Annotated in this window: 58 protein-coding genes (2 of these 58 only partly in view); 25 read left to right on the top strand and 33 right to left on the bottom strand. The window is 68.1% G+C overall.

The window, feature by feature from the left end; all coding sequences use genetic code 11:
- Positions 1 to 1510, top strand: the 3' portion of a protein-coding gene (locus M9980_RS06640; RefSeq protein WP_422921396.1) for a putative bifunctional diguanylate cyclase/phosphodiesterase. Its footprint begins 218 nt before the window's first position; 1510 of the gene's 1728 nt are visible here — the last part of the coding sequence; its start codon lies beyond the left edge, outside the window; the stop codon is at positions 1508 to 1510.
- On the opposite strand, the gene M9980_RS06635 is transcribed toward M9980_RS06640, so the two are convergent.
- The 12 genes from M9980_RS06635 to M9980_RS06580 all read right to left on the bottom strand — a co-directional run bounded on the left by M9980_RS06635 (position 1480) and on the right by M9980_RS06580 (position 11825).
- Positions 1480 to 2661: a CCA tRNA nucleotidyltransferase gene (locus M9980_RS06635; protein ID WP_250754805.1), complete on the bottom strand. Its 1182-nt coding sequence runs from the start codon at positions 2659 to 2661 to the stop codon at positions 1480 to 1482. The two genes, M9980_RS06640 and M9980_RS06635, sit on opposite strands and share 31 nt — an antisense overlap.
- Entirely contained in the window at positions 2655 to 3251 is a 597-nt protein-coding gene (locus M9980_RS06630; protein ID WP_250754618.1) for a CoA pyrophosphatase, read from the bottom strand. The genes M9980_RS06635 and M9980_RS06630 overlap by 7 nt, the downstream gene beginning before the upstream one ends.
- Positions 3248 to 3799 carry a DUF1285 domain-containing protein gene (locus M9980_RS06625; protein ID WP_250754617.1) on the bottom strand — a complete coding sequence of 184 codons (552 nt, stop codon included), beginning with the start codon at positions 3797 to 3799 and terminating at the stop codon, positions 3248 to 3250. Before M9980_RS06625 ends, M9980_RS06630 begins: the two co-directional genes overlap by 4 nt.
- A 142-nt stretch (positions 3800 to 3941) precedes the next feature.
- Positions 3942 to 5291, bottom strand: a complete 1350-nt coding sequence (locus M9980_RS06620; protein ID WP_250754615.1) for an FAD/NAD(P)-binding protein — start codon at positions 5289 to 5291, stop codon at positions 3942 to 3944.
- Positions 5292 to 5307: 16 nt separating this feature from the next.
- A complete protein-coding gene (locus M9980_RS06615) occupies positions 5308 to 5580 on the bottom strand; it encodes a DUF6356 family protein (RefSeq protein WP_250754614.1) in 273 nt (90 codons plus the stop codon).
- Between the two features lie 38 nt (positions 5581 to 5618).
- Positions 5619 to 5834 carry a hypothetical protein gene (locus M9980_RS06610; protein WP_250754612.1) on the bottom strand — a complete coding sequence of 72 codons (216 nt, stop codon included), beginning with the start codon at positions 5832 to 5834 and terminating at the stop codon, positions 5619 to 5621.
- Between the two features lie 66 nt (positions 5835 to 5900).
- On the bottom strand, positions 5901 to 7148 hold the full coding sequence (locus tag M9980_RS06605) for an N-succinylarginine dihydrolase (protein WP_250754610.1): 1248 nt from the start codon (positions 7146 to 7148) through the stop codon (positions 5901 to 5903).
- On the bottom strand, positions 7145 to 8143 hold the full coding sequence (locus tag M9980_RS06600; RefSeq protein WP_250754608.1) for an arginine N-succinyltransferase: 999 nt from the start codon (positions 8141 to 8143) through the stop codon (positions 7145 to 7147). Before M9980_RS06600 ends, M9980_RS06605 begins: the two co-directional genes overlap by 4 nt.
- Entirely contained in the window at positions 8140 to 9291 is a 1152-nt protein-coding gene (locus M9980_RS06595; protein WP_250754607.1) for a hydrolase, read from the bottom strand. Before M9980_RS06595 ends, M9980_RS06600 begins: the two co-directional genes overlap by 4 nt.
- A gap of 91 nt (positions 9292 to 9382) precedes the next feature.
- Positions 9383 to 10333 (bottom strand): DUF481 domain-containing protein, encoded by a 951-nt coding sequence (locus tag M9980_RS06590; RefSeq protein WP_250754605.1) that lies wholly within the window; start codon positions 10331 to 10333, stop codon positions 9383 to 9385.
- 23 nt (positions 10334 to 10356) lie between these two features.
- On the bottom strand, positions 10357 to 10857 hold the full coding sequence (locus M9980_RS06585) for an RNA pyrophosphohydrolase (protein ID WP_250754603.1): 501 nt from the start codon (positions 10855 to 10857) through the stop codon (positions 10357 to 10359).
- On the bottom strand, positions 10854 to 11825 hold the full coding sequence (locus M9980_RS06580; protein WP_250754601.1) for an alpha/beta hydrolase: 972 nt from the start codon (positions 11823 to 11825) through the stop codon (positions 10854 to 10856). The genes M9980_RS06585 and M9980_RS06580 overlap by 4 nt, the downstream gene beginning before the upstream one ends.
- A 50-nt stretch (positions 11826 to 11875) precedes the next feature.
- Here M9980_RS06580 and M9980_RS06575 point away from each other — a divergent pair, with 50 nt between their 5' ends.
- The 6 genes from M9980_RS06575 (at position 11876) to M9980_RS06550 (ending at position 19925) form a co-directional block, all read left to right on the top strand.
- Positions 11876 to 12787, top strand: coding sequence for a histone deacetylase family protein (locus tag M9980_RS06575; RefSeq protein WP_250754599.1), 912 nt, complete (start codon positions 11876 to 11878; stop codon positions 12785 to 12787).
- A 78-nt stretch (positions 12788 to 12865) separates the two neighbouring features.
- The gene (locus M9980_RS06570; protein WP_250754597.1) at positions 12866 to 14812 is read left to right on the top strand and encodes a 2-oxoacid:acceptor oxidoreductase subunit alpha; all 1947 of its coding nucleotides are present in this window, start codon (positions 12866 to 12868) and stop codon (positions 14810 to 14812) included.
- Positions 14813 to 14851: 39 nt separating this feature from the next.
- Positions 14852 to 15880: a 2-oxoacid:ferredoxin oxidoreductase subunit beta gene (locus M9980_RS06565; RefSeq protein WP_250754595.1), complete on the top strand. Its 1029-nt coding sequence runs from the start codon at positions 14852 to 14854 to the stop codon at positions 15878 to 15880.
- 178 nt (positions 15881 to 16058) lie between these two features.
- Positions 16059 to 17411 carry a cryptochrome/photolyase family protein gene (locus M9980_RS06560; protein WP_250754594.1) on the top strand — a complete coding sequence of 451 codons (1353 nt, stop codon included), beginning with the start codon at positions 16059 to 16061 and terminating at the stop codon, positions 17409 to 17411.
- A gap of 109 nt (positions 17412 to 17520) precedes the next feature.
- Positions 17521 to 18768: an SAM-dependent methyltransferase gene (locus M9980_RS06555; RefSeq protein ID WP_250754592.1), complete on the top strand. Its 1248-nt coding sequence runs from the start codon at positions 17521 to 17523 to the stop codon at positions 18766 to 18768.
- Positions 18765 to 19925 (top strand): serine hydrolase domain-containing protein, encoded by a 1161-nt coding sequence (locus tag M9980_RS06550; protein ID WP_250754590.1) that lies wholly within the window; start codon positions 18765 to 18767, stop codon positions 19923 to 19925. The genes M9980_RS06555 and M9980_RS06550 overlap by 4 nt, the downstream gene beginning before the upstream one ends.
- On the opposite strand, the gene M9980_RS06545 is transcribed toward M9980_RS06550, so the two are convergent.
- Together M9980_RS06545 and purF are read right to left on the bottom strand one after the other, a co-directional pair.
- Positions 19922 to 20632: an SDR family NAD(P)-dependent oxidoreductase gene (locus tag M9980_RS06545; protein ID WP_250754588.1), complete on the bottom strand. Its 711-nt coding sequence runs from the start codon at positions 20630 to 20632 to the stop codon at positions 19922 to 19924. The two genes, M9980_RS06550 and M9980_RS06545, sit on opposite strands and share 4 nt — an antisense overlap.
- Positions 20633 to 20655: 23 nt before the next feature.
- Positions 20656 to 22113, bottom strand: coding sequence for an amidophosphoribosyltransferase (purF, locus tag M9980_RS06540; RefSeq protein WP_250754586.1), 1458 nt, complete (start codon positions 22111 to 22113; stop codon positions 20656 to 20658).
- 123 nt (positions 22114 to 22236) lie between these two features.
- Here purF and M9980_RS06535 point away from each other — a divergent pair, with 123 nt between their 5' ends.
- Positions 22237 to 22485 carry a DUF7218 family protein gene (locus M9980_RS06535; protein WP_250754584.1) on the top strand — a complete coding sequence of 83 codons (249 nt, stop codon included), beginning with the start codon at positions 22237 to 22239 and terminating at the stop codon, positions 22483 to 22485.
- A gap of 76 nt (positions 22486 to 22561) precedes the next feature.
- On the opposite strand, the gene M9980_RS06530 is transcribed toward M9980_RS06535, so the two are convergent.
- On the bottom strand, positions 22562 to 22951 hold the full coding sequence (locus M9980_RS06530; protein ID WP_250754582.1) for a hypothetical protein: 390 nt from the start codon (positions 22949 to 22951) through the stop codon (positions 22562 to 22564).
- A 152-nt stretch (positions 22952 to 23103) separates the two neighbouring features.
- Here M9980_RS06530 and M9980_RS06525 point away from each other — a divergent pair, with 152 nt between their 5' ends.
- The 5 genes from M9980_RS06525 to M9980_RS06505 all read left to right on the top strand — a co-directional run bounded on the left by M9980_RS06525 (position 23104) and on the right by M9980_RS06505 (position 26817).
- The gene (locus M9980_RS06525; protein ID WP_250754581.1) at positions 23104 to 23475 is read left to right on the top strand and encodes a hypothetical protein; all 372 of its coding nucleotides are present in this window, start codon (positions 23104 to 23106) and stop codon (positions 23473 to 23475) included.
- A 49-nt stretch (positions 23476 to 23524) separates the two neighbouring features.
- Positions 23525 to 23887 carry a phosphoribosyl-AMP cyclohydrolase gene (gene hisI / locus M9980_RS06520; protein ID WP_250754579.1) on the top strand — a complete coding sequence of 121 codons (363 nt, stop codon included), beginning with the start codon at positions 23525 to 23527 and terminating at the stop codon, positions 23885 to 23887.
- On the top strand, positions 23884 to 24384 hold the full coding sequence (locus M9980_RS06515; RefSeq protein WP_250754577.1) for a hypothetical protein: 501 nt from the start codon (positions 23884 to 23886) through the stop codon (positions 24382 to 24384). Before hisI ends, M9980_RS06515 begins: the two co-directional genes overlap by 4 nt.
- A 191-nt stretch (positions 24385 to 24575) precedes the next feature.
- Entirely contained in the window at positions 24576 to 25004 is a 429-nt protein-coding gene (locus M9980_RS06510; protein ID WP_250754575.1) for a MerR family transcriptional regulator, read from the top strand.
- 10 nt (positions 25005 to 25014) lie between these two features.
- The gene (locus tag M9980_RS06505) at positions 25015 to 26817 is read left to right on the top strand and encodes an acyl-CoA dehydrogenase C-terminal domain-containing protein (protein ID WP_250754574.1); all 1803 of its coding nucleotides are present in this window, start codon (positions 25015 to 25017) and stop codon (positions 26815 to 26817) included.
- Positions 26818 to 26823: 6 nt separating this feature from the next.
- On the opposite strand, the gene M9980_RS06500 is transcribed toward M9980_RS06505, so the two are convergent.
- The 5 genes from M9980_RS06500 to M9980_RS06480 form a co-directional block, all read right to left on the bottom strand.
- The gene (locus tag M9980_RS06500) at positions 26824 to 28200 is read right to left on the bottom strand and encodes a cell wall hydrolase (protein ID WP_250754572.1); all 1377 of its coding nucleotides are present in this window, start codon (positions 28198 to 28200) and stop codon (positions 26824 to 26826) included.
- Positions 28201 to 28310: 110 nt separating this feature from the next.
- A complete protein-coding gene (locus tag M9980_RS06495; RefSeq protein WP_250754570.1) occupies positions 28311 to 28586 on the bottom strand; it encodes a hypothetical protein in 276 nt (91 codons plus the stop codon).
- Between the two features lie 97 nt (positions 28587 to 28683).
- Positions 28684 to 29604 carry a cysteine synthase A gene (cysK, locus tag M9980_RS06490; protein WP_250754568.1) on the bottom strand — a complete coding sequence of 307 codons (921 nt, stop codon included), beginning with the start codon at positions 29602 to 29604 and terminating at the stop codon, positions 28684 to 28686.
- Positions 29601 to 30881, bottom strand: coding sequence for an MFS transporter (locus M9980_RS06485; RefSeq protein WP_250754567.1), 1281 nt, complete (start codon positions 30879 to 30881; stop codon positions 29601 to 29603). Before M9980_RS06485 ends, cysK begins: the two co-directional genes overlap by 4 nt.
- Positions 30882 to 30931: 50 nt before the next feature.
- Positions 30932 to 31759 (bottom strand): alpha/beta fold hydrolase, encoded by an 828-nt coding sequence (locus tag M9980_RS06480; protein ID WP_250754565.1) that lies wholly within the window; start codon positions 31757 to 31759, stop codon positions 30932 to 30934.
- Between the two features lie 129 nt (positions 31760 to 31888).
- Between M9980_RS06480 and M9980_RS06475 the strand changes: the two genes are divergently transcribed.
- Together M9980_RS06475 and M9980_RS06470 are read left to right on the top strand one after the other, a co-directional pair.
- Positions 31889 to 33613, top strand: coding sequence for a DUF885 domain-containing protein (locus M9980_RS06475; protein WP_250754564.1), 1725 nt, complete (start codon positions 31889 to 31891; stop codon positions 33611 to 33613).
- Positions 33614 to 33702: 89 nt separating this feature from the next.
- Positions 33703 to 34047 carry a hypothetical protein gene (locus tag M9980_RS06470; protein ID WP_250754562.1) on the top strand — a complete coding sequence of 115 codons (345 nt, stop codon included), beginning with the start codon at positions 33703 to 33705 and terminating at the stop codon, positions 34045 to 34047.
- A gap of 10 nt (positions 34048 to 34057) precedes the next feature.
- Here M9980_RS06470 and M9980_RS06465 read toward each other — a convergent pair whose 3' ends face one another.
- The 3 genes from M9980_RS06465 to purM form a co-directional block, all read right to left on the bottom strand.
- Entirely contained in the window at positions 34058 to 34330 is a 273-nt protein-coding gene (locus tag M9980_RS06465) for a hypothetical protein (RefSeq protein ID WP_250754561.1), read from the bottom strand.
- A 61-nt stretch (positions 34331 to 34391) separates the two neighbouring features.
- Positions 34392 to 34940 carry a glycine zipper 2TM domain-containing protein gene (locus M9980_RS06460; RefSeq protein ID WP_250754559.1) on the bottom strand — a complete coding sequence of 183 codons (549 nt, stop codon included), beginning with the start codon at positions 34938 to 34940 and terminating at the stop codon, positions 34392 to 34394.
- 108 nt (positions 34941 to 35048) lie between these two features.
- Positions 35049 to 36146, bottom strand: a complete 1098-nt coding sequence (purM, locus tag M9980_RS06455) for a phosphoribosylformylglycinamidine cyclo-ligase (RefSeq protein ID WP_422921392.1) — start codon at positions 36144 to 36146, stop codon at positions 35049 to 35051.
- 204 nt (positions 36147 to 36350) lie between these two features.
- Between purM and M9980_RS06450 the strand changes: the two genes are divergently transcribed.
- The 4 genes from M9980_RS06450 to M9980_RS06435 are packed head-to-tail and all read left to right on the top strand — an operon-like array spanning position 36351 to position 41909.
- A complete protein-coding gene (locus M9980_RS06450; protein ID WP_250754804.1) occupies positions 36351 to 37616 on the top strand; it encodes a heavy-metal-associated domain-containing protein in 1266 nt (421 codons plus the stop codon).
- Positions 37613 to 38251, top strand: coding sequence for a P-loop NTPase family protein (locus M9980_RS06445; protein ID WP_250754555.1), 639 nt, complete (start codon positions 37613 to 37615; stop codon positions 38249 to 38251). Before M9980_RS06450 ends, M9980_RS06445 begins: the two co-directional genes overlap by 4 nt.
- Positions 38245 to 40419, top strand: coding sequence for an RNA degradosome polyphosphate kinase (locus M9980_RS06440; protein WP_250754553.1), 2175 nt, complete (start codon positions 38245 to 38247; stop codon positions 40417 to 40419). The genes M9980_RS06445 and M9980_RS06440 overlap by 7 nt, the downstream gene beginning before the upstream one ends.
- The gene (locus tag M9980_RS06435) at positions 40416 to 41909 is read left to right on the top strand and encodes a Ppx/GppA family phosphatase (RefSeq protein ID WP_250754551.1); all 1494 of its coding nucleotides are present in this window, start codon (positions 40416 to 40418) and stop codon (positions 41907 to 41909) included. Before M9980_RS06440 ends, M9980_RS06435 begins: the two co-directional genes overlap by 4 nt.
- A 3-nt stretch (positions 41910 to 41912) precedes the next feature.
- Here the strand turns inward: M9980_RS06435 and M9980_RS06430 are convergent, their stop codons facing one another.
- On the bottom strand, positions 41913 to 42179 hold the full coding sequence (locus M9980_RS06430) for an I78 family peptidase inhibitor (RefSeq protein WP_250754549.1): 267 nt from the start codon (positions 42177 to 42179) through the stop codon (positions 41913 to 41915).
- Positions 42176 to 43351 (bottom strand): ribonuclease D, encoded by a 1176-nt coding sequence (gene rnd / locus M9980_RS06425; protein ID WP_250754547.1) that lies wholly within the window; start codon positions 43349 to 43351, stop codon positions 42176 to 42178. Before rnd ends, M9980_RS06430 begins: the two co-directional genes overlap by 4 nt.
- 128 nt (positions 43352 to 43479) lie before the next feature.
- On the opposite strand from rnd, the gene aspS reads away from it, so the two are divergent.
- Complete coding sequence (gene aspS, locus M9980_RS06420) at positions 43480 to 45294, top strand: aspartate--tRNA ligase (RefSeq protein ID WP_250754545.1); 1815 nt, start codon at positions 43480 to 43482, stop codon at positions 45292 to 45294.
- A gap of 173 nt (positions 45295 to 45467) precedes the next feature.
- On the opposite strand, the gene M9980_RS06415 is transcribed toward aspS, so the two are convergent.
- The 5 genes from M9980_RS06415 to M9980_RS06395 all read right to left on the bottom strand — a co-directional run bounded on the left by M9980_RS06415 (position 45468) and on the right by M9980_RS06395 (position 47508).
- Positions 45468 to 45689: a DUF4170 domain-containing protein gene (locus M9980_RS06415; RefSeq protein ID WP_250754543.1), complete on the bottom strand. Its 222-nt coding sequence runs from the start codon at positions 45687 to 45689 to the stop codon at positions 45468 to 45470.
- A gap of 73 nt (positions 45690 to 45762) precedes the next feature.
- A complete protein-coding gene (locus tag M9980_RS06410) occupies positions 45763 to 46161 on the bottom strand; it encodes a hypothetical protein (protein ID WP_250754541.1) in 399 nt (132 codons plus the stop codon).
- Positions 46162 to 46163: 2 nt separating this feature from the next.
- Complete coding sequence (locus M9980_RS06405; protein WP_250754540.1) at positions 46164 to 46511, bottom strand: hypothetical protein; 348 nt, start codon at positions 46509 to 46511, stop codon at positions 46164 to 46166.
- Entirely contained in the window at positions 46508 to 46870 is a 363-nt protein-coding gene (locus tag M9980_RS06400; RefSeq protein WP_250754539.1) for a phage holin family protein, read from the bottom strand. Before M9980_RS06400 ends, M9980_RS06405 begins: the two co-directional genes overlap by 4 nt.
- Positions 46870 to 47508, bottom strand: coding sequence for a hypothetical protein (locus M9980_RS06395; protein WP_250754538.1), 639 nt, complete (start codon positions 47506 to 47508; stop codon positions 46870 to 46872). The genes M9980_RS06400 and M9980_RS06395 overlap by 1 nt, the downstream gene beginning before the upstream one ends.
- Between M9980_RS06395 and eno the strand changes: the two genes are divergently transcribed.
- From eno to M9980_RS06375, 4 genes are all read left to right on the top strand, one after another.
- Positions 47489 to 48766, top strand: a complete 1278-nt coding sequence (eno, locus tag M9980_RS06390; RefSeq protein ID WP_250754537.1) for a phosphopyruvate hydratase — start codon at positions 47489 to 47491, stop codon at positions 48764 to 48766. The genes M9980_RS06395 and eno overlap by 20 nt on opposite strands.
- A 57-nt stretch (positions 48767 to 48823) precedes the next feature.
- Entirely contained in the window at positions 48824 to 49141 is a 318-nt protein-coding gene (locus M9980_RS06385; RefSeq protein ID WP_250754536.1) for an FtsB family cell division protein, read from the top strand.
- 103 nt (positions 49142 to 49244) lie between these two features.
- Positions 49245 to 50294 (top strand): pyruvate dehydrogenase (acetyl-transferring) E1 component subunit alpha, encoded by a 1050-nt coding sequence (gene pdhA / locus M9980_RS06380; protein ID WP_250754535.1) that lies wholly within the window; start codon positions 49245 to 49247, stop codon positions 50292 to 50294.
- Position 50295: 1 nt separating this feature from the next.
- Complete coding sequence (locus tag M9980_RS06375) at positions 50296 to 51717, top strand: pyruvate dehydrogenase complex E1 component subunit beta (RefSeq protein WP_250754534.1); 1422 nt, start codon at positions 50296 to 50298, stop codon at positions 51715 to 51717.
- A gap of 35 nt (positions 51718 to 51752) precedes the next feature.
- On the opposite strand, the gene M9980_RS06370 is transcribed toward M9980_RS06375, so the two are convergent.
- From M9980_RS06370 to M9980_RS06360, 3 genes are read right to left on the bottom strand one after another with little or no spacing between them, the layout of a single operon-like run.
- Positions 51753 to 52394, bottom strand: a complete 642-nt coding sequence (locus M9980_RS06370; RefSeq protein ID WP_422921395.1) for a TadE/TadG family type IV pilus assembly protein — start codon at positions 52392 to 52394, stop codon at positions 51753 to 51755.
- Complete coding sequence (locus M9980_RS06365; protein ID WP_250754530.1) at positions 52394 to 53017, bottom strand: TadE family protein; 624 nt, start codon at positions 53015 to 53017, stop codon at positions 52394 to 52396. The genes M9980_RS06370 and M9980_RS06365 overlap by 1 nt, the downstream gene beginning before the upstream one ends.
- A complete protein-coding gene (locus M9980_RS06360) occupies positions 53014 to 54963 on the bottom strand; it encodes a pilus assembly protein (protein WP_250754802.1) in 1950 nt (649 codons plus the stop codon). The genes M9980_RS06365 and M9980_RS06360 overlap by 4 nt, the downstream gene beginning before the upstream one ends.
- A 139-nt stretch (positions 54964 to 55102) precedes the next feature.
- Between M9980_RS06360 and M9980_RS06355 the strand changes: the two genes are divergently transcribed.
- Positions 55103 to 55306, top strand: the 5' end (the start) of a protein-coding gene (locus M9980_RS06355; RefSeq protein ID WP_250754528.1) for a squalene/phytoene synthase family protein. The gene runs 408 nt beyond the window's last position; only the first 204 of its 612 coding nucleotides appear in the window; it begins with the start codon at positions 55103 to 55105; its stop codon lies off the right edge, out of view.

Raw genomic sequence — 55306 nt, 5'->3', positions numbered from 1 at the left:
CAGCGCCACCGACAGCTCGCCGGTGGTGCGCCTGCTCGGCGAGCGGATCGCGCAGCATTGCGACAGTGGCGCGCTGCGCGAGGAATTCGTCTGGCAATTCGGCGAAACGATCGACGCGCGTTACTTCCGCGTCGTCATCGCCCGGCGCAAGAATGCGCCGCCCGACCGCCACATCGTCAGCCTGATCGACGAAACCGGCGCCCAGCGCACCGAAACTAGCCTGCGTCGCGAAATGCTGACCGACAGCCTGACCGGCCTGCCCAACCGCGGCGGCTTCGGCGACCAGATCGACGGCACGATCACGCGCGACAACGCCGGCGCGCATGCGGTGATGATCGTCAACATGGACCGGTTCAGCCGCGTCAACGCCTGCATGGGCAGCCTGGCCGGCGACGAGCTGCTGATCTCGGTCGCGCGCCGGATCAAGGGGGCATTGCGCGGGCGCGACACGCTGGCCCGGATCGGTGGCGACGAATTCGGTGTGCTGCTGGCGACGGACGAGGGGGCCGCCGACGCGCTGCACGTCGCCAAGCGCATCCAGGCGGCACTCGCCACGCCGTTCCGCCTGTCGGACTTCGAAATCCGGGTCGATTGCTCGATCGGCATCGCGCTTGGCGACGAGGAGATCGTCGAGCCCGAGGATCTGATCCGCCACGCCCAGTTCGCGGTGAAGCGCGCGAAGAAGACCGGCAAGGCCGAGGTCTATAACCAGTCGACCTTCGACATCGTGCGCACCCAGTTCGGCATCGAGACGCGGTTGCGCCGCGCGATCGACAATGGCGAGATGCGGCTGACGTTCCAGCCGATCTGCGACCTGGCGAGCGGGCGGATCGTGTCGTTCGAATCGCTGGCCCGCTGGTCGCACGAGGGGCGCGAGATTTCGCCGACCGACTTCATCCCGGTGGCCGAGGAATGCGGGCTGATCGTGCCGCTGGGGCGCTGGGCGATGGACGCGGCGGCGCGGACGATCGCCAACTGGGACGTGCGCGCCGGGGGCTATTGCGGCGCGAACCTCGCGGTCAACCTGTCCGCCATCCAGTTCCAGCGCGACCAGATCGCACCGATGGTCCGCCACGCGATCGAGGCGCACGGCGTCGCCGGCCAGCGACTGACGCTGGAGCTGACCGAAAGCGCGATCGTCACCGATCCCGACCGCATCGCCGCCACGCTCCATGCGCTGAAATCGCTCGGGACGACGATCGCGATGGACGATTTCGGCACCGGCTATTCGAACCTCGCCTACCTTCAGAAACTCCCCATCGACGTGCTGAAGATCGACCGCAGCTTCGTGTCCGGCATGCTCGCCGACCGTGACAAGGTGGCGATCGTGCGCGCGGTGCTCAGCCTGGCGCAGGCACTCGGCATGCGGACGACGGCGGAGGGGATCGAAACCAACGAACTTGCCCAGACGCTCGCCGCGCTCGGCTGCACCTACGGCCAGGGCTATCTCTACGCGCGTCCGCTCGAGTGCGACGACGCCTATGCGTTCCTGACCGCGCACAGCGCCTGATCGACCTCGTCCGCGACGATCGCTTCGATATCGTCGGGGAAGTTCGCCGCGATCCAGCGATCCTCGATCCGGCGCAGCGTCCGCGCGACGTCCGGCCCCTTGCTCAGCCCCCGCGCGACCAGCGCGCCGCCGGTGATCGGCAGGGTGGGGCGCTCCCACATCGCCGCATCGCGCACGTCGGCGATCGGGCGGTCCGACAGCAGCAGCCGGTCGACCGCGCCCTGCGTGCCAGAGCGATAGGCAATCGCCCGCGTGGCCTCATCACCCGCAGGCTGAGCGGCGAGCGCCACGCGCTTCTTTTCCAGGTTCGACAGTTTGAGACGCGCAGCGACGGTGTCGACGTCCGTTGCCGCCAGCAGCGACACCAGTCGCCGGAACGGGTCGGGCGTCACCCCCGCCTCGTCCTCGCGCGACGCCAGCGCCGCGAGCCGCTCCACGTCCGTAATCTCCGGGATCACCGGCGTCAGGATACCGCGCGCCAGCATCAGCCGCAGCACTGCGACTGCGTTCCTTGCCACCAGCAGTTTCAGCAGCTCGTCGCGGATGCGCTCGCGGGACAGCGCCATCAGGTCGTTCGCGCGCGTCGTGCAGGCTTCCAGCCCCGCCGCGTCTGCTGTGTCCCCGAACCGCGCCAGGAAGCGGAAGAACCGCAGGATGCGCAAGTGATCCTCGGCGATGCGTTGCAGGGGATCGCCGATGAAACGCACCCGCCGCGCGTCGAGATCGGCGAGGCCGTCGAAATAATCGAACACCTCGCCCGTCACCGGATCGGCATACAGCGCGTTCATCGCGAAATCGCGGCGCGCGGCATCCTCGCGCCAGTCGTCGGTGAACGCGACCGTCGCGTGCCGCCCGTCGGTGGCGACGTCGCGGCGCAGCGTCGTGACCTCGACAGGGCCGCTTTCGATGACCGCGGTGATCGTACCGTGGGCAAGCCCGGTCGGCACCGCCTTGATCCGCGCGGCACGCAGCCGGTCGAGCACGTCCTCCGGAGGGTGGCGCGTGGCGATGTCGAGGTCGGTCACATCGACCCCGATCAGCGTGTCGCGCACTGCCCCGCCGACGAAACGCGCGTCGTCGGACCCAAGCGCCGCGACCAGCGCATCAAGGCCGGCGCGGTGCCGCCACGCGGCGTCGGGCAGCGTCACCATGCCAGCCGCCGCGACAGGTTGACGATCATCGCCGCGGTCGCGCCCCAGATGCGGCGGTCCTGCCATTCGATCTGGTAATAGTGCCGCTCCTTGCCCTTCCACATGCCGACCGCGCGGGTGTGGCGGGCGGGATCGAGGATCACTGACAGCGGGACTTCGAACACGTCGGCAACCTCGTCCTCGGCGGGGATCAGCGGCAGGTCGGGGGCGATGACGCCCAGCACCGGCGTCACCCGGTATCCGGTGCCGGTGCGATAGCTGTCGACCGCGCCGATCACGGTGACGGCGGCGGGATCGAGCGCGATTTCCTCCTGCGCCTCGCGCAGCGCCGCGGCGATCGCGTCATGGTCGTCGGGGTCGATCCGCCCGCCGGGAAAGGCCACTTGCCCCGGATGCTTGCGCAGATTGGCGTTGCGCTCGGTCAGCAGCACGCCGGGTTCGGCACGATCGGTGATCGCGACCAGCACCGCGGCTTCGGCGGGGGCGGGTGCGCCCTCCAGCTCGAACGGCGTCATGTCGCCTTCCAGCAGCTCGGGCGTCCCGCGTCGGCCATGTTCCAGCGCGGCGGTCAGCCGCTCGACCAACGTCATGCCGGCTCCAGCGCGAAGAACATGCCGTCGCTCGACACACCGGGCGGAGAGGCGTCGCCGGCGATGGCGAGGTTGGCGAGCTCGTAATAGACCGCGCGCGACACCAGCGCCTCCAGCCCGCCGCGGATGTGGATGTAGGGCCGCGGACCGTCCTCACCGCTCTCGAAGCGCAAGGGGTGGTCGGGGCCTGCGATCACCAGGTCGCCGAGGTTCGTCTGAAAGGCGATGCGCCCGCCCTCCGCCTTCATCGCGGTGGCGACGAAGGGCGCGTCCTCGACCGCGATGTCGAGCTTTTCCGCCGGATTGACCAGCACATAGCCGCCGTCCGCCTCTCGCCTCAGGATCGTCGCGAACTTGCGCACCATCGCCTGCCGTCCGATCGGCGATCCCTGATGGAACCACGTCCCGTCGCGCGCGATCCGCATCTCGCTGTCGCCGCAATGGCTGGGGTGCCACTGTTCCACCGGCGCCGGCGTCGCCGCGGCGATCAGCGCGGCGATCTCGTCCATCGACAGCGCGGCGATATCGGGGGGCGGGGGCATCGGCATGGCGACGCCCTTACCGCGGGGGGTGTGGCGATGGGAAGCTCCTCCGCCCGTTCGTTTCGAGCGAAGTCGAGAAACCCGGCAACCGATCGGCCGCAATCGTTTCTCGACTTCGCTCGAAACGAACGGTCGAGGGAGGGCCAGCCTACAGCCCCTCGCCACCCACCCAGTGCGCGTTCGACAGCTTGCGCGCCAGCGACCAGGTCTGGGTGCGGATGTCGGGCACCGCGACGATTTCCCAGAACGCCCCGCGCGTCATGGGGCCCAGCGCGTACAGCCAGTCCGACGTTCGCCCGTCCGCGCCGATCGTGGCCGCGTCAGGATCGACGTCGATTCCCAGATGCGCAGCGTCGGGGCGGATCAGGCCGCGGGCGTGGAGGCTGGCGAGCAGCGGATCCTGCGTTCGCGTGAGGTCGCCCTGCGGCCCGATCGCGTTGACGATGCGGGTGACGTCCAGCGTCTCGGTCACGTCCGCGCCGCGCGGGCGCCAGTGCATCCGCACGCCCGCGTCGGTCGGCTCGAAGGCGGAGGGCTTGCCGCCGCGCACCACCAGCTGCCCGCGCTCGATCATCGCGGTCAGGCGCGCATATACCTCGGGCGCGAGGCGGTGGCGGTGGACGTCCCACCACGGGCGCAGGTGGCGCAGGAAGCGCGCGCGCTCGTCCTCGCTGGCGTTGGCCCACATGTCCTGCGTGAACGGGCGTAGCTCATCGACCGCGTTGCGCCAGTCGATCGCGTGCCCACGTGCCCGCACGCAGTTGAGCAACCGCGACGCGGCGAGCTTGGGACGCTCGTCGATCCGCTTCCACGCCCCGCCCGGCGCGACATGCGGGCGCGGCAGCAGCCCGCGGCGCGACAGGGCGACGATGCGCCCGCGAAACCCCTTCGCCTCCAGCAGCAGCGCGACGTCGATCATGGTCAGGCCGGTGCCGATGATGAGCACGGTGTCGTCGTCGCTGAGGCCATCTGCTACCCCCGGCGCCCAAGGGTCGCCGAAATAGCGTGCGCCCAGCTTCTTCGGGTCGAGCGCGGGCGGCGTATGCGGCGGCAAATTGCCGACCGCCAGCACCGCGGCATCGGCGGTCAGTGTCTGTCCATCGGCGAGGGTCGCGACCGCGCGTCCGTCATGGTGCAACCCGGTCACATCGCCGCGCACGATCGTCAGCCGCTCGGGCGCCGCCGCCTGCGCCGCGGCCAGTTGCTCGCGCAAATATTCGCCGTAGGTCAGCCGCGGGATGAACGCGGTGGGGGCATCGGCGACCCCGCGCGCCTCCAGCCAGCGGACGAAATGACCCGGATCATCGGGCAGCGCGCTCATGTTGCCGGCGCGCACGTTCAGCACGTGGCTGGCGTGGGCGGCGCCATAGGCCAGCCCCTTGCCGGGCGTCCCGCTGCGCTCGATCAGCGTCGCTCGCGGGCCGTCATGGCGCAGCAGGTTGATGGCCTGGAGCGAGCCCGAAAAGCCCGCCCCGACGATGAGGACATGGTCGATCACTTCCCTTGCGCGCCGCTCAGATTTCGTACTCGGGGCGCCATTCGGGCTCGTCATAGGCGGGGCGGCGGGCGCCCGGTTGGCGGGCGACCATTTCCGAATACAGCCCCTTGATCGTCGTGCTGCCGGTGCGTTCGAACAGCGATGGCACGACGCCGTGGACCAGAGCGGCGATGCCGCCGACGATCATCTTCACACCGAACCGCGTCGCGACGCCGAAATGCTGCGTGTAGCTTTCGTTCACGCTGCGGGGGTGGTCGACGAACCAGCGGTGCAGGGGGCTTCGGTGCATGTGGCAACCCTAGCGGCGCAGGTCCGGCTTGTGAACCGTCAGCCGTGTTCGCGCTCGAGCGAATCGAGGATGCGCGCGCCCGCCATGAACACCGCGATCGGGCAGGCGAAGAACAGCATCCATCCGCCCCAGCCGGGATATTGGTCGAGGTAGTGGATGCCCCGCTCGACCGCGCCGAGGCCGAGGCCGTAGATGACCAGGAACGCCTCGAACTTGGTCTTGATGATGAACAGGTTGCGAAACTTGCGCCACATGCGAAGGTCTTACGCAAGCCCCGCGCCAACCGCGGAAAACCGCCATTCCGGCGTTAACGATCGTGGTTACCTGTCAATTAATTCGACACATCCGACCGCTTCCAGCAGTGCGGCATAGGCTCCCTCGATCCGCGCGATCAGCGCCGGATCGGCGATATCCTCGGGCGCGATCCGCTCGGGCCAGTGCGCCTCCACCACCGCAGCGATCGTGTCGAGCCTGGCGTCATCAACCAAGAAGCGCGGATCGACCGTGGCCGGGTAGGCGACGACGCGCAGGCGCAGGCACGCAGGGCCGCCACCGTTCGCCATCGATTCGCGGACATCGACCACCTCGACCCGCCGGATCGGGCCGTTGCCGGCGAGGTGCGCCTGCAACCACGCCCATACCGCCGCATTGGCGCGCGCTTCCTCGGGCACGATCAGCGCCTGCGCGCCGTCGCCGAGCGTCACCAGCTGCGCGTTGAACAGATAGGATGCGATGGCGTCGGCGAGGCTGACCGCGGCGGCGGGTACCTCGACGATCTCGACCTCGGGCAGGCGCGCGCGCAGGTCGGCGTAGAAGGCGGCCTTGTCGGCAAACGCCTGCTCATGCGCGAACAGCACGCGTTCGTTGGCCACGGCGACCACATCGTTGTGGAACGCCCCCGCCGCGATCGCTTCGTCCGACTGGCGCACGAACAGCGCATCCACGCCGTGCGCGCGCGCCACCGCCGCGCTCGCCTCGCGGTGCTGGCGGGCGGGGAAGGGGCCACCGCTCTCACCATAGACGAACACCTCGACGCCGGGCTCGCCGTGGGCGCGGGCCAGGCGCATGTGGTTGGCGGCACCCTCGTCACCGAACGGCGCGGGGACGGGGGCGTGGACCGCAAAGGCCGGGTCGGCGAAGGCGATGCGCAACTGCGCCAGCGTCGCGGGCCATTCGTGGCTGCGATGCGGCATCGTGACGAGGTTGGCGAGGGTCAGGTGGCAGCGCCCGTCGGCGGTGTCGGGCGCGGGTGAAACGGTCGCGGCATTCGCCGCCCACATCGCCGACGCCGACAGCGATTGCGCGCGCAGATGCATCGCGGCCCGGTCGTAATCCGTGGCGAGTGTCTCCAGCCAGCGCCGATCCGGGCGCGGGTGTGGCAGCAGTATGCCCTGCGTCAGCCCCAGTGCGAGGTTCGCGCGCATCTTGGCGATCCCCTGGAGGGCCGCCGCGCGCGGGTGGGCGGTCGCGCCGGCGTTCTTCGTCGCGGCCAGATTGCCCGGCGACAGGCCGGCGTAATTGTGGCTCGGCCCGACAATGCCGTCGAAGTTGATCTCGACCAGCGTCATCGCGCGACGTGCGCCACGCGGTCGCCCACCTCCACGCGCAGCGCCGCCGCGCTCGCTTCGTCGATCGCGCCGTCCGCGATCTCGCCGATGCACGCGCGGAAGCCCGCCAGCCGCCCGGTCGCGATCAGCGAGGGCACCCCGCCGCCCGCGATCCGCTCGACGCCCATGTCCTTCGCATCCTGGATCGTCTGCACCTTGTCGGTGCGCGCGGTCATCGTCGGGCCGCCGTCGAAGATGTCGATGTAATTCTCGAACGCGAACCCCTCGTTCTCCAGCATCCGCATCGCCGCGCGACCGCTGGGGTGGGGCAGGCCGATGACGCTGCGCGAACTTTCGGGCAGCATCGCGGTGTAGATCGGATGCTTGGGCATCAGGTCGGCGATGAACTGGTTGCCGTGGATGGCGTTGAACGCGTCGGCGTCCTGGAAATTCATCCCGAAGAACCGCCCCGCGACCCCGTCCCAGAACGGCGATCCCCCGGCCTCGTCGATGATCCCGCGCAATTCGGCCAGCACCCGGTCGGCAAAGCGCGCGCGGTGGGCGCGGATGAACAGGTAGCGGCTGCGCGCGAGCAGCAGTCCCAGCCCCCCGGCACGCTCGCCCGGATGCAGGAACAGCCCGCCGACCTCGCTCGACCCCTCCAGATCGCTGACCAGGCTCAGCGTCTCGGCGCGGAAGGTGCGCGCGAGTTCGACGCTGTGCTTGGTCATCATGCCCAGGCGATAGCTGTAGAACGGCCAGTGCTGCCCGACCTTGGTGAAGATCTGGCAGGTGCCGCGTACCTCGCCGGTCGCGAGATTTTCGAGCACCAGCACGAACAGCTCGTCGGTCGCGGTGTCGTCCTCGCGCGCCAATGCGGCGGCGCTTCGTTCGATCTTGGTACGCAGCGCCTTGCGGTCGGGCGGCAGGTTGGTGAAGCCGCCGCCGGTCAGCTTCGCCATCTCGTACAAGGGTTGCAGGTCGCGGTCGGTCGCCGCCCGGATAACGAAGCTCACACGCCGCCCTTTTCGATGATACGCATTATGGTCACCGCCGACAGGCCGGCGCGCTCGGCCAGGCTGTCGGGGATCAGATATTCGTCTGCTGAATGGATCGCGCCGCCACGCACGCCCATCGTGTCGATGACGGGGACGCCGCACGCAGCGATGGTGTTGCCGTCGCAGACGCCGCCGGTCGAGTGCCACGCGATCGACAGCCCCAGGTCTGCACCGACGCCGCGGACGAGATCGAACAGCCGCGCCGCGCCCGTGTCGATCGGCTTAGGGGGGCGGTTGAAGCTGCCGTGAATTTCAATGGCGACGTCGTGCGCCGCGGCGACCATCGCCACCGCCGAGCGCAGGTGCGTGTCGGCGCGGGCGACATCCTCCGGCATCGCCGGGCGGAAATTGACGCGCAGCACGGCAAGGTCGGGGACGACGTTGTTCGGCCCGCCGCCGTCGATCCGCGCCGGATTCACCGACAGCCGCGGCCCGTGCGCCTGCTTCAGCCGCACTGCCAGGTCGGCGGCGGCGACGATGGCGTTGCGCCCGTCGTCGGGGTTGCGCCCGGCATGGGCGCTCCTGCCGCGAACGACGAGCGCGAAATTGCCGGTCCCGCTGCGTGCACCAGCCAGGCTGCCGTCGGGCAGCGCCGGCTCAAAGGTCAGCGCCGCGACCTTGCCCGCCGCCGCCTCGCGGATCAGCGCGGCAGAGGAGAACGATCCGGTTTCCTCGTCGGAATTGACGACTACCTCATAGCCGAAGCGTGACGCCACCGGCGATGCCTCGACCGCCTCCAAAGCGGCCAGCATCACCGCCAGCCCGCCCTTCATGTCGGCGACGCCCGGCCCGACGATGCGGCCATCGGGCAGGGGCGTGATCGCCTGAAACGGGTGGTCGGCGGGATAGACCGTGTCCATGTGCCCGGTGAACAGCATTCGGACGGGGGCGTCGGGGCGGACGCTCAGGTGAAGGTGGCGACCGTGCGCGATAGCCTCGACACGGCCTTCGACCGTCACGCGCTCGGCGGGCGCGGGGTCGATCATCGACAGCTCGCCCGGCAACGCTCCGAACGCCTCGGCCAGCCTGTCGGCGATGGTCGCCAGCCCCGCGAGGTTACCCGTCCCGCTGTTCACCGCCGCCCAGTCGAGTGTTCGCTCCAGCATCGGCGACGCGCCCGCGCGGGCGACCGCCGCGCGTTCAAAGTCCGACAATCCTCGTGCATCCCCACCCGTCATGCCGGGCGTGATAGCGCGGTCAGAACGCGTAAACCAGCGATGCGCGGCTGGTCGTGTCGGTATTCACGCGTCCTACCGCGGGGCGGCTTTCGTAGCTGACTGCGTAGGACAGTTGCGCCGAGAGTGGCCCGAACAGCTTTGCCTGCACCGCGGTGCGCCCGGTGACGGTGGAATTGATGTTTTGAATGTAGGCCGATGCCGCTTGCGTCACCGTGATCCCGGGCGACACCCGCCAGTTAAAATCGAGCGAGCCGCGCGCGCCGAGCTCGCTCGTATCCGCCTGTTCGGTGAAGTCGGTACGGCGAAACGACGGCCCGAGTTCGACGTCGAGCTTCAGGTCGGGGGTGCGCCATGCGGTATAGCCGGCTCCGGCGGATGCCGAATACCGGTCCATGTATCCCAGGAACCGGTCGCTCTCATACTGCGCGGCGCCGTAGATGTAGAGCCGGTCGTCCACTTTGAAATTCGGCTCATAGGCGGCAAGGTAATGCTCGCGGCTGACCACGCCGGCGCTTTCCTGATATTCGCCCAGCAATTTCAATTTGTGCCGCCAGCGGAAACCCTCGCGCGTCAGGTCGACGATCGCGGTCAGCCCGGTGGTGTCGGTGTTGCCGCTGGTCATGAACCCGCCGACCTCGATCCGCCCGCGCATCAGGTCGAGGAAGCCCGCCTCGCGTAGCGTGCGGTCGGCGGCGGCGCGGCGCGCGGCCTTCCAGTCGTTGGCGAGCTTCTGGATGTCGGCGGCGCTGTCGGGGGCGGCGCCTGCGGCATATTTGGCGATCGTCGCGACCTCGGCCTCGCTGCCCGACGTCATCGCCGCGTCGAGCATCGATTTCAGCGCCGGCGGGATCGACTGGATCTCGCCCGATGCGGCCGTCGCCGCCACCGGATCGGGCAGCGGCGCATTGGCCAGCAGCGCGGGGGCCAGCGCGACGGGGGCGAGCGGGATCAGGGCACGGCGCATCGTCATGCCTTATAGGGCGAGTGTGGCGATCATGCGGTCGCTTTGTCGCGCCTTTGCAGCGGTTCGTCGAAGGCGGCGAGCACGGCTTCGTAGAGCGCGCGCTTGAACGGCACGATCATCGCCGGCAGGTCGGCGGGGTCGGCCCATTTCCACGCGCGGAATTCTGGATGCGCGGTGTCGATGTTCACGTCGCTGTCGGCACCGCCGAACGCGAACAGGAACCAACGCTGGCGCTGGCCCCGCCACTTGCCCTTCCACAGCTTGCCGACCAATTCTTCGGGCAAGTCGTAGAACAGCTCGTCCGGTGCCTCGGCGACCAGCGCCAGCATCTCGCGCGGGATGCCGGTTTCCTCGCCGACCTCGCGGATCGCGGCCTGCAGCGCATCCTCGCCGTCGTCGATCCCGCCCTGCGGCATCTGCCATGCCTCCAGCGTCGAATCGAGGCGTTGGCCGACGAACACCTTTCCCTCGCGGTTCAGTATCATGACCCCGGCACAGGGGCGGTAGGGCAGGGTCGCGGTGGCGCTCATGCCGCCTGTCCCATCACGCGCTGCGCCTCGGCCTCGACGATCACGGGTTTCAGCGCCGCCAAGAAGCCGGCGACGTCGCCTGCGCTCGACGGGATCGCCTTGCGGATGGTGATGAAGCCGTGGATGTTGCCGACAGCCTCGCGGAACACCACTGCTACGCCCGCCAGCGCCAGCGCGGCGGCATAGGCCCGGCCTTGGTCGCGGATCGGGTCCAGGCTGGCGGTCATCACGACCGCGGGCGGCATGCCCGCCAGGTCGGCGAGCAGCGGCGAGGCGCGGTGATGATCCTTGTCGGCGCCATAGCCTTCGTCGAACCACACCATGCTCTCGTGGGTCAGCAGATAGCCCGCCTTGAACAGTTCGTAGGAGGCATAGGGCTTCGACGTGTCGGTGGCGGGATAGATCGGTGCCTGCGCGATCACCGGCACCGCAGCCGGCGCGTCGCGCAGCGCCATCGCGGTGACGATGACCAGGTTGCCGCCCGCGCTATCGCCCATCAGCACCAGCCCGGTCGCGGTCCGCCCCAGTTCCTTCGGATTGCCCGCGATCCACCGCGCCGCCGCCTCGCAGTCGTCGGGCGCGGCGGGAAATTTCGCCTCGGGCGCCAGGCGATAGTCGATCGAGACGACCGGCAGATCGAGCGTGCGCGCGACCTCGGCGCAGAAGCTGGCGTGGCTGTCGATGTTGCCGATCACGAACCCGCCGCCGTGGTAGAAGACGACCAGCGGGCCCGGTTCGCGCGACGCGCGCGCGTCGAACAGGCGCGCCGGGATGTCGCCGGCGGCGCCGGGGATCGTGATGTCGCGCACCTCGCCCAGATCGCCCTCGGGAAGGTCGACCAGCCCCTTCATCGCGACATATTGCGCGCGCGCCTGAGCGGGCTCCATCTCGTGCGTGCGCGGGCCGGGCATCGCCGCCACCATATCGAGGAAGCCGCGGACGTCGGGGCGGACGAAGGGGTCGGTCATGCACGCTCTCCATGCTGGCGGTGGCGCCGGCTCGCGCCTACCTAGGCAGCGTGATCGCCGTCGTCCATCATCCCGATTACGTGGCGCCGGCCCCGCCGCGCAGCACGTACCAGTGGAACAAGAACGGCCTGGTCCGCGACCTCCTTTGCGCCGAGGGTGCCGCGATCGACTGGCATGTGCCCGATCCTGCGCCGCGCGCGTGGATCGAGGCGGTGCACGATCCCGCCTATGTCGCCGAGGTGGCCGAGGCGCGTGTGCCGCCCCATAAGGAGCGCCGCATCGGTTTCGCGGTAACCCCGCCGATCGCCGCCCGCGCCTTCGTCGTGCCCGGCGGCACCTACCTCGCGGCAAAGCTCGCCATCGCGCGCGGCTATGCCGCCAACACCGCGGGGGGCAGCCACCACGCGCTCGCCGACACCGGGGCAGGCTATTGCATCTTCAACGATCTCGCCATCGCCGCGGTGCGGCTGGCGGAGGAGGGGCGGCGCGTCCTGATCGTCGATTGCGACGTCCACCAGGGCGACGGCACCGCCGCGCTGACCGCGGGACGCCATGACATCTCCACCTATTCGATCCACGCCGAGAAGAATTTCCCGGCGCGAAAGGCCCGCTCGACCATCGACGTGGCACTGCCCGACGGGGTCGATGACGACGGCTATATGGCGATGCTCGACGCGACGCTGCCGCCGCTGATCGCCGATTTCACCCCCGACCTGATCCTGTACCAGGCTGGCGTCGATCCGTGGGAGGGCGACCGCCTCGGCCGCCTCGCGCTCACCCGCGATGGGCTGGTGGCGCGCGACCGCTGGATCGCGCAGGCGGCGATGTCCCGCGCCCTCCCGCTCGCCAGCGCGCTCGGCGGGGGCTATGGCAGCGACGCGCTGGAGGTGGCGACACGCCACGTCGCCTCCATCCTGACGCTCGGCCACGCATTTGCCGCCGATAAAGAAGCGTTTGCATGAACCCCGCGACGTTCTACCTTTCGGTCGCGGCGTGCCGGGTCTAGAGCGCACGCAGACAGACCGCAGGACGATAGTTACATGGCGACCGCCACCCACATGCTGACCCCGCAGGAGGCGTCGGCCCATCCCGAACCGGAAGCGATCGTCGTGCGTTTCGCCGGCGATTCCGGCGACGGGATGCAGCTGACCGGCGGGCAGTTCACGCTCTCGACCGCGCTCAGCGGCAATGATCTCGCGACCTTCCCCGATTTCCCCGCCGAAATCCGCGCGCCCCAGGGTACGTTGTTCGGCGTCAGCGCGTTCCAGATCAATTTCGGCTCGACCGCGATCGAAACCGCGGGCGACGCCCCCGACGTGCTGATCGCGATGAACCCCGCCGCGCTAAAGGTGAACGTCGAGGCGCTGAAGCCCGGCGGTCTCATCATCGCCGACGAAGGCGAGTTCAACGATCGCAACCTCGCCAAGGCAAAGTATGATTCCAATCCCTTGGACGGCGATTCTCTCGCCAAGTGGCAGCTTCTTCGCCTCAACATCTCGCAACTGACGCTCGATGCCGTGAAGCCCTACGGCCTCGGCAACAAGGAGGCGCTGCGCTGCAAGAACATGTGGACGCTCGGTCTGGCGCTCTGGATGTTCGATCGCGACCGCGCTCCGCTGATCGACTGGCTCAAGTCCAAGTTCGCCAAGGCGCCCGAGCTGGCCGAGGCCAACATCGCCGCGCTGAACGCCGGCCATGCCTACGGCGAGACTGCGGAACTCGGCGCCATGGGCATCGCCCAGCGCCACGTCCCCGCCGCGCCTGCCGAACCGGGCCTGTACCGCACGGTCACCGGCGCTGAATCGATCGCGCTCGGCCTCGTCGCCGGCACGCAGCTCGCCAGCATACCGATGTTCTTCGGCGGCTATCCGATCACCCCGGCCTCGGCGATCCTCCACTATCTGTCGCGCCTGAAGGAATATGGCGTCACCACTTTCCAGGCGGAGGACGAGATCGCCGCGATCGCCTCGGCGATCGGTGCCAGCTACGCCGGGCAACTGGGTGTGACGTCCTCCTCCGGCCCCGGCATCGCCCTGAAGGGCGAGGCGATGGGGCTGGCGATCATGACCGAGCTGCCGCTGGTCATCGTCAATTCGCAGCGCGGCGGGCCGTCGACCGGCCTGCCGACCAAGACCGAGCAATCCGACCTCTACCAGGCGGTCTATGGCCGCAACGGCGATGCGCCGATGCCGGTCCTCGCCGCGCGCTCCGCCGCCGACTGCTTCGACGTGGCGATCGAGGCGGTGCGGATCGCGTGCGCGTACATGACTCCGGTGATGCTGCTGACCGACGGCTATATCGCCAACGCCGCCGAGCCGTGGAAAGTGCCGGACATGAGCGGCTACGCACCGTTCCCGGTCGCCTTCCACACCGAGCAGCCGGCAGAGGGCGAGAAGTTCCTGCCCTATGCCCGCGACGCGAACCTGAAGCGCCCGTGGGTGAAGCCCGGCACCCCCGGCCTGCTCCACCGCATCGGCGGCATCGAGAAGGCGCTCGGCACCGGCAACATCGATTATTCCCCCGGCACCCATCAGGCGATGACCGACATCCGCCGCGACAAGGTGGCGAACATCGCCGTGCCCGACCAGACGGTCGAGCTGGGCGAGGCAGGCGGCAAGCTCGTCGTCGTCGGCTGGGGCTCGACCTTCGGCCCAATCCACCAGGCGGTGCGCCGTGCGCGCAAGCGCGGACTCGACGTCGCCCACGTCCACATCCGCCACATCTGGCCGATGCCGAAGAATCTTGGCGATCTGCTAAAGAGTTACGAGCATATCCTGGTGCCAGAAATGAACACCGGCCAGCTCAAGACCCTGCTGCGCGACCAGTTTCTCGTGGACGCGAAACCTCTCAACAAGGTGTCGGGTCAGCCCTTCCGCATCGCCGAGATCGAGCAGGCGATCGACGCGGTATTCGGACGTGGCGCGGAGGCCGAGGAAGTGCCGGCCGACGCCACGCAGCTGCCGAGCGCAGAGGCTGTGAACCCGTAATCCCGTGCCGCCGACGCGCGGGAACCAGGAAGCAAGACGATGAACGACATGACCCCCGTGATCCCCAGCAAGCCCAAGGACTGGGAAACCGACCAGGAAGTGCGCTGGTGCCCCGGCTGCGGCGATTATGCGGTGCTGAAGGCGGTGCAGCGGACCATGCCCGAACTGGGCGTGCGGCCGGAAAATACCGTGTTCGTCAGCGGCATCGGCTGCTCGTCTCGTTTTCCCTATTACATGGAAACCTATGGCTTCCACACTATTCACGGCCGCGCGCCGGCGGTGGCGACGGGGGTTAAGCTCGCCAATCCCAACCTCGACGTGTGGATCATCACCGGCGATGGCGACGCGCTGTCGATCGGCGGCAACCACACGATGCACCTGCTGCGCCGCAACCTCGATTGCCAGGTGCTGCTGTTCAACAACGAGATCTACGGCCTGACTAAGGGGCAATACTCCCCGACCTCGCGCGTCGGCACGCGCAGTCCATCGACGCCGTTCGGATCGGTCGACCGCCCGGCCAGCCCCTGCGCCTTCGCGCTCGGCAGCGGCGCGCGCTTCGTCTCGCGCGCGGTGGACGTCCACAAGAACTTGCCCACGGTGCTGAAGGCCGCCCACGCCCACAAGGGCGCGAGCTTAGTCGAAATCTTCCAGAACTGCATCGTCTACAACGACGACGTCTTCGCCCCCTTCACCGCCAAGCCCAACGCCGCCGCCAACCAGCTTTGGGTCGAGCACGGCAAGCCGATGGTGTTCGATGGCGGCACGAAGGGGCTGGTCCTCGACCGCGACCGGCTGACGCTGAAGGTGGTCGAGGTCGTCGATGGCGACACCTCGGGCGTGCTGGTCCACGACCAGGCCAACCGCATGATCGCGCACCTGCTCGTCGAAATGCCGTTCGGCGCCTTCCCGATGGCGCTGGGCGTCCTCTACAACGATCCCGCCCCGACATTCGAAAGCGCCGTCGTCCAGCAGAACAGCGCCGCCGCCGCGGGGAAGGTGCCCGACCTGCAGAAACTGGTGTCGAAGGGCCAGACTTGGATGGTCGACAAGGAACCGCGGACGGAGTGAGGGGCCAACCTAGCGCCGTCCGTGCTCGCCAAACATCATCCGTTCGTTTCGAGCGTAGTCGAGAAACCGCCAACCGCGCTCCCGCTGCGGTTTCTCGACTGCGCTCGAAACGAACGGCGATGGGACGAGCGGCGCCCACCCCCGCGGAACGCCCCGCCACCCCACGCGTAATCGCGCCATGACCGCACCCGTGCTCCTCTGGCTCCGCCAGGACCTCCGCCTCCACGACCAGCCCGCGCTCGTCGCAGCGGCCCATGAAGGCGCAGTCATCCCCATCTATGTCCGCGACGACGATGCGCCAGGCAAATGGCGCACCGGCGCCGCCCAACGCTGGTGGCTCCATCACAGCCTGAAATCGCTCGACACCGCGCTCCGCGCCAAGGGCTCACGCCTGATCCTCCGCAAAGGCGACGCCGTCACCGAGCTTCGCAAACTCTGCGAGGAAAGCGGCGCAACCGCCATCCACGCCATCCGCCATTACGAACCATGGTGGCGCAAGGCCGAGGACGCGCTCGGCGACCGCCTCACGCTGCACGACGGCAACCACCTCGCCCCGATCGAGGACGTGACGACCGGCGCTGGCGGCTTGTTCAAGGTCTATTCGTCTTTCTGGAAGGCGCTCGCGACACGGATGCCGCCCGAAGACCCGCTCCCGATGCCGCGCACGATCCAGGCTCCCGCCAAATGGCCGAAGAGCGAAGCCCTCGCCGACTGGAAACTGCTGCCGACCAAGCCCGACTGGTCGGGCGGCTTCGACGTCTGGACGCCCGGCGAGGATGCCGCGCGCAAGCAGGCCAAGGACTTCGGTGATGCGGTTGCGGCGTATGACGTCGATCGCAACCTGCCCTCGATCGACGGGAGCTCGCGCCTGTCGCCGCACCTCCACTTCGGCGAGATTTCGGCGCGCGACGTCTGGCATCTCGTCGGCGGCGGTCGCGCGGCGCTTACCTTTCACAAGGAGCTGGCGTGGCGCGATTTCACGCGGGGCGTCATCCTCGACCGCCCGGACTATGGCGACCACAATGGCCGCGAAAAATTCGACGCGCTGCCGTGGCGCCGCTCGGAGAAGGACGTGGCGGCATGGCGTCAGGGGCGCACCGGCTATCCGATCGTCGATGCCGGCATGCGCCAGCTTTGGGCGACCGGATGGATGCACAACCGCGTCCGCATGATCGCCGCGTCATTCCTCATCAAGCACCTGCTGGTCGACTGGCGGGTCGGCGAGCGCTGGTTCTGGGACACGCTGGTCGACGCCGATTACGCCAATAATTCGGTCAACTGGCAGTGGGTCGCGGGCACCGGCATCGATTCGAACATGTGGGGCCGGATCATGGCGCCGCTGGTCCAGTCGGAGAAATTCGATGCCGCCGGCTATATCCGCGAATGGGTGCCCGAGCTTGCCAAGCTGTCGGACGACCTGATCCACGATCCCGATGCCCACGGCTGCCGCCCGCGCGACTATCCGCGCAAGATCATCGGCCACCGTGAGGCCCGCGAACGCGCGCTGGAAGCGGGGCGCGCCGCACGCTGACGCAGCCGCTGTCCTACGCCGCCCGCCCGCGCTATGCGGCGGCCATGACTCGGGGGCCGAACTTCACACGCGTTTTAAACCTGCGCACGCGCAAACTTCGAGAAATTCGATGACCGCGCACATGCCCAACCGCGGGCGCCGCACCGTCCGCATCCGCCCGTCGCGGCTCGCGCGTCTGTTCGCGCCGGTCGCGCACGCGATGCTCGACCGCATCGACCGCGGCCTGGCTGCGGGCGCGATTGAGGCGACCTTGCCCGACGGCACCGCCCGCCGGCTCGGCGGACACGCCGACGGCCCGGTCGCGATCGTCCGCCTCGCCAACTGGCGCGCGCTCTGGAAGCTAGCGAGCGGCGGCTCGGCTGGATGGTATGAGGCATGGGCGGCAGGCGACTGGTCCAGCCCCGATCCGGTGCCGCTGTTCGACCTGTTCATGCGCAATCGTGTGCCGCTCGGTCGCGTCGCGCGGGCGGGTGCGCTGACCAAGCAGCTACGCCGTCTGGGCCATTGGCTGCGCCGCAACACGCCCGCCCGCGCCCGCGCGAACATCGCCTATCACTATGATCTCGGGAACGACTTCTACCGGCCGTGGCTCGACGCCGGCATGACCTATTCCAGCGCGATGTTTCCGACGCCCGGCATGACGCTGGAGGCGGCGCAGGATGCGAAGCTCGCTGCGGTGCTGGCGCGCACCGGGGTCGGGCCGGGCGACACCGTCCTCGAAATCGGGTGTGGATGGGGCTCGTTCGCGGAAATCGCGGCGCGCGTCGGCGTTTCTGTGCACGGGATCACCCTGTCCACCGAGCAGCGCGACTACGCCGAGGCGCGGGCGGCCGCCGCCGGGCTGACCAACGCCCGCTTCACCATCACCGACTACCGCGACGTTGCCGGCACCTATGACGCGGTCGCCAGCATCGAAATGGTCGAGGCGGTGGGCCGGGAATATTGGCCCGCTTACCTCCACGCGGTCGCCGCGGCGCTGAAGCCGGGCGGGCGCGCCGCGATCCAGCTCATCACGATCGACGACGCGATTTTCGATGCCTATGCGGGCAACGTCGATTTCATCCAGGCTTATGTGTTTCCGGGCGGCATGCTGGTCTCGGAACGCGAATTCCGCGCGCTTGCCGCGGCAAATGGCCTCGCATGGCGCGATCGGGTTGGGTTCGGGCTCGACTATGCCGAAACCTTGCGCATGTGGCGCGAACGCTTCGATGAGGCCGCGCGGGAAGGACGCCTGCCGCCGGATTTCGATCGTGGTTTCATGGATTTGTGGCGCTATTATCTGATGTATTGCGAGGGCGGGTTCCGCGGCGGCGGGATCGACGTCGTGCAGGTGACTTTGGTGAAGGACGCGGCATGAAGGCTTGGGTGATGGTGGGCGCATTGGCGCTCGCCGGGTGCGCGACCGCTCCGGCGGCTGGTCCGGTCCGGGTCGAGGCGGGCAACGCCGCCAAGCTGCGGCAGATCGGCGCGGAAGTGCTGTTCTGGTCGCAGGCCCAGCGCGACGCCAATTTCCCGCACATGGAGGCGCTGTTTCCCGGCCATGTCGTGAAGGCCGGTCGCCGCGTGCACCCGCTGCTCCCGGGCCGTCCCCTGGCGCTGCCGGCCGCAGAGGTCGACGCGTTCATCGCGGCCCAAAATGTTGCCGGGCTGATCGTGCTTCAGGACGGCAAGATTCGTCTGGAGCGCTACGCCCGCGGCCTGACGGCGGAGGGCCGCTGGACGAGCTTCTCGGTCGCCAAGTCGTTCACCTCGACCCTGGTCGGCGCGGCGATCCGGGATGGCTTCATCGCATCGGTCGACGAACCGGTGACGCGCTACATCCCCGAACTGGCGGGCAGCGCCTACGACGGCGTCAGCATTGCGCAATTGCTCACCATGACGTCGGGGGTGCGCTGGAACGAGGATTATACCGACCCGAACTCCGACGTCGCCCGGATGTACGCCAAGCCGGTTCCGGCGGGAATCGACCCGACCGTCGCCTATACGCGGACGCTACCGCGTGACACCGCGCCCGGCGCGAAATGGGTATACAAGACCGGCGAGACGAACCTGATCGGCGTGCTGGTATCCAAGGCGACGCGCAAGCCGCTTGCGACCTATCTGACCGAAAAGGTCTGGCGCGCCTACGGCATGGAGCGCGATGCGTTCTGGATGACCGATCCGTCCGGACAGGAAGTCGGTGGATGCTGCCTGTCAGTATCGCTGCGCGACTACGCCCGCATGGGCCAACTTGCGCTGGACGGCGGCAAGGGCATCGTGCCCGCCGGCTGGTTCGGCCAGGCGACGGCGGCCAAGGCGTCGGTGGGGCGGCCCGGCTACGGCTACGGCTATCAATGGTGGACCTACCCCGACGCGCGGTTCGGCGCGCAGGGCATCTTCGGGCAGAGCATCCTCGTCGATCCGGCGAAGCGGATCGTAATCGTCATGGTCGGCGCCTGGCCGCAAGCGACCGGGCGGGATCTGTCGGCGGCGCGGGCTGCGTTCCAGGCAAAGTTGATCGCCGCTGCCGACTAAGCGACGCGGATCTTCACACCGGTTTCGAAGTCTTCGGCCAGGAGCGAGAGGATGCGATCCGCGACGCGCTCGGGCGGTTTGACGCTGGCGGGGTCTTCGCCGGGATAGGCCCGCGCGCGCATCTTCGTGCGGGTGGCCCCCGGATCGATGATCGCGACGCGAACGCGGCTCATGCGACCGACTTCCGCGGCATAACTCTGGAGCAGATTTTCGAACGCCGCCTTCGACGCGCCGTACATGCCCCAGTAGGCGCGCGGCGTTGCGCCGACACTGGAGGTGAGGCCTATGACGCGGCCTGCGCTCGATGCGCGGAGCAGGGCGTCGAACGAGCCGATCAGCGCGGCCTGCGCGCTGACATTCAGGGTCATGACCTTCGACAATTCCTTGGGGTCGAAGGCGGTGACGGGGCAGAGCGAGCCGAGCATCGCGGCGTTGAGGACAAGGATGTCGAGCGCCTGCCAGCGTTCCGTGACCGCCGCAGCCAAGCGGGGGATGCCGTCGCTTTCGGACAGGTCGAGCGGGGCGATCGTCGCGCTGCCGCCGGCGGCGTGGATCGCATCCTCGACCTCTTCGAGCCCGCCGGTGGTACGGGCGGTGAGGACGACGTGCGCGCCCGCCGCGCCGAGCGCGAGGGCGGTGGCGGCACCGATGCCGCGGCTGGCGCCGGTGACGAGCGCGGTCTTGCCCGCGAGGGGGGTGTCAGTCATGTGATTTCCGTGGGTTAGCGGCGTCAGCCGACACGTTCTTCGAGGAGCGCGAACTGGTCGAGCGGCGCGCGCTCGTCCTGATCGGTCAGCGTGGTGGGATAGTCGCCGGTGAAGCAGGCGTCGCAATAGCCGGGCCGCACTGCAGGCCGCTCGGCCTGACCCAACGCCTTGTAGAGGCCGTCGATTGACACGAAGGCGAGGCTGTCGGCCTGGATATAAGCGCGCATTTCTTCGAGGTCGTGGGTCGCCGCCAGCAGTTTCGAGCGTTCGGGCGTGTTGACGCCGTAGAAACAGCTGTGGCGCGTCGGCGGGCTGGCGATGCGCATGTGGACCTCCGCCGCGCCGGCTTCCCGCATCATCTGCACGATCTTCAGGCTGGTGGTGCCGCGGACGATCGAATCATCGACCAGCACGACACGCTTGCCCGCGATCAGCGCGCGATTGGCATTGTGCTTCAGCTTGACGCCGAGATGCCGGACCTTGTCGCCGGGCTGGATGAAGGTGCGCCCGACGTAGTGCGAGCGGATGATGCCGAGCTCGAACGGCTGGCCCGACTCCTGCGAATAGCCGAGCGCGGCGGGGACGCCCGAATCGGGAACCGGGATGATGAGATCGGCATCGACCGGCGATTCGATCGCCAGCTGCGCGCCGATCGCCTTTCGGACCGTATAGACCGACTGGCCGTCGGCGATCGAATCGGGACGCGAGAAATAGACGTATTCGAAGATGCAGGGCCGCGGCGCGATCGGGGCGAAGGGGCGGTGGGAGGTGACCTCGGTGCCCTTGACGATGACCAACTCGCCGGGGGCGACTTCGCGGAGGAATTCGGCACCGACGACGTCGAGCGCGACGGTTTCGGAGGCGAAGATAATCGAATCGCCGAGCTTGCCCATCACGAGTGGCCGCACGCCCAACGGATCGCGACACGCGATCATGCCCTCGCGCGTCATGCAGATCAGCGAATAGGCGCCCTCGAGCTGCTTCAGCGCGTCGATGAAGCGGTCGATGAGAGTGCGGTAGCTGGACGTCGCGACGAGGTGGATGATCGTTTCGGTGTCGCTGGTCGACTGGAAGATCGAACCCGACCGCACGAGATCGCGGCGCAGGCGCATCGCGTTCGAGATGTTGCCGTTGTGGGCGACCGCGAATCCGCCCGATTGCAGCTCGGCATAGAGCGGCTGGACGTTGCGGAGCGCCGTCTCGCCGGTGGTCGAATAGCGGACGTGTCCGCACGCCACGGTGCCGGTTAGCGCGCGGATGATCTCGTCGCGGTCGAAGTTGCCGGCGACATGTCCCATCGCGCGATGGGTGTGGAAGTCATGACCGTCGAAGCTGGTGATGCCAGCCGCCTCCTGCCCGCGGTGCTGGAGGGCGTGGAGGCCCAGCGCCACGAGCGCGGCGGCGCCCTCGGCTCCGGAAACGCCAAAGATGCCGCACTCCTCGCGCAGCTTGTCGTCATCGAACGGGTGCGTTGTCAGCATGGGGCCTTCGCGGATCGAGCAGCGGGTCCGGGGGCGCATATAGGGTGGCCGATCGGCTTTGTCGCCTGCTTGTCATGCATCCGTCATCGCCCGGGCGCGTTTTCGCGGGGAAGGAGACAGGTGATGGCGAAGGATCACGGGCCGTCGATCAAGGACGATGCGCTGTACGAGGAACTGTTGAAGCAGGGCAATTCGAAGGAGAAGGCAGCGCGGATCGCCAATGCGAAGGCGGCGGGGACGCTGAGCCATGACAGCACGAAGCTTGAGGATCGTACGCGCGACCAGCTGGACGACGAAGCCAGGGAAATCGGCATCGAGGGCCGGTCAGACATGTCGAAGGACGAACTGGTGAAGGCGATTCGCAAAGGGTGAGCCGCCCGGTCGAAGTTGCCCGAAAGTTCCGTGGATCGACCCCATATCGGAACTTTCGCCCGCGGTGTGCCCAGCGTCATCGGTCGAGAAAGCTGCCGTAGCAGGCGGCGAACAGCAGCCGGTTGTCGAGTCGGGTGCGGTGCCCGATCACGCGGCCTGCGTAGGTGACGGGAACAGTTACGCCCCGCCCGCGCCGCACCGCTTCGTCATAGGCGCGGTCCCGCCCCATCTGGCGTGCGATCGTCCACGAACGGACAAAGGCCGAGGCATCCGGCCTGTTGCGCAAGCGGCGCGCGCTCTGCGGCGTCATGCCGGCGGCCCGGGCCGCCGCCGACACGCAGCCATGCTCCGCGAGGATCGCAATGAAGAGACGCTGGCGATCCGGCGTCCAGCCATCGCGGCGCGCGGTCGTCGGCACGGGTACGAAGCCGAGAAGTTCGTCGTCAGCGGCAACCGAATCGTCCATCGATCAGCCTATGCGCGCATGAGTGACGTGTAGGACAGCGGTTTTCCGTTCCCGAAGCGGACGCCGGCTTCTCCACAAAATCCTCACATTCCCGGCATGCTGCATGCGCGATCCCGTGCCATGACGGGCTGGGATCAGGCGGGAGGCGGTCGATGACGAAAGCGATGGGCAGTTCGGGCTTCTATCGATGGGGCGTAGGCATCGCCGCGCTGACGTCGTTCCTGATCGTGTGGACGACGATCGTCCGCGACGACGGCAACGGCATCGGTTTCTTCCTGACGATCATGGCCGCGGTCGTCGGCGCCTTTGCCTCATGGTTCCGTGCCGACGGGCTGGCGCGGACGATGGTCGGCGTCGCGGTGATGCAGGTGCTGCTGGGCATCGCCATCGCCACCGCACCATCGATCGCCGCGATTCCGGGAGCGTCGCGCATGTTCCTGCTGGGATGCGGCGTCTTCGCGACGCTCTGGCTGGCGGCGGCGGCGTGCTTTCGCCGCGCGGCGCGGGCGATGCCGCAGGCGTGACCGGTCGCGGAGGCTGGGCGACGCCGCCGTTCGCGGCTAAGCTCGCGACATGACCGACCTTCGCGAAACCGGCCTTGTCCTCAACCCGAAATATGATGCTGCCGGGCTGGTGACAGCGGTCGCGACCGATGCGACGACCGGCGAGGTGCTGATGATCGCGCACATGAATGCAGAGGCGCTGGCGCGGACGATCGCGGAGGGCGAGGCGGTGTTCTGGTCGCGGTCGCGCGGTGCGCTGTGGAAGAAGGGCGAGACGTCGGGCAACACCCTGCGCGTCGTCGAGATGCGGGTCGATTGCGATCAGGACGCGGTGTGGTTGCGGGTCGAGGCGGCGGGGCCGGCGTGTCATACCGGGGCGCGCAGCTGTTTCTATCGCCGGATCAAGGGCGACGGGCTGGTGCGGGCCGAATGATCCGGCGCGGGCTGGCGATCGCCGCGCTGGTGCTGCTCGCGAGTTGCCCGCGGCAGGGGCCGATCGCCGCCGTGCTGGTCGCGCCCGACCTGGAGACAGCGGCGATCGCGCGCGGGCTGGTCGCCGATCCCGCCGACCGCGACATCGTCGGCCTGTATGCGCGCGATACCGACCGGGTGTGCGTGGTGCGACGGGGCCTTGGCTACCGCATCGGCGCGCATGTCGATTACGGACAGGGAGTCGCGTGCAGCGGGGCGGGCAGCGTGTCGCGATCGGGCGATACGCTGCGGGTGACGCTGGGCGAGGGGTGCGCGTTCTATGCGCGGTTCGACGGGGCGCGGATCGTGTTCCCGGCGAGCGTGCCCGAGGCGTGCGCGCAGCTGTGCGGGCGGCGCGCGTCGTTCGAGGCGCTGGAAGTGGACCGGCTGAGCGAATCGGAGGCCGAGGCGCGGGCGATGCGCACGGCGGGGAATGAGCTGCCCTGCGCGGTGGAGTAGGGTGGCTGCTGTTCCCCGGCGAAGGCCGGGGTCTAGGTGCGAGCCGTGCGTTGGGATCGGCATGCGTTATCATAAGCGTCTCCCAACTGGGCCCCGGCCTGCGCCGGGGTGGAGAATGAGAGGGGCGATCCGGCAGATCACCCCTGCTTCCTAATTGACGTTCACGTAAAGGGCAGGTATTTCGCCGCACCATGTCGGCCACAGCCCACGCCATCGCCCTCGCCCCGATCGCCGCGCGGACGGACCGCGATGCCTTTGCGATTTCCGACCTGTCGGCGGAGTTCGGCGTCACCGCGCGTGCGCTGCGCTTCTACGAGGACGAGGGGCTGATCGCGCCCGAGCGGCGGGGATTGCAGCGCATCTATTCACACCGTGACCGCGCGCGGCTGGCGTGGATCCTGCGCGGCAAGCGCGTCGGCTTCTCGCTCGCCGAAATCCGCGAGATGATCGACCTGTACGACATCGGCGACGGGCGGCAGGTGCAGCGCAAGGTGACGCTGGCGCGGTGCCGCGACCGCATCGCCCTGCTCGAGCGGCAGAAGCACGACATCGATGCCGCCATCGCCGAGCTCCAGGACTTCGTGACGCTGATCGACAGCGACGACCACACCCCCCTCTGAGGACCGATCCATGCCAAGCTATACCCCGCCGATCCGCGATACCCGCTTCATCCTCGATGCGGTGATCGGGTTGCAGGCACACGCCAACCTGCCCGGCTTCGCCAACGCGACGCCCGACGTGGTCGACGCGGTGCTCGAAGAAGGCGGGCGCTTCGTGGCGGAAGTGCTGTTTCCGCTCAACCAGGTCGGCGATCAGCAGGGCTGCACGCGCGCCGACGACGGGTCGGTGACGACCCCGGAGGGCTTCAAGGAGGCGTATGCCAAGTTCGTCGAGAGCGGCTGGGGCACGCTGTCGGCGCCGGAAGCGTTCGGTGGGCAGGGGATGCCGCACGTCGTCTCGACCGCGTTCCAGGAATATATGATCTCCGCCAACATGGCGTTCGCGATGTACCCCGGCCTGTCGCACGGCGCGATCGCCGCGCTGGTGGTGAAGGGGTCGCCGGAGCAGCAGGCGAAGTATCTGCCGAAGATGGTGTCGGGCGAATGGGGCGGCACCATGAACCTGACCGAGCCGCAGTGCGGCACCGACCTCGGCCTCATCCGCACCAAGGCCGAGCCGCAGGCCGACGGCAGCTATGCGATCACCGGCACCAAGATCTTCATTTCGGCGGGCGAGCACGACCTGACCGACAACATCATCCATCTGGTGCTCGCCAAGACGCCGGGCGCGCCCGACAGCTCGAAGGGTATCTCGCTGTTCGTGGTGCCGAAATTCCTGGTGAACGACGACGGGTCGCTGGGGGAGCGCAACGGCGTCGTCTGCGGATCGATCGAGCACAAGATGGGCATCCACGGCAATTCGACGTGCCTGCTGAACTATGACGGTGCGACGGGCTGGCTGGTCGGCGAGGAGATGAAGGGGCTGGCCGCGATGTTCATCATGATGAACGCGGCGCGGCTCGGCGTCGGCCTGCAGGGGCTGGGCGTGGGCGAGACGGCGTACCAGAACGCCGTGATCTACGCGAACGACCGCCGCCAGGGCCGCGCGCTGACGGGTGCGGCCGAGCCGGGCGAGAAGGCCGATACGCTATTCGTCCACCCCGACGTGCGGCGGATGCTGATGGAGGCCAAGGCCTGGACCGAAGGCTTGCGCGCGCTATGCCTGTGGGGCGCGCTTCAGAACGACCTTGAGCATGCCGCCGCGACCGAGGAGGAGCGTCAACTGGCCGGTGACCTGCTCGGGCTGCTTACCCCTGTCATCAAGGGCGTCGGCACCGACAAGGGCTATGAGATCGCGACGAACGCGCAGCAAGTGTATGGCGGCCACGGCTACATCGCCGAATGGGGCATGGAGCAGTATGTCCGTGATGCCCGGATCGCGATGATCTACGAAGGCACCAACGGCGTGCAGGCGATGGATCTGGTCGGGCGCAAGCTGGCATCGAACGGGGGCCGCGCGGCGCAGGCGTTCTTCCGCATCGTCGCCGAAGAATGCGCGAGCGCCAAGGGCGACGAGCGCGTCGCGGGGCTCGCGACGGCGCTGGAGAAGGCGCTGGGCGAGCTTCAGGCCGCGACGATGTGGTTCATGGCGAACGGCATGCAGAACCCGAACAACGTCGGGGCCGGCGCCTACAGCTACATGAACCTGATGGGGCTGGTGTCGGTCGGCATGATGTGGCTGCGCATGGCCGAGGCGGCGCGGAAAGGTCTGGCCGCGGGCGAGGGCGATGCGGCGTTCCTGGAGGCGAAGCTGGTAACCGCGCGCTTCTTTGCCGAGCGCATCCTGCCCGACGCGGGCGCGCTGCGCCGCAAGATCGAGGGCGGGGCGGATGCGATCATGGCGCTGCCGCCCGAGATGTTCGCCGCGGCCTGAGCCGGGCTACGGCGCCTTTGCCGTGGGTGTCGCGGCGGGGACCGGGACGGTGGCACGCACCGGCGGCGCGGCGGCGGGAGCGGGGGCGGGATCGCCCTTGCGCCTCACACCCGCCAGCGGATCGGGCGCGCTGGCGGCGGCGCCGGCGATGGCCTTGATCGCCGAGCCCGGCGTGGCGTCGTAGGTGAAGTTGGTCGGCGGCGGCGCGGCCATCGTGATCGACATCTGCGCCTTCATGCACTCGCGCGGCTCGGCCCGCTTGTGCTCGGCGCAGTTCCACAGCGCCTTTTCGAAGCCGAACGCGCGGTCGCGCAGGTAGCTGAAGGTCATCGCGCGCTGTTGCACTGGGGTTACCGGCAGCGCGGCGGGGGTCGCGGCCTTGCTGCTCCACGCCATGAATTTGCAATAGGGCCGGTCGCCGCAGGCCCGGGTGGCGAGCGTGGGGAAAGCGTCTGGCGTGAGCTTTCCGTCAAGCGTGACGAGGAAGGTGTTCGTGTCCTGCGCCACGCCCGCCGCGGCGGCGGTGGCGGTGGTGAGCAGGGCCGGGTCGATGGCGGCGGTGGCGAGGCCCGCCTCGACCGCCGCGGCCTGGTGGGCGGGCGACAAGCGCGCGAGTTGCGCGATGGCGGGCTCGATCCCGGGATAGCGCCCGGAAAAGGCGGGCGGCGTGCCCCACCAGCCGGTCCAGCGGAAGAACAGATGGGTGTGGATCTCGACGATCTTGTCGAGGCTGGAGCTCCAGTACGGCACCACCCAGTCGGTATGATAATGCGTCGCCTGACCGACGCGCGCGTCGACCGTGCCGGTCAGCGCGTTGCGGGCGATAGTGCGCGCACGCTCCCACGCCGCGGGAATGACCGCGCGCATGATCGCGCCGTCGCAGGTGAAGGTGAACTGGCAGCCGGTGCGCCGCTCCGACCCTTGGAACACCACGCCGCACACGGTGCCGGGGAAGGCGGGGTGGCGGACGCGGTTGAGCACGACCTGCGCCACCGCCTTCTCGCCCGAGGCATCGTCGCCGGCTTCGTAAAGGACCGCGGCGGCCAGGCAGTCGACCGCGCGCGCCTGATCCTCCGCGCTGCCGAAGATGCGGAACGGACGCGCGGCGGGGTTGGGGGCGGTCGAGAAGGGGACGCTGGCATTGAAGGCGCGGGCGTCGGTCGGGGCCAGCGCCTGGAACGCGATCGGCTCGACCGTCGGCAACTCGGCGCGCGGTACCACGCGCTGCGGCTGGGCGACGCGGGCGGCGATGGCGGTGACCTTCGGCCCGTGGCGCACCACAAGCGCGGGCAAGAGCAGCGCGGCCAGGCCGAGCAATGCGAGGATCGCGTAGATCGCGCCCGGCACGGGCCGGCGCGGCAGAGTGGCGGTGATGGCTGGCATGGGATGGGCGCGGGCATCCGCCGGTCAGGCGGCGATCGCGAAACTCTCCACTGGGTCACGGACCGGCGCGCCATAGCCCAAGCCGGCGGCAAAGCGAAATCGCAGGCGCGTCACCGCGCGGGGGCGTCCGATGCCGCACACCGATCCCAGCGGTCGAGTGCGATCAGGCGGCAGGCGTCGCGCTCATCGCCCGAGCATGCGTCGAAACTCGCCTGATAGCGCGCGAAACAGGCCGCTCCGCCGCCGCTTCCCGCCGTGCTGCGCGGGCGGATCGTCACCGGGACGGGCGCCGGGATGGCAAGCGTGACGGCGTGCGCGGTCGGTACGACGGGCGCGGGGCGACGCGCGAACGCGATCGGCCACAGCAGCACGAGCGCAAGCATCACCCCCGCACAGATCGCCGCGTATCGCATCGTCCCCCCGGACCTGTCCCCGGTCGCCGAGCCTATCGAGTCGGCGCGGCGTTGCAAGGGGGGGCGGGCATCACGCCTCGGGCAGGAACTCCGGCACCGAGAGATAGCGTTCGCCGGTGTCGTAGTTGAAGCCGAGCACGCGGACGCCCGCGGGCAGATCGGCGAGCTTCTGCTTGATCGCGGCCAGCGTCGCGCCGGACGAGATGCCGACCAGCATCCCTTCCTCAGCAGCCGAGCGGCGGGCCATGTCCTTGGCGGCGGCGGCGTCGACGGAGATCGCGCCGTCGATCGCCTGGGTGTGCAGGTTGCGCGGGATGAAGCCGGCGCCAATGCCCTGGATCGGGTGCGGGCCGGGCTGTCCTCCGGCGATGACCGGCGACAATTCGGGCTCGACCGCGAAGACCTTGAGCGCGGGCCATTCCTTCTTCAGTGCCTCGGCCACGCCGGTGATGTGGCCGCCGGTGCCGACCCCCGTAATGATGACGTCGAACGGCGTGTCGCGGAAATCGGCGAGGATTTCCTGCGCCGTCGTGCGGACATGGACGTCGATGTTCGCAGGGTTTTCGAACTGCTGCGGCATCCATGCGCCCGGCGTCGCGGCGACGATCTCCAGCGCGCGTTCGATCGCGCCCTTCATGCCCTTTTCGCGCGGGGTCAGGTCGAAGCTGGCGCCGTAGGCGAGCATCAGGCGGCGGCGCTCGATCGACATGCTTTCCGGCATCACGAGGATCAGCTTGTAGCCCTTGACCGCGGCGACCATCGCCAGGCCGACGCCGGTGTTGCCGCTGGTCGGCTCGACGATGGTGCCGCCGGGCTTCAGGTCGCCCGACGCTTCCGCCGCCTCGATCATGGCAAGCGCGATGCGATCTTTGATCGACCCGCCGGGGTTCGACCGCTCGGACTTGATCCAGACTTCCGCGTCCGGGAACAGCTTCGACACGCGGACGTGGGGCGTGTTGCCGATCGTCTCTAGGATCGAATTGGCTTTCATGGCGAAACTACTCCGTGCTGGGGCTTTACGGTCAGGATTTCGGGCGGGTCGAACGTCTTTGCAAGCCTGAGCTCGGGGAAAAGCCGCGACCACAACAGGGTGACGACGATCGCGCCGACCCCGCCGAACACGACCGCGCCGACCGGGCCGAGCAGCGAGGCGAGCAGGCCGGATTCCGCCTCCCCCAATTCATTCGAGGCGGAGATCGTCATCTGCGACACCGCACTCACCCGGCCGCGCATCGCGTCGGGCGTATGGAGCTGGATCAGCGACTGGCGGACATAGACCGACACCATGTCGGCCCCGCCCGCCACAATCAGCGCGGCGAGGCTGAGCCAGAACGAGGTCGACAGGCCGAAGGTCAGGATGGCGACCGCGAATACCAGCACCGCCGCAAGCATCTTGACGCCGACGTCAGACTGCATCGGGCGGAACGAGAACCAGATCGCGGTGGTCGACGCGCCAATGCCCATCCCGGCGGCCAGGAAGCCGAGGCCACGGGCGCCGACGTGGAGGATGTCGCGGGCGTAGATCGGCAACAGCGCGGTGGCGCCGGCGAGCAGGACGACGAACAGGTCGAGCGTGATCGTCGCCAAGACGAGGCGGTTGTGGCGGACATAGGCGAACCCCTCGCGAATGCGGGCGAGCGGGCGGTGGTCGGCCTGGACCGGCGGCTGGGGCACATGGCCGATCAGGAAGATGCCGGTGAGCGCGACGAGCAGCATAGCGACGATCGCGGCGTAGGCGACGTCGGGATGGATCGCGTAGAGCAGCCCGCCGACGCTGGGCCCTGCGATCGACCCCACCTGCCATGCGATCGAGCTGACCGCGATGGCGGTCGGCAGGCTCTCGCGCGGCACGAGATTGGGCGCGAGCGCGGAATAGGCCGGGCCTGAAAAAGCGCGGGCGATGCCGATGACGACGGCAGCGCCGAACAGAACTGGCAGATTGAGATCGCCCAGCCACGTCAGCACGCCGAGAATCGAGACGGTGACGATCATCAATGTCGTCGTGCCGCGGACGATCCAGCGACGGTCGACGCTGTCGGCGACCAGCCCGACGACGGGGGTCAGCAAGAACAAGGGCACGAACTGCGCCAGGCCGATCATGCCGAGCAGGAATGCCGCCTCGCGAATGTCCATCGTCTGGCGGGCGAGGTCGTACACCTGCCACCCGATGATGATGGCGAGCGCCGTCGCCGCGATCGTACCCGACAGCCGCGACACCCAATAGGCGCGGAAATAGGGGATGGTGAGGGGGTGGGGCGTCGCGGACATGTGCGACGCCCCTTAGAATGCCGTGTCGCTGCTAGGCAACGACAGCTTCTCTATCGACCGAGGAAGGTGAGCAGGTCGCGGGTCAGCCGGTCGCTGGCGGTGACGTTCAGGCCGTGCGGCTCGCCGTCATATTCGACCAGCTGCGCCCCGGCGATGCCCTTGGCCGCAGCCCGACCGGTCGCATCGATCGGTACGGTCTTGTCGGCGGTGCCGTGGATGATGAGCGTCGGCACCTTGAAATGCGGCAGGTCGGGCCGGAAGTCGGTGGTGGCGAACGCCTCGGCACAGGCGAGCGTCGGCTTCAGACCGGCGGCGAGCGCGGTCGCGGTCGTCAGGTCGAGCACTTCCTCGCTCACCGGGCTGCTCACCCAGCCGGCCCCGAAAAACTGCGGGAAGAACGTCTTGTGGAAGAAGTGCGCGCGGTCCTTCTTGATGCCGTCGGCGATGCCGTCGAACGTCTCCTGCGGCACGCCGTCGGGGTTGTCCGGAGTCTTCAGCATATAGGGCACGACCGACGAGACGAGCGCGGCTGCGGCAACGCCCTTGCCGCCGTGGCGCGACATGTAGCGGGCGACTTCGCCGCCACCCATCGAGAAGCCGACCAGCGTCACGTCCTCGGTCGCGCCGGTCGCCGCCATGACGTCGGCGAGATCGTCGGACAGCGTGTCGTAATCGTAACCCGTCCACGGCTGGGCCGAGCGATGAAAGCCGCGACGGTCGTACGCGATGGCGCGCAGGCCGGCGTCGGCGATCGCCATCGCCTGCGCGTCCCACATGTCGGCACCGAGCGGCCAGCCATGGATCAGGATCACGGGACGACCGGTGCCCCAATCCTTGACATAGAGATCGGTGCCGTCGCGCGTCTTGATGTAGGTCATGGGAAACTCTCCGAAGCCGGGGAAGGGTCGAACGAGCAGCCTCCCCCGTCGTTCCGAGCGCCTGCGTACGCTGGCGGTATCGCGCGCGGGCTGGCAGGTTGCCGCCAACGAATCGGGAGAGTGGCTTCGATGCGGTGGAAATATCTGGCGACGGCGGTCGCGGCAGGGATGATGCTGGCATCCTGTTCGGGCGGGGGCGGCAGCGGCGGCACGACCGCGGCGTCCACCGTCAACGGCCAGGACTGGCCGACCTTCGTCAAGGCGACGATCGAGCGCAATTTCCAGGTCGACCCGAGCTTTGCGGTCTATCAGGGTCGCCATGATTTCGACGGGCGGCTGCCCGACTGGAGCGAGGCCGGGCTGAAGGCGCAGGCCGATTTCTATCGCGGCGCGATCGACACCGCGGGCAAGTTCGGCGGGCTGACGCCCGAGCAGCTGTTCGAGCGCGATTATCTGACGCAGGTGATGAAGGGGAGGCTGTTCTGGCTGGTCGACGCCGACCAGCCGCACCGCAATCCGGCCTTCTATGTCGGCGGCGGCCTCGATCCCAACGTCTATATCAGCCGCGAATATGCCGACGCGCCGACCCGGATGAAGGCGGTGATCGCGTTCCTGAAGAACGTGCCGACGGCGGCGGCGAACATCCGAGCCAACCTGAAGATGCCGATGCCGGCGAGCTTCATCTATTACGGCAGCAAGGGCTTCGGCGGCTTCGCGGACTATTATGGCGGCGACGCCAAGGCCGCGTTCGCGGGCGTGCAGGATGCGGCACTCCAGCAGGAGTTCGCGACCGCTGCCGCCGCGGCGTCGAAATCGATGCGCGATCTGGCGACATGGATGGACCAGAATGCGAAGTCGGCGACCCAGGACTATGCGCTGGGTGCGGACAAATTCGCCAAGATGGTCGCCGATACAGAGGGTGTGAACGTCTCGCTCGACGAGCTGGAGCGGGTGGGGCGCGCCGACCTGAAGCGCAACCAGGACATGCTGGTCGCCGAGTGCGCCAAGTTTGCGCCGGGCGCGAGCGTGCCCGACTGCATGGTCAAGCTGAACGCGAACAAGGGCGCGGGCGGGCCGGTCGCGACCGCCACGCGGCAGATCCCCGAGCTGAAGGCGTTCGTGGTCGCCAAGAACCTTATCACCATACCCGATGCTGAACAGGCGCTGGTGCGCGAAAGCCCGCCGTATAATCGCCAGAACAGCGCGTACATCGACCCGCCCGGACCGTTCGAGAAGGGCATTCCGTCGATCTATTACATCTCGCCGCCCGACCCGACGTGGACGCCCGCTGTCCAGGCCGCGTTCGTGCCGGGCGAGGCGGATCTGCTGTTCACCACGGTGCACGAGGTGATGCCGGGGCATTTCCTGCAATTCCGCCACGCCAACCGCGTCAAGTCGCTCTTCGGGCGGCTGTACGTCGGCTATGCCTTTGCCGAGGGCTGGGCGCATTATGCCGAGGAGATGATGTGGGAAGCCGGCCTGCGCGGCACGCCCGAGACGCATATCGGCCAGCTGTCCAATGCCCTGCTGCGCGACTGCCGCTATCTGTCGGCGATCGGGCTGCATGCGCGCGGGATGAGCCAGGCGGACAGCCAGAAGATGTTTCAGGAACAGTGCTTCCAGGATGAGGGCACCGCCAAGCAGCAGGCCGCGCGCGGAACCTACGATCCGGCGTATCTGAACTACACGATGGGCAAGCTGATGATCCGCAAGCTGCGCGCCGACTGGACCGCGAAGAACGGCGGGCGCGAGGCGTGGAAGGACTTCCACGACATGTTCCTGAGCTACGGCGGGCCGCCCATTCCGCTGGTCCGCGGCGCGATGATGGGGACGAAGACCGAGGCGGTGTTCTGAGCCTCGGCGTGGTGCCGGCGGGATGAGGGAACCGATGGGTGCGTTGCGGCTTGTTGCTGCAACGCACAAAATTTGGTATCTCGAAGTTGATGCACGGTTCAACTCCCCGCGACGACGCCCCGACTGGTGCGATGCCGACGATCTTCGAAGCGATCGTCCGGCAGCGATGCATCAACGCGACCTGGAACCGCGACTGGTTCGTGCTGGCGCCGCACATCGTCTATACCCGCCACGGCGAGGTGTTCATCGACGCCATCACCGTCGCGCGCAACGGCATGTTGCCGCGCGAGGAGAAGCTGGGGACGTTCAAGGTGGCGGGACTCGGCGATCCGAAGCTGACCGGGCGCGCGTTCGAGCCGAGCACGTTGTTCGAGCCGGAGGCCGAGAAATATGCCGGCGTCACGCTGATGACGGTCGAACCGCAGCCGGCGTAATCGCGCGGACCTAGTCGAAGGGCGTGGTCGTCGCGACCGCGGCGGGCTGGGGCAGGGAATAGCGAACCGGTTGCGGCTGGCCCTGCGTCGCCCAGAAGTCGTCGGCGACGGCGCGATCGCGCAGATACCCCGGGCTGCGCGCGGCCCGCTGGACTGGATCGGTGTAAAAGCCGTTGGTTTCGGCCATCGCCCAATGCGCCAGGCCGGCACCGCCGCCCACCGACAGGCATAGCCCGACGACGGCGAGCGCGATGGTGCGCGTGCGATGTTCCCCGTTGTTCACCCGATCAGCCCCCTGACGGTAATGGACCGGCGCAGATGACCCGCGCCGGCCCTTTCATAGTTTAGCGGCAGCGGATTTCCGACTGGCGCTGTTCGACCGAGCGGCCAAGCACCGCGCCGACCGCGCCGCCCAGCAGCGTGCCGACGGTGCGCGACCGCCCGCCGTCGATGACGTTGCCGAGGATACCGCCCGCGGCGCCGCCGACGATCAGCCCGGTCGTGCCGTCGCTGCGCTTGCAGTAATAACGACCGTCATTGCCCGAATAGACGCGGTCGTTCGCAGTCAGCACGCGCTCCTGATACTGGTTGCCCGAGCGATAGTAGCGCGAGGGGTCGTAGCCGCCCTCATCGCGCCAGTCCTCGTAGCTCGAATAGCCGTCGCCGCGGTAATCGGGCGCGTTGCGATAGCGATCGTCATACGCCGGGCCGCCGCGGTTGGCCGCGGCGCGGAAGCGCTGCACCTCGTCGCGGTAGATCTGATATTCGCGGTCGAACCGCTGCTGCGCGGTGTCGAACCGCTGGCGCTCGGCATTGGTCTGCGCCGCGGCAGGCATGGCCAGTGCCGCACAGGCGCTTGCGGCCAGTACGGCCAAGCTGGTGAGACGGGTCATGATACGCATCCTGTCCTGTTCGGCCCAAGAGCGGGCCGCTGATGTCGATACGGACGGACAACGATATGGTTCCTGAATGGCGCGCAGGGGCGCGCCGGTGTAGGCGAGTCAGCCCGCGTGGGTCGCCGTCCAGCGCGCGCGCGCGCTCCACGTCTCCGTGCCACCGATGACCGTGCAGCCGCGCTCGCCCGCCTCGACCGCGCCGATGCGGAACACCGTTTCGCCAGCCTGCGTCAGGGCCGCGGATACCGCTTCCGCTTCGTCCGCCGCGACGATTACCGCCATGCCGATCCCGCAGTTGAAGGTGCGGGCCATTTCCTCTGGTTCGATGCTGCCCTGCGCCTGGAGGAACGCCATCAGCCGTGGCAGCGGCCAGGCGTCGGCGTCGATGCGGGCGTGGCAGCCATCGGGCAGCACGCGCGGCACGTTTTCGAGCAGCCCGCCGCCGGTGATGTGGGCAAGGCCGTGGATGCGCCCGGCGTTCAACAGCGGGAGCAAGCTCTTCACATAGATTCGCGTCGGCGCCATCAGCGCGTCGATCAGTTTGACGTCGTGGTCGAACGGGGCGGGGCGGTCGAGCCGCCACCCCTTGTCGGCGGCAAGGCGGCGGACGAGCGAGAAGCCGTTGGAGTGGATGCCGGTCGAGGCGAGGCCGAGGATCACGTTGCCGGGCGCGATGCGGTCGCCGGTCAACAGATTCTCGCGCTCCACCGCACCGACGCAGAAGCCGGCGAGGTCATAGTCGGCATCGGCGTACATGCCGGGCATTTCCGCGGTTTCGCCACCGATCAGTGCGCAGCCGGCCTGACGGCATCCCTCGGCAATGCCGGCAATGACACGCTCGGCGACGGCGGCGTCGAGTTTGCCGCTGGCGTAATAGTCGAGGAAGAACAGCGGCTCGGCGCCCTGCACGATCAGGTCGTTGGCGCACATCGCGACGAGGTCGATGCCGACGCCGTCGTGCGCATTCGCGTCGATCGCGAGCTTCAGCTTGGTGCCGACGCCGTCGTTGGCGGCGACCAGCAGCGGATCGGAGAAGCCCGCCGCCTTCGGATCGAACACCCCGCCGAATCCGCCGAGGTCTGCATCGGCGCCGGGGCGGCGGGTGGAGCGGGCGAGCGGGGCGATGGCGCGGACCAGAGCGTTCCCCGCCGCGATCGAGACGCCGGCCTGGGCGTAGGTGTAGGATTCGGTCATCGGCTTCATCCCGGACCCCGTTCGCCTCGAGTAGCCGTCGAGCTTGTCGAGACGGCGTATCGAGAGGTCGGTGCCCGAGGCGAGCCTCTCTCGATACGGGCTCTCGACGGGCTCGATCCCTACTCGAGACGAACGGATTGAGTGGTTGTCGCAAGCCCCCTAGCCACAAGCCGCTTGGATTTCCACGCCCGCTTCGCCAAAAGAGCCACCGACATGGCCGCGCGACGTATTCCACGCATCATCGAGATCGGACTGGCGGCAGCGTTGCTCGCCGGGACGGGGACACTCGTCGCGCAGATCGAGGGCGGGGAACGCGGGGCGGCGCCGGTCGACAGCTCGTCCGATTTCGAGGTCGGCGGGATCGCGGTCGACGTGTCGGCCAAGGATGCCGAAACCGCGCGGCTGACCGGGTGGCGGATCGCTCAGCGGCAGGCATGGCAGATTCTGTCCCAGCGGCTGCGCGGGTCGGCGAGCGGGCTGAACGACGGGGCACTGGACGCAATCGTCACCGGTATCGTCGTCGAGAACGAACAGATCGGGCCGACGCGCTATATCGCGAAGCTGGGCGTGCTGTTTGATCGCGGGCGGGCGGGCGAGATCCTGGGCGTGTCGACGCAATTCTCGCGCTCGCCGCCGATGCTGGTCATCCCGGTCCTGTGGTCGGGCGGGTCGGGGCAGGTGTTCGAGCGCACGACCCCGTGGCAGCAGGCCTGGGCGCGGTATCGCACCGGTGGCAGCGTCATCGATTACGTCCGTCCGGTCGGGACGGGTGCCGACCCGCTGCTGCTGAACGTCGGCCAGACCGGGCGGCGCGGGCGCGGGTGGTGGCGAGCGATCCTGGACCAGTACGGCGCCAACGACATCGTGATGCCCGAGGCGCGGCTGTACCGCAGCTATCCCGGCGGGCCGATCATCGGCGTGTTCACGGCCTTCTACGGCCCGGACCGGCAGGCACTCGCCCGCTTCAGCCTGCGGGTCGAGGATGGCAATGCGCTGCCCGCCCTGCTCGACCGAGGCGTGGCGCGGCTGGACGAGGCGTATCAGCGTGCGCTTCGGATGGGGATGCTGCGCACCGACGCGATGCTGTCGCCACCGCCGGCGCCCGAGGCGACGCCGACTCCGGAAGCGACCCCGACCGAGGGCGACCGCTCGATCGAGGATATCGTCGGCGTGACCGGCTCCACCGTCACCATCCAGTTCGACACGCCCTCCGCCGCGGCACTCAGCACCGGCGAGATCGCGGTGCGCGGCGTGCCGGGTGTCCGCCAGGCGGTGACGACGAGCCTGGCGCTGGGCGGCGTGTCGGTGATGCGCGTTGCGTATGACGGCGATCCGGCGGCGCTGCGCGCGGCGCTGGAGGCGCGGGGATGGAGCGTGCAGGAAAGCGGCGGCACTTTGCGCATCCGGCGTGCGGCGGGGCCTGCGCCGGCACCCGCGCCGAGCCCGGCTCCGGCGGCGACGCCGACCACCGGGGGATGAGCCAGTTCGACCTGCCGCTTCCGAAACCGGTGAGCGCGCGGCCCGAGGAATTCCTGGTCGGTCCGTCCAATACCCGCGCGGTCCACGCGATCGAACATTGGGGATCGTGGCCGGTGATGACCGCGCTGCTGGTCGGCCCGCGCAAGTCGGGACGCAGCATGCTGGCGCGGCTGTTCGTCGCCGAAAGCCACGGGACGATGATCGACGACGCCGACCGCGTGGCGGAGGCGGAGGTGTTCCACGCCTGGAACCGCGCGCAGGCCGATCGCCGCCCGCTGCTGCTGGTCGCCGACGCGCCGCCGCCCGAATGGGCGATCCGACTGCCCGACCTGCGATCGCGCATCAACGCCAGCCAGCTGCTGACGCTGTATCCGCCCGATGACACGCTTGTTCGAGACCTGCTGGTCTATCTGTTCGAGCGGCGCGACCTGGACGTGCGGCCCGACCTGATCGCGTGGCTGCACAAGCGGGTCGAGCGCACGCATCTGGCCGTGTTGCGCATCGTCGATCGGCTGGAGGAGGTCGCCGACGCCCGGCGATCGCGGCGCCTGTCGATCCCGATCGCGCGCGAGGCGCTGGCGACGGGCGGCTACATAACCGGATTGTCACAAAGGCAGGGCAAGCTGGAATGGTGAGCCGTCCCCGCCCGATCGATCCCGAGCCCGCCCCGCCGAGCGATCGGCCCGGGCGCTATTTCAACCGGGAGCTGTCGTGGCTGGCGTTCAACCGGCGGGTGTTGGAGGAGGCGTGCAACCCCGCACATCCGCTGCTGGAGCGGTTGCGGTTCCTGTCGATTTCGGGATCGAACATCGACGAATTCTTCATGGTGCGGGTCGCCGGACTGCTCGGCCAGCAGATGCAGGGCGTCGAATATCGCTCCGCCGACGGGCTGACGCCGGGGCAGCAGCTGGCCGAGATCGTGAAGGAGGCCGACCGGCTGGTCGACAGCCAGCAGGCGGTGTGGCGCGACCTGACCGCGGCGCTGGCGGGGGAGGGGATCACCGTCCTCGACGAGCGCGCGATCGACGATGAGCTGGCGACGTGGCTGGCGCAGCATTTCCGCGAGCAGCTGTTCCCGATCCTCACTCCACAGGCGCTGGACCCGGCGCATCCGTTTCCCTTCATCCCGAACGCCGGCCTGAGCGTCATCTTCGACCTGGTGCGCCAGTCGGACGGCGAGCCGATCCGCGAGCTGGTGCTGCTGCCGCCGAGCATCCCGCGGTTCGTGCGGGTGCCGGGGGAGGCGGCCCGGTTCATCACGATGGAGGGCGTGCTGAAGCGGTTCTCCGGCCTGTTGTTCCCCGGGTACGAGGTGAAGGCGGCGGCGGCGTTCCGCATCCTGCGCGACAGCGACATCGAGCTGGAGGAGGAGGCCGAGGATCTAGTCCTGTACTTCCGCACCGCGATCAAGCGGCGGCGGCGGGGGCGGGTGATCCGGCTGGAGATGGAGACCGGCATCGGCTCCGAGCTGGAACAGGTGCTGAAGGGGGAACTGGGCGGAGCCGAAGCGATCCTGACCGAAACCGGCGGCTTCCTGGGGCTGGGCGATCTGGCTATGCTGGTCGATACCGACCGCCCCGACCTGAAGTTCACGCCCTATTCGCCGCGCTTCCCCGAGCGCATCCGCGAATTCGGAGGCGATTGCTTCGCGGCGATCCGGGCGAAGGACATCGTCGTCCACCACCCGTACGAGAGCTTCGACGTCGTCCTGGAATTCCTGAAACAGGCCGCCGCCGACCCCGACGTCATCGCCATCAAGCAGACGCTATACCGTGCGGGCAAGCAGTCGGCGGTCGTCAATGCGCTGATCGCCGCGGCGGAGGCGGGCAAGTCGGTGACCGCGGTGGTCGAGCTGAAGGCGCGGTTCGACGAGGAACAGAATCTGCTGTGGGCCTCCGCGCTGGAGCGGGCGGGCGTGCAGGTGGTGTACGGCTTCATCGACTGGAAGACGCACGCCAAGGTGTCGGTGGTGGTGCGGCGCGAGGGGGGTGCGTACCGCAGCTACTGCCATTTCGGCACCGGCAACTATCACCCGGTGACGGCGCGGATCTACACCGACCTCAGCTTCTTCACCGCCGATCCGCGGATCGGGCGCGATGCGGCGGCGATCTTCAACTACGTCACCGGATACGTGGAGCCCGGCAAGCTGGAGCTGCTCTCGATCTCGCCGCGCGACCTGCGCAACACGTTGATGACGCTGATCGACGTCGAGATCGCCAATGCGGCGGCGGGCAAGCCGGCGGCGGTGTGGGCGAAGATGAATTCGCTGGTCGATCCGGCGGTGATCGAGAAATTGTACGAGGCGTCGAATGCCGGGGTCGAGATCGACCTGATCGTGCGCGGCATCTGCTGCCTGCGTCCCGGCGTGCCCGGCATGTCGGAGCGCGTCCGCGTGAAGTCGGTAGTCGGGCGCTTTCTGGAGCACAGCCGGATCTGGGCGTTCGCGAACGGCGACGTGCTGCCGAACGATGGCGCGAAGGTCTATATCTCGTCCGCCGACTGGATGCCGCGCAATTTCGACCGGCGGGTCGAATTCATGCTGCCGATCCTGAACGAAACCGTCCACGACCAGGTGCTGGATCAGGTCATGGTCGCCAGCCTGATCGATACCGAGCAGAGCTGGGACTTGCGCAGCGACGGCAGCTATGAGCGGGTGATGCCGGTCGAGGGCCAGAAGGATTTCAACCTGCACCAGTATTTCATGACCAACCCGTCGCTGTCGGGCCGCGGCGCGGCGACCGCCAAACGGCGCAAGGTACCCAAGCTGACGGTCAAGGCCCGCCGCCGCGGCGGCGCCAAGTGAGCGCCACCCCCCGGCCGCGCAAGCCCGCGCCGACCATCGTCGAGCGACGGACCGCGGTGATCGATATCGGTTCGAATTCGGTGCGGCTGGTGGTGTATCAGGGTCCGGAGCGTTTGCCCGCGACCATCTTCAACGAGAAGGTCATGGCCGGGCTCGGCAAGGCGCTGGCCGAGACCGGGGCGATCGCTGCGGACGCGATGGCGCTGGCGCGGACGGCGCTCGCGCGCTTCGCCTGGCTGGCGCGCGAGATGGCGGTGGACGAGTTGCGCACCGTCGCCACCGCCGCTGTCCGCGACGCGAGCAATGGCGGCGAGTTGCTTTCCGCCGCCCGCGCGCTCGGCCTCGATGTCGAGATATTGAGCGGCGAGGACGAGGCGACCGCGGCTGGGCTGGGCGTGCTGTCGGCGATCCCCGAGGCCGACGGCATCGTCGGCGACCTGGGCGGCGGTAGTCTGGAACTGGTGCGCGTCGTCGCCGGGACCGTGACCGACCGGGCGTCGTTTCCGCTGGGCGTCCTGCGGCTCGGCGCAATGCGGGCGAAGGGGCGGGCGGCGTTCGAGGCGAAGGTTGCGAAACTGCTGGCCGACAGCGGCTGGACCGGGCGGGGCAAGGGCCTGCCGCTGTACATGGTCGGCGGATCGTGGCGGGCGCTGGCGCGGCTCGACATGCAGCTGACCGGTTACCCGCTGCCGGTGATCCACGAATATGCGGTCAGCGCCGACGAGGTCGCGCGGCTCGGGCGGTCGCTGGCGCGGCTGGAGAAGGCGCGGATCAAGTCGCTGGTGTCGAGCGCGCGGGTGCCGACGCTGGCCGACGCGGCGGCGCTGTTGACGGTCCTGCTGAAGCAGCTGGGCGCGAGCACGGCGATCGCCTCCGCCAACGGCTTGCGCGAGGGGCTGCTGTTTCAGCGGCTGGCGCCCGAGGTGCGCGCGCAGGACCCGCTGATCGTCGCTGCGCGGGGCGAGGGCGTGCGGCTGGGGCGGTTTCCCGAGCATGGCGACCTGGTCGACCACTGGATCGCGCCGCTGTTCGACGGGGAAAGCGCCGAGCTTGCCCGGCTACGTCATGCCGCGTGCCTGCTCGCCGACGTCGGGTGGCGCGCGAACCCGGAGTTCCGCGCCGAACGCGGTGTCGAGATCGCGCTGCACGGCGACTGGGTGGCGATCGACGCGCGGGGCCGCGCGCTGATCGCGCAGGCGCTGCACAGCTCGCTCGGCGGCGGCACCGATTCGCCCGATCCGCTCGGGCGCTTGGCACCCCACGACGAGCTGGCCGAGGCGGCGCAATGGGGGCTGGCGATGCGGCTGGGGCAGCGGCTGTCGGGCGGCGTGTCCGGCCCGCTCGAGCGCACCACGCTGGCGGTGCGAGGCGGGGCGCTGGTGCTGGGCGTGGCGGCGGCGGACGCTGCCCTCTACGGCGAGACGGTCGAGCGGCGGCACAAGGCGCTGGCCGGCGCGCTGGGGCTCGAGGCGACGTTAGAGCCCGCCTGAGCGTCAGCCGCAGCGCAGCGCGGTGACCATGTCCTTCTCGTCGAGCGTGATGTTCAACCGGCCCGCGCGGTAATCCATCGTCACCGCCATGCCGGGGCGGATCACCCGGACCGCGCGCGACCCGGTCTTGCGCTGCAAAGTCCGCGACAGCCGGTCGCTGAATTTCTGCCCGATCCAGCCCTGCACCGTTTCGGCATTGCACGACGGCGAGGTATCGACCGGCAGGACGCAGCCGCCGAGCAGCAGCGCGAGGAGGCCCGCGCGGATCACAGCGCCGCCTCCGTCCGGGTCATCTTCAGCCGACCGTCCTGCACCGTGAAGCCCATGCGTCCCTCCACCAGATCGAGCGCGTCGCGCCCGAATTGTTCGAATCTCCAGCCTTTGAGGATCGACAGCCCGTCGCGCGTGCCGGCGGCCAGCGCCTCCAGCTCGTCCGAGCGCGCCAGCAGGCGCGAGGCGACGTTGATGTCGCGTGCGCGGATCTTCAGCAGCAGCTTCAGCAGGTCGGCGACCAGCGCGCCTTCCTTGCCGAGCGCGGGGCCGCGTTCGTCGCGCGCCGGCATCTCGTCGGCGGGCATCGGCCCGGCCCCCTCGATCGCCGCCATAAGCCGTCCGCCGATGTCGTTGCCGGCCCAGGATGCCGAGAGGCCGCGGACCTTCGACAGGTCCGACTGGCGGCGCGGAGGATTGCTGGCGAGGTCGGCAATCGTCTCGTCCTTGGCGATGCGCCCGCGCGGTAGGTTCTTGTTCTGCGCCTCGATCTCGCGCCAGCGCGCGATCGCCTTCAGCCTTCCCAGCACCTCGGCCTTGCGGCTGTTGATGCGGACGCGCTGCCACGCGGTGTCGGGGTCGTTGCGGTAGTTGGCGGGATCGCCCAGCCGCTCCATCTCCTCGTTCAGCCAGTCGCCGCGCGCGGTCTTCTTCAGCCGCTCGAGCATTTTGGGGAAAATCTTGGCGAGGTGGGTGACGTCGGCGATGGCGTAGGTGATCTGACGCTCGTCCAGCGGGCGGCGGCTCCAGTCGGTGAAGCGCGCCCCCTTGTCGACGGTGATCCCCAGATAGCTGTCGACCAGGTTCGAATAGCCGATCTGTTCGCCCTGCCCCAATGCCATCGCCGCGACCTGCGTGTCGAACAGCGGGTGGGGCGTCTTGCCGGTCAGGTTGTAAACGATCTCCAGATCCTGCCCGCCGGCGTGAAAGACCTTCAGCACGTCCTCGTTATTGACCATCAGGTCGAGCAGCGGGGTCAGGTCGATGCCCGGCGCCATCGGGTCGATCGCCGCGGCTTCATCGGCATCGGCGACCTGGATCAGGCACAGTTCGGGCCAGAACGTATTCTCCCGCATGAATTCGGTATCGACCATGATGTAGGGCGATTGCGCGAGGCGGGAGCAGAGGTTCGCGAGGGTTGCGGAGTCCTCGATCAGCGGGTGGATATGCATGGGGCGAGGCCATAGACGCCCCCGCGCGCCTTGACAAAGGGCGTGTTGGAGGGGAGGGCGCGGCCACGATTTTTGACCGTCGCCGTGCGCCTGTGGGTGCCCTGTGCGACCCGCCAGCGAGAAGTACCATGCACGCCTACCGCACCCACACCTGCGCCGCATTGCGCGCCACCGACGTCGGCGCGACCGTCCGCCTGTCGGGCTGGGTCCACCGCAAGCGCGATCACGGCGGCGTGCTGTTCGTCGACCTGCGCGACCATTACGGCATCACCCAGGTCGTCGCCGACGCCGATTCCGCGGCGCTGCCGATTTTGGAGTCCGCCCGCGTCGAATCGGTCATCACCATCGATGGCGTGGTGAAGGCGCGGGCGGCGGGCACCGCCAACGCCAACCTGCCGACTGGCGAGATCGAGGTCTTCGCCCGCTCGGTAACCGTCCAGTCGACAGCGCAGGAGCTGCCGATGCCGGTGGCGGGCGAGGCCGAATATCCCGAGGATATCCGCCTGCGCTACCGCTTCCTCGACTTGCGGCGTGAGAAGCTGCACGCCAACATCATGCTGCGTTCGAACGTCATCAGTTCGATCCGCAAGCGCATGGTCGACCAGGGCTTCACCGAATTCCAGACGCCGATACTGACCGCGTCGAGCCCGGAGGGCGCGCGTGACTATCTGGTGCCGAGCCGCGTCCATCCCGGCAAGTTCTATGCGCTGCCGCAGGCGCCGCAGATGTTCAAGCAGCTGCTGATGGTCGCCGGCTTCGACCGCTATTTCCAGATCGCACCGTGCTTCCGCGACGAGGATGCGCGCGCTGACCGTAGCCCGGGCGAGTTCTACCAGCTCGATTTCGAGATGAGCTACGTCACGCAGGACGACGTGTTCGCCGCGATCGAGCCGGTGCTGCACGGCGTGTTCGAGGAATTCGCCGACTGGCAGGGCAAGGGCCGCACCGTCAGCGCGCTGCCGTTCAAGCGCATCCCCTACCGCGAATCGATGCTGAAATACGGCAGCGACAAGCCCGACCTGCGCAACCCGGTCGTCATCACCGACGTCAGCGACCACTTCCGCGGCTCGGGCTTCGGTCGGTTCGCGTCGATGGTCGAGGGCGGCGACGTCGTCCGCGCGCTGCCCGCGCCGAACACGCAAGAGAAGAGCCGCAAGTTCTTCGACGACATGAACAGCTGGGCGCAGGGTGAGGGCTTCCCCGGCCTCGGCTATGCGACGCAGAAGGACGGCGTGTTCGGCGGGCCGATCGCCAACAACCACGGCCAGGAGGGCATGAAGGCGATCGCCGACGCGCTTGGGCTCGGGCCGAACGACGGCATATTCTTTGCCGCCGGCAAGGAAGCGCAGGCGGCGAAGCTCGCCGGCCTCGCCCGCACGCGCGTCGGCGAGCAGCTGGGGCTGATCGACCAGAACCGCTTCGAATTTTGCTGGATCGTCGATTTCCCGATGTTCGAATATGACGAGGACAACAGGAAGGTCGATTTCAGCCACAACCCGTTCTCGATGCCGCAGGGCGAGATGGAGGCGCTGGAGACCAAGGATCCGCTCGACATCCTCGCCTACCAGTACGACATCGTGTGCAACGGCGTGGAGCTGTCGTCGGGCGCGATCCGGAACCACCGACCCGAGATCATGTACAAGGCGTTCGAGATTGCCGGCTATTCGCAGGCCGAGGTGGACACGAATTTCGCGGGCATGATCAACGCCTTCAAGTTCGGCGCGCCGCCGCATGGCGGGTCGGCGCCGGGCATCGACCGCATCGTCATGCTGCTGGCCGACGAGCCCAACATCCGCGAGGTCATCGTCTTCCCGATGACGCAGAAGGCGGAAGACCTGATGATGGGCGCTCCCAACTTCGCGACGGCGAAGCAGTTGCGCGAGCTCAACATCCGGCTGGTGGATCAGGCGAAGCCGGTCGGCGGAGCAGTGAAGCTGGACTGATTACCGTGCTCCCGCGCAGGCGGGAGCCCAGGGTTTCCCGTCGGTGTCGCTAGTGGCTCTAGACTCCCGACTGCGCGGGAGCACGATGTCTCCTGTATGGCTGGGCCTAGCCACCCGCTGGCGTATACGCTCTGTTTCGCGGCAATGAGGCGAACCGTGCGCGGACAATCGCCTCAGGCGCCCGGCAGCTCCGGCTCGAGCAGCCGGTGCAGGTGCACCAGCACATATTTCATCTCGGCGTCGTCGACGGTCTTCTGCGCGGCCGCGCGCCATGCCTTTTCGGCGCTGGCATAGTCGGGGAAGATGCCGACCACGTCGATCTTCGACAGGTCGGCGAAATCGAGCGTCTGCGGGTCGGTCACGCGACCGCCGAAGACGAGATGCATCTTGCTCATGACAATTGAACTCCCGGGGATTTGGCCGGCGCAATAGCCGGCGGACCCCCGGGGTCAAGGCGATTGGCGGGTGTCAGGCGGCTTTCGTGCCCGACCGCGTCGATTTCGCGGCCTCGACCGCGCTGTCGAACACCATGCGCGCGCTTTCGGCGGCGGCGTCGCGCGACAGCATCGACCCGCTCAGCTGCTGCCTGCCGGTTTCCTTCGCAGCGGCGAAGGCTGCGGTTGCGCCTTCGGCCAGCGTCTTGCCGACGCCCTTCAGCGCCGTCTTCTCCTGCTTTGAGCGCGGCACGAAGGCACCGGCCAGCAACCCGATGACCAGCCCGCCCACGAGCACGCCGACCGGGTTGGATTCCAGGCCCTTCACCGTCGATCGCGCGCGGTCGAAGGCGCCGTCCGCGGCATCCTTCAGCGCGGTGCGCTTGCCCGTCTTGGCCTGAGCGGTGGAATTGGTGGGTTTGGTGGTAGCCATCGTCACTTCCTTGATCGGGGCGCCGCGCGCCCGGTGTTTCCTGTTGAACTCGCGGACGCCCGGCGGGTTGCCTTGGCGGCTGGCGCCGAAAGCCGCGCCAGTATCGGTTTGCGGGCGAGGAACAGCCCGACCAGTCCGGCCACCGCGACCGCGATGCCCGGACGCTTGCGCACCGCGGTCACGCCCTCGCTGGCGATCGCGCCGGCCTTCGTCCTGACGCCGTCCACCGCTTCGCTGGCAAGCGCCTTCGGGCTGAGCCGAGCCCTGGCCTCGACCAGCGAATCGTCGAGTTGCGATTTGGCGGAGGCGACGCGGACCCGGGCCGCCAGCAGCTGGGGATCGACCGTCATTCGAAGCTCCCTAGCGCACGCGCGATGCGCGACCCCGCCATTTTTCCGAGCACGCCGGCAATGACCAGCGTGACGCCGACCACGATCGCCGTCGCCGCAAGCGGACCTGTCGAGGCGGCAAGCGCGAAGATCAGGCCGACCAGCAATGCTCCAAGCGCGGCGAGGCCCAGTACCGCGGCCACGGCGCCGAGGATCAACCCCGCCTTCGCGGCCCTCAGCCGGACGGTGGCCATCGCCTTGTACAGCGCGACCTGCGCCGCGCCGTAGGCCTTCGCATCCTCGGCCACCTGGACGATGACCGCTCCGATTCCGTCGTCGCCAGCCGCGCCGACGACGCGCTTATCGGTGCCGGATTCCATCACCTGTCGCGGTTGGCATCGACGCCCGACCACAGCACGCGCGCGAGCACGAAGCCCACCGCCGCCGCCGCGCCGATCGCCACGCCGGGCGACTTGCGGACGAACTCACGGGCGTCATCGAAGATCGCGTCGACGTCCTTGGCCTCCAGCTTCTTCGAGAAGTCGGAAACCGCGCTCGATGCGCTGCGGGCGTAACCACCAAATTGCACGCCGACCTTGTCGTCGATGGTGCCGGCGGCATCGTCGATGGCCTTGGCCAGTTCGCCCAGCGCACCGGTCGCGCGAGCCTTGCCGTCGTCGGCGAAGGCGCGGATGCGGTCGGTGGCCTGGCCGCCGAGCTTGCCCGCCTCGTCCTTCACCAGCGCACGTGCGCCGCGGGCCTTTTCCGCAGTGGCGTCGAAACGGCTCGCAGGAGCGGCGGGGGCGCTTTCCGGCGTGAATTCCACGTCGAGTGCGGTGCCGTCGTTGAGATTGTCATTGGCCATGATCTGAGCCCTTTCATGATACGCCTGCACAACAAGGCGGGACTGTCGCGGTTCCATCGCCGTTGCCCGCTTTCGCCCGAACGGGTACAGGCCGCGCCGATCCCGTCCCCCTGACAGATAGGAAGGTCGTTTCGTGACCGCAATCATCGACATTCACGCCCGCACCATTCTCGACAGCCGCGGCAACCCGACCGTCGAGGTCGACGTGATGCTGGAGGACGGCAGCTTCGGTCGCGCGGCGGTGCCCTCGGGCGCGTCGACCGGCGCGCACGAGGCGGTCGAGTTGCGCGACGGCGACAAGACGCGCTGGCTGGGCAAGGGCGTCGAGAAAGCGGTCGACGCGGTCAATGGCGAGCTGGCCGAGGCGGTGCTGGGCTTCGATGCCGAGGATCAGGCCGATCTGGACCATGCCATGATCGAGGCGGACGGCACGCCGAACAAGGGTCGGTTGGGCGCCAATGCGATCCTGGGCATCAGCCTGGCGACGGCGAAGGCGGCGGCGGATGCGCGCGGCCTGCCGCTGTATCGCTACGTGGGCGGAGTCGCGGCGCACCTGCTGCCGGTGCCGATGATGAACATCATCAACGGGGGCGAGCATGCCGACAATCCGATCGATTTTCAGGAATTCATGATCGTGCCGGTGGGCGCGGAGAATATCGTCGAGGCGGTGCGCTGCGGCTCGGAAATCTTCCACACGCTGAAGAAGGGCCTGTCGGAGAAAGGGCTGGCGACCGGCGTGGGCGACGAGGGCGGCTTTGCGCCCAATCTGTCGTCGACCACCGACGCGCTCGACTTCATCATGTCGGCGATCGAGAAGGCGGGTTACACGCCGGGCGACGACGTCATGCTGGCGCTCGATTGCGCGGCGACCGAATATTACCGCGACGGCGCGTACCGGATGGTGGGGGAGGGCAAGACGCTCAGCCCGCACGAGAACGCCAAATTCCTCGCCGATCTAACCCGCCGTTACCCGATCTTCTCGATCGAGGACGGCATGGCCGAGGATGATTGGGAGGGGTGGAAGGCGCTGACCGATGCGATCGGCGGCACAGTCCAGTTGGTCGGCGACGACCTGTTTGTGACCAACCCAGAGCGGCTGGGCCGCGGCATCCGCGAGGGCATCGCCAATTCGCTGCTGGTGAAGGTCAACCAGATCGGCACGCTGACCGAGACGCTGGAGGCGGTGTCGCTGGCGCAGCGTTCGTCCTACACCGCGGTCATGTCGCATCGTTCGGGCGAGACCGAGGATGCGACGATCGCCGACCTGGCGGTCGCGACCAACTGTGGACAGATCAAGACCGGAAGCCTCGCGCGCAGCGACCGGCTTGCCAAGTACAACCAGTTGATCCGCATCGAGGAGGAACTGGGCAACGCGGCGCGCTATGCCGGGCGCAGCATCCTCAAAAGCTAAGGCCTTGTCGGCGCGAAATGCTTGATTCGGGGCCGGACTTGGCACATCAGTCCGGCCATGCCCGCCCGTAGCCGCAAGCCCGTGTTCGTGATGCTCCGCAAGGCCGGGTTGCCGGCGGCGGCGGTGATCCTGACCGGGTTCTTCGCCTATTACGCGGTGCTGGGGCCGAACGGCATCCTGTCCTACCGCGACTATCAGCGTCAATTGGCGAAGCGGCAGGCGGAATTCGCTACGCTCGACAAGCAACGCGCGCAGATGAAGAACCGCGTGGCGCTGGTCGATCCAAAGAGCGCCGATCCCGACATGGCCGACGAACTGGTCCGCAAGGAACTGAACGTCGCTCACCCCGACGAGATCATCATCCCCCTGAAGTGACGTAAACGGCAAGCGGAAACCGCCGGTCCGGGCGTTGCAGGACGCGCGAGGATGCGCCTATACGCGCCGTTCCTCCCCCTACGGAAAACGAGGCTTTTCGAACGTGGCCAAAGCACCCGCCGTCAAAACCGTCGCCGAGCCCCCCATTCCGAACCGCGAGCGTCCCGCCGAGCCCAAGCCGTATGAGGCGACCAAGGACGAGCTGCTGCAGTTCTACAAGGACATGCTGCTGATCCGCCGGTTCGAGGAAAAGGCGGGCCAGCTCTACGGCCTCGGCTTCATCGGCGGGTTCTGCCACCTGTATATCGGCCAGGAAGCGGTGGCGGTCGGGCTCCAGTCGGCGCTCGACAACGACAAGGACTCGGTCATCACCGGGTACCGCGACCACGGCCACATGCTCGCCTACGGCATCGACCCGAAGGTTATCATGGCCGAGCTTACGGGGCGCGCCGCCGGCATTTCGAAGGGCAAGGGCGGGTCGATGCACATGTTTTCGACCGAGCATAAATTCTACGGCGGCCACGGCATCGTCGGCGCGCAGGTGTCGCTGGGTGCCGGCCTGGCGTTCAAGCACAAGTACAGCGGCGATGGCGGCGTGACGCTCGCCTATTTCGGCGACGGTGCTGCCAACCAGGGCCAGGTGTACGAAGCGTTCAACATGGCCGAGCTGTGGAAGCTGCCGATCATCTTCGTGATCGAGAATAACCAGTATGCGATGGGCACGTCGGTCAACCGCGCCTCGTCCGAGGACCAGTTGTACCGTCGCGGAGAAAGCTTCCGCATTCCCGGCATCCAGGTCGACGGCATGGACGTGCTGGCGTCGCGCGGTGCGGCTGAAACGGCACTCGAATGGGTGCGTGCGGGGAAGGGGCCGGTCATCCTCGAGATGAAGACCTATCGCTACCGCGGCCATTCGATGTCCGACCCGGCCAAATATCGCAGCCGCGACGAGGTCCAGTCGGTGCGCGACAAGTCCGACCCGATCGATCACGTGAAAAAGCTGCTGGATGCTGAGGGCGTCAAGGAAGACGAGCTGAAGGCGATCGAGGCGGAGATCCGCAAGGTCGTCAACGCATCCGCCGACTTCGCGGAAAGCACCCCCGAACCGGAGCCTGGCGAATTGTACACTGACGTGCTGGTGGAGACGTACTGAGATGGCGATCGACATCAAGATGCCGGCGCTGTCGCCGACGATGGAAGAAGGCACGCTGGCCAAGTGGCTCGTCAAGGAAGGCGACACGGTGAAGTCCGGCGACATCATGGCCGAAATCGAAACCGACAAGGCGACGATGGAGTTCGAGGCTGTCGATGAAGGCACGGTCGGCAAAATCCTGGTCGCCGAGGGCACCGACAATGTGAAGGTCGGCACCGTCATCATGCAGCTGAACGCCGAGGGCGAAGAGGCGTCTGAGGCGCCCGCGACCAAGGACGACACGCCCGCTCCGACGGCGCGGGCCGACGCCAAGAAGGACGACGGCGTCGAGGATTCGGCGCATCCGGCGCAGGAAAAGGTCGAGACCGGCGCCCGCCAGATGTTCGAGGCGGCAAAGCACGACGCCGAGGTTCGCGACCCCGCGGTCCCGGCGGGTACCGAGATGGTCAAGACGACCGTCCGCGAAGCGCTGCGCGATGCGATGGCCGAGGAAATGCGCGCCGACGACCGCATCTTCGTGATGGGCGAGGAAGTCGCGCAATATCAGGGCGCGTACAAGGTGACGCAGGGGCTGCTCGACGAGTTCGGCGAGAAACGCGTCATCGATACCCCGATCACCGAATACGGCTTTGCCGGCATCGGCACCGGCGCGGCGATGGGCGGCCTGCGTCCGATCGTCGAGTTCATGACGTTCAATTTCGCGATGCAGGCGATCGATCACATCATCAATTCGGCGGCCAAGACCAACTATATGTCGGGCGGCCAGATGCGGTGCCCGATCGTGTTCCGCGGGCCCAATGGTGCCGCCAGCCGCGTCGGCGCGCAGCATTCGCAGAACTACGGGCCCTGGTATGCCAGCGTCCCCGGCCTGATCGTGATCGCGCCCTATGACGCGGCGGACGCCAAGGGCCTGCTGAAGGCCGCGATCCGCAGCCAGGATCCGGTCGTGTTCCTCGAAAACGAACTGCTCTATGGACGCAGCTTCGATGTGCCGAAGCTCGACGACTGGGTGCTGCCGATCGGCAAGGCCCGCATCATGCGCGAAGGCAAGGACGTGACGATCGTCAGCTATTCGATCGGCGTCGGCATCAGCCTGGACGCCGCCGACAAGCTGGCCGAGGAAGGCGTGGACGCCGAGGTTATCGACCTGCGCACGCTGCGCCCCCTCGACACCGCGACCGTGCTGAAATCGCTCGCCAAGACCAACCGCATCGTGGTGGTCGAGGAAGGCTGGCCGACGTGCTCGATCGCATCGGAGATCGCCGCGGTGGTGATGGAGCAGGGCTTCGACGACCTCGACGCGCCGCTGCTGCGCGTGACCGACGAGGACGTGCCGCTGCCCTATGCCGCGAACCTGGAGAAGCTGGCGTTGATCACCGCCGACAAGGTCATCGCGGCGGTGAAGAAGGTGACGTACCGCTGAGCCTGCACGCCGTCCCGGCCATCGCCGGGGCGGCGTCAGCAGGTCGATTTCGTCGCGTTTTCGGTGTTGTAGATCTTCGACGTGTCGCGGCGATCGCGAACCATCATCGATGCGAATTCGGTAATGGCGGAGGACGGCGACAGCGACGTCTTCACCAGCGGCTTATAATCGTAGGCGACCTCGACGAACATGACCGCGCCATTGTCGGGTGCGGTGACCTTGCGCCCGGTCGGCCCGATCCCGCTGCTGATGTTCGTCAGCGTGTTGTCGTAGGGCGAATCGTAGGTCTTCGTACCGCGACACCGCTGCCACGCGATCTTGTACAGCTTGGCCACGTTCGGGCTGGTCATCGGCTCCAGGCTGGAGATCATCACCCGCCCGCGCGGATAGAGATCGAGCTCGCCGCCCTGCAGCCCCGCACCGGTCAGCAGGTCGTTGATGTCGGTTTCCGAAATCGTCTTGGCCTGCAACTGGCTGCCGCTGCCGATGCGCGCGGCGTTGTCGGCGATCTGGAGCGCCAGCTGGCTGATCCGCATGCGGGTGATGACGTAGTTGGTCAGCTCCGCTCCGGTCAGGCTCAGCACCAGAAAGATCGGCAGGATGAACGCGAATTCCAGCAGCGCAAGGCCGCCGGTATCCGCGCGCAGGCGCCGGGCGAAGGTGCGCAGGCGGCGCATCACGGGCAGTTCCGCACGACCGCGGCGCCGTAGCTCGCCTGGTCGGCATAAGGCTGGTTCTTCAGGACGGTACTCGCCGAGACGACCGCGGTGTTGCTGCCCCCGACCAGATTATAGACCGGGAACATCCGCGGATAGGTGACGGTGACGGTGTAGAGCGTCGCGTCCTTCGCGCCGCCCTGGCCGTCGTTGCCGCCGTCGGCATCCCACACCGAATTGCGGTTGGCGTCCTCATAGGGTTCGTTCGCGTCGCACACGCCGTTGTCGTTGGTGTCGCTGAACGCCTCCGCCTTGGCCGCCGCGGCGTCGCTGAAGGTGCGGTAGAAGCGCCGGGTGATATCGATGTCGGCATTGTTGTAAAGCGCGGTCACCTGTTTCTTCACGCGCCCGTCGAGCATCGCCTGCTGGCTTGCCGCGGTGCCCGCCTCCAGCGAGGAGTCGCGCGCCGTCTTCTGCACGATGCCCTGCAGCACGCCGCGCGTGTAGAGCGTATGGCTGACGTCGAAGGCGCCGAGCAGCATCAGGCACATGACGGGCGCGACGATCGCGAATTCGACGATGGTCGCCCCGCGGCGGTCGCGCCGCAGCCGGCGGAGTGCCTGCGATAGAGTGAAGGCGGTCATTGCGTGAGCCTCAACATCGAGATCTGGTCGGCGATCGATTTGAACGTTTGCTGCAGCTGCGACGCGCTGGTCGCCTTGAAGTACCGGCCCGAGGTCGCACAGTTCGACAGGCGGGTTTCGGTTTCGGTGGCGAGATCGCCGAAGGCGATGACCCACAGCGTGATGTTCTTATTCTTGATCGCGGCGCACAGCCCCTCGGTCCGCTTGTTGACCTGTTCGACGAGCGTGTACGAATTGCTGGTGCAGCCCCCGGTCGGCACCGCGCTGTCGCTGGTCTGGCGCCGGTCGAACCACGGCATGCCGTAGGCCGCATAGTCCGTGTTGTTCGTGCAGGCGTCACCGTCGGTCATGAAGATGATGTGCCGCTCGATCTCGCCGCCCTGCTTGGTGGTCGCGTTCTCGGAGGCGAAGATGCCGGTCGGCGACGCGAAGCGCGCACCCCAGATCAGGCCGATGTCGTGATAGGTATTCCCAGATGGTTGGAGCGAGTCGACGTAATCGTCGAACTGGTTCGCACTCGGCCATTCCTGCAGCTTGCGGGCCTCGGTCGGGCAATAATAGGGCACGTTGTTGTAATATTCCGCCGTGGTGGTGACCGCGGCGCGGTTCATCTGGTTCCAGTCGGTCTGGACCTGGCGCGCATAGATCAGCTCCTGCAGCGCCGGACCCCAGCGAGTGGTGTCATCGCCCGTGCTCGGCAGCAGATCGATGTTCATGTCCTTCGCCGCCGAGGGGATCGGGTTGTACGACGTCGTCTTCGTCGTCTGCCGCTCCTCGATGCAGCCGTCCCACGTGATCGTGCGGTCGGTGCCGTTGGCGCCGATCGGCCATTTGAAACTGTCGCGCCAGCTGTTGCCGTTCTTCAGCAGGCCGACATTCACCGACAGCTGATCGTAGGTCCAGTTCTGAAAGGCCTGACCGGGCACCTTGTCATAGACCGTCTCGACCCACGGACGCGTGCCGGTGCAGGTGCCACCGTTGGCCGACGTCCATGCGGTGCTCGTCACGGTCTTCGCCAGCGTGGTCTTGACCGTGTTGTTGTTGCTGTAGCTGTCGGTGCTGGAATTATAGCCGCTGGCCGCCGCCTGCTGGGGCGAGCAATAGGATTGCGGCACGTTCGTCGCCGCCGGATAGTCGGTGTTCGTGGTTTTCGGCTGACCGCGCTGGACCCACGTAAAATTGTTCGGGTCGTTGACCATGTTCGCCTTGCGCGTCTGGTACTTCCATGTGTCGGCGAAATAGTCGATCGGCAGCAGCTTTCCGACGTTGACGTTGGTCGAATAGGGCATGAAGCCGAAGCGCACCTGCACCTGGTTGCCGACGCCGCCGCTGGGCGTGCCGGTCGTGCAGTTGGCGTCGGTGTCGTTGCGCGCCACGATTTCGTAGAAGCATTTGACCGAGGTCTTGAGCGCATCCATCTTCGACACGGTGTCGCCGGGCTGCTGCTGCGCCATCGACCCCGTCGTATCGAGCACAAACATGATGTCGGTGTTGGGCAGCCGCATTTCGGTCGCGCAGGTCACCGCGATCGTCTCGGTCGTCTTGCCGAAGATGCGCATCAGCGTCATCGGGATCTTGGCCGACACGGTGCCGGTCACGCGGCCCGCGGATTCGGTGAACACGCGGCTGAGGTCGCTCGATCCGAACGAGCCCGACTCGAAATTGCCGTCGAAGAACTGTTCGGCCTGCGAATTCGCGTAGTTGTTGTTGTAGGCCCAGGTGCCGCCGCCCATCGTCCGGCGCCCGGCGAGCGAGCCGGCGTCACAGGCGTGTTGCAGTCGCGTCTTCAGGATGTACATGCGGCTGACGTCGATGCCGCCGCCCACCATCCCCGCCAGCGGTATGAGCGCCGCCGCCATGATCATCAGGGCATTGCCGCGCACGTCGCGCGCCAGCCGGGACAGCAGCCCGCCAGCGCGATTGCCCTTTGATTTCGACCCCCACATCACGATGCGTCGCCCGATTCCTGCCCCATCATCGGGGAGCCATGCGACAGACAGCGATAAGGTGGCATGAAGCGGGATGGTTAACGCGGGGGTAACATCTGACGGTGGCGGCGACGGGCGAGCAGCGGCCGAGCGACGGGTGATCCTGAGCTATGCGCCCGCGGCGGCGCGCGAGGGGCTGGTGGCGCTGCTGGCGCTCGACGACCAGCTGGCCGACGTCGTGAGGACGACGCGCGAGGCGATGGTCGGGCAGATGCGCTTCACCTGGTGGCATGGCGCGCTGACGGCGCTCGACACCGCACCGCCGCCCGCGCAGCCCGTGCTGCGGGCGCTGGCCGCGCAT

It is taken from the genome of Sphingomonas donggukensis, from assembly GCF_023674425.1.
Taxonomy (GTDB): domain Bacteria; phylum Pseudomonadota; class Alphaproteobacteria; order Sphingomonadales; family Sphingomonadaceae; genus Sphingomonas; species Sphingomonas donggukensis.
This window is presented reverse-complemented; position numbering and strand designations above follow the sequence as displayed.

Excerpts from the sequence above, each read along its gene's own strand:
- M9980_RS06635 (WP_250754805.1), bottom strand. The coding sequence starts at position 2,661 with ATGGTGACGCTGCCCGACGCCGCGTGGCGGCACCGCGCCGGCCTTGAT.
- M9980_RS06630 (WP_250754618.1), bottom strand. The coding sequence starts at position 3,251 with ATGACGTTGGTCGAGCGGCTGACCGCCGCGCTGGAACATGGCCGACGC.
- M9980_RS06625 (WP_250754617.1), bottom strand. The coding sequence starts at position 3,799 with ATGCCGATGCCCCCGCCCCCCGATATCGCCGCGCTGTCGATGGACGAG.
- M9980_RS06615 (WP_250754614.1), bottom strand. The coding sequence starts at position 5,580 with ATGCACCGAAGCCCCCTGCACCGCTGGTTCGTCGACCACCCCCGCAGC.
- M9980_RS06610 (WP_250754612.1), bottom strand. The coding sequence starts at position 5,834 with ATGTGGCGCAAGTTTCGCAACCTGTTCATCATCAAGACCAAGTTCGAG.
- M9980_RS06605 (WP_250754610.1), bottom strand. The coding sequence starts at position 7,148 with ATGACGCTGGTCGAGATCAACTTCGACGGCATTGTCGGGCCGAGCCAC.
- M9980_RS06595 (WP_250754607.1), bottom strand. The coding sequence starts at position 9,291 with ATGCTGGAGCGAACACTCGACTGGGCGGCGGTGAACAGCGGGACGGGT.
- M9980_RS06590 (WP_250754605.1), bottom strand. The coding sequence starts at position 10,333 with ATGACGATGCGCCGTGCCCTGATCCCGCTCGCCCCCGTCGCGCTGGCC.
- M9980_RS06585 (WP_250754603.1), bottom strand. The coding sequence starts at position 10,857 with ATGAGCGCCACCGCGACCCTGCCCTACCGCCCCTGTGCCGGGGTCATG.
- M9980_RS06580 (WP_250754601.1), bottom strand. The coding sequence starts at position 11,825 with ATGACCGACCCCTTCGTCCGCCCCGACGTCCGCGGCTTCCTCGATATG.
- M9980_RS06570 (WP_250754597.1), top strand. The coding sequence starts at position 12,866 with ATGGCGACCGCCACCCACATGCTGACCCCGCAGGAGGCGTCGGCCCAT.
- M9980_RS06565 (WP_250754595.1), top strand. The coding sequence starts at position 14,852 with ATGAACGACATGACCCCCGTGATCCCCAGCAAGCCCAAGGACTGGGAA.
- M9980_RS06560 (WP_250754594.1), top strand. The coding sequence starts at position 16,059 with ATGACCGCACCCGTGCTCCTCTGGCTCCGCCAGGACCTCCGCCTCCAC.
- M9980_RS06555 (WP_250754592.1), top strand. The coding sequence starts at position 17,521 with ATGACCGCGCACATGCCCAACCGCGGGCGCCGCACCGTCCGCATCCGC.
- M9980_RS06550 (WP_250754590.1), top strand. The coding sequence starts at position 18,765 with ATGAAGGCTTGGGTGATGGTGGGCGCATTGGCGCTCGCCGGGTGCGCG.
- M9980_RS06545 (WP_250754588.1), bottom strand. The coding sequence starts at position 20,632 with ATGACTGACACCCCCCTCGCGGGCAAGACCGCGCTCGTCACCGGCGCC.
- purF (WP_250754586.1), bottom strand. The coding sequence starts at position 22,113 with ATGCTGACAACGCACCCGTTCGATGACGACAAGCTGCGCGAGGAGTGC.
- M9980_RS06535 (WP_250754584.1), top strand. The coding sequence starts at position 22,237 with ATGGCGAAGGATCACGGGCCGTCGATCAAGGACGATGCGCTGTACGAG.
- M9980_RS06530 (WP_250754582.1), bottom strand. The coding sequence starts at position 22,951 with ATGGACGATTCGGTTGCCGCTGACGACGAACTTCTCGGCTTCGTACCC.
- M9980_RS06525 (WP_250754581.1), top strand. The coding sequence starts at position 23,104 with ATGACGAAAGCGATGGGCAGTTCGGGCTTCTATCGATGGGGCGTAGGC.
- hisI (WP_250754579.1), top strand. The coding sequence starts at position 23,525 with ATGACCGACCTTCGCGAAACCGGCCTTGTCCTCAACCCGAAATATGAT.
- M9980_RS06515 (WP_250754577.1), top strand. The coding sequence starts at position 23,884 with ATGATCCGGCGCGGGCTGGCGATCGCCGCGCTGGTGCTGCTCGCGAGT.
- M9980_RS06510 (WP_250754575.1), top strand. The coding sequence starts at position 24,576 with ATGTCGGCCACAGCCCACGCCATCGCCCTCGCCCCGATCGCCGCGCGG.
- M9980_RS06505 (WP_250754574.1), top strand. The coding sequence starts at position 25,015 with ATGCCAAGCTATACCCCGCCGATCCGCGATACCCGCTTCATCCTCGAT.
- M9980_RS06500 (WP_250754572.1), bottom strand. The coding sequence starts at position 28,200 with ATGCCAGCCATCACCGCCACTCTGCCGCGCCGGCCCGTGCCGGGCGCG.
- cysK (WP_250754568.1), bottom strand. The coding sequence starts at position 29,604 with ATGAAAGCCAATTCGATCCTAGAGACGATCGGCAACACGCCCCACGTC.
- M9980_RS06485 (WP_250754567.1), bottom strand. The coding sequence starts at position 30,881 with ATGTCCGCGACGCCCCACCCCCTCACCATCCCCTATTTCCGCGCCTAT.
- M9980_RS06480 (WP_250754565.1), bottom strand. The coding sequence starts at position 31,759 with ATGACCTACATCAAGACGCGCGACGGCACCGATCTCTATGTCAAGGAT.
- M9980_RS06475 (WP_250754564.1), top strand. The coding sequence starts at position 31,889 with ATGCGGTGGAAATATCTGGCGACGGCGGTCGCGGCAGGGATGATGCTG.
- M9980_RS06470 (WP_250754562.1), top strand. The coding sequence starts at position 33,703 with ATGCACGGTTCAACTCCCCGCGACGACGCCCCGACTGGTGCGATGCCG.
- M9980_RS06460 (WP_250754559.1), bottom strand. The coding sequence starts at position 34,940 with ATGACCCGTCTCACCAGCTTGGCCGTACTGGCCGCAAGCGCCTGTGCG.
- purM (WP_422921392.1), bottom strand. The coding sequence starts at position 36,146 with ATGAAGCCGATGACCGAATCCTACACCTACGCCCAGGCCGGCGTCTCG.
- M9980_RS06450 (WP_250754804.1), top strand. The coding sequence starts at position 36,351 with ATGGCCGCGCGACGTATTCCACGCATCATCGAGATCGGACTGGCGGCA.
- M9980_RS06445 (WP_250754555.1), top strand. The coding sequence starts at position 37,613 with ATGAGCCAGTTCGACCTGCCGCTTCCGAAACCGGTGAGCGCGCGGCCC.
- M9980_RS06440 (WP_250754553.1), top strand. The coding sequence starts at position 38,245 with ATGGTGAGCCGTCCCCGCCCGATCGATCCCGAGCCCGCCCCGCCGAGC.
- rnd (WP_250754547.1), bottom strand. The coding sequence starts at position 43,351 with ATGCATATCCACCCGCTGATCGAGGACTCCGCAACCCTCGCGAACCTC.
- aspS (WP_250754545.1), top strand. The coding sequence starts at position 43,480 with ATGCACGCCTACCGCACCCACACCTGCGCCGCATTGCGCGCCACCGAC.
- M9980_RS06415 (WP_250754543.1), bottom strand. The coding sequence starts at position 45,689 with ATGAGCAAGATGCATCTCGTCTTCGGCGGTCGCGTGACCGACCCGCAG.
- M9980_RS06410 (WP_250754541.1), bottom strand. The coding sequence starts at position 46,161 with ATGGCTACCACCAAACCCACCAATTCCACCGCTCAGGCCAAGACGGGC.
- M9980_RS06405 (WP_250754540.1), bottom strand. The coding sequence starts at position 46,511 with ATGACGGTCGATCCCCAGCTGCTGGCGGCCCGGGTCCGCGTCGCCTCC.
- M9980_RS06400 (WP_250754539.1), bottom strand. The coding sequence starts at position 46,870 with ATGGAATCCGGCACCGATAAGCGCGTCGTCGGCGCGGCTGGCGACGAC.
- M9980_RS06395 (WP_250754538.1), bottom strand. The coding sequence starts at position 47,508 with ATGTCGATGATTGCGGTCACGAAACGACCTTCCTATCTGTCAGGGGGA.
- M9980_RS06385 (WP_250754536.1), top strand. The coding sequence starts at position 48,824 with ATGCCCGCCCGTAGCCGCAAGCCCGTGTTCGTGATGCTCCGCAAGGCC.
- M9980_RS06375 (WP_250754534.1), top strand. The coding sequence starts at position 50,296 with ATGGCGATCGACATCAAGATGCCGGCGCTGTCGCCGACGATGGAAGAA.
- M9980_RS06370 (WP_422921395.1), bottom strand. The coding sequence starts at position 52,394 with ATGCGCCGCCTGCGCACCTTCGCCCGGCGCCTGCGCGCGGATACCGGC.
- M9980_RS06365 (WP_250754530.1), bottom strand. The coding sequence starts at position 53,017 with ATGACCGCCTTCACTCTATCGCAGGCACTCCGCCGGCTGCGGCGCGAC.
- M9980_RS06360 (WP_250754802.1), bottom strand. The coding sequence starts at position 54,963 with ATGTGGGGGTCGAAATCAAAGGGCAATCGCGCTGGCGGGCTGCTGTCC.